This window comes from Streptomyces sp. NPDC002328, assembly GCF_042890065.1.
Taxonomy (GTDB): Bacteria; Actinomycetota; Actinomycetes; order Streptomycetales; family Streptomycetaceae; genus Streptomyces.
The window spans coordinates 1-41634 of the sequence record NZ_JBIARQ010000037.1 but is presented as its reverse complement, the minus strand read 5'-3'; the positions used below and the strand labels follow the sequence as shown (position 1 = coordinate 41634).

Here is a 41634-nt window from a genome sequence, read left to right as displayed (position 1 = left end):
ACATCGCACCGGCCGGTGCATGACCGCAGGGGCTGTCCGGCCTCACGGCCGGACAGCCCCTCACCAAGATCTTCATCGGCCTTCTAGGGCGTGTTTCGAAAGTAGCGCCGTCCGCCCGCAGGGCGGGCCCGGCGGCGTCTGGTGCGTGCGATCGCAAGGCGGAGGGTCGCCCCGATACTGGATGTATCGGGGTGATCCCGACAACGCGGCTGGGGGTCCCCCCTCTGGGGGAGTGCGTGCCAGGCGTCGCCGGGCTGGGGGCACCTCCCACGTCCTTAAGGCAGTGGGGGAGGGACTTTCGAAACACGCCCTTGGGCGTACGCGCTCCCCCGGCCACCTGCCCCGTACGCCTGGGCAGGTGGCCTGCCACGGCGGGCGGGGATACGGGGAGCGGCTGCGCGGCCGCCTCTGGCCGGCTGCATAGGTGTCTCGACCAGGCGGGCCGCGGCTCAACGATTGACGGATCGCATCCCTGCCTCGTCATACCGCTCGCCCGCCGCATCGGGCAGCTCCGCGTCGATGCGGGCCAGGTCGTCCTCGGTCAGCGCGATGTCGGCAGCGGCGGCGTTCTGCTCCAGGTAGGTGCGGCGCTTGGTGCCTGGGATCGGCACCAGGTCCTCGCCCCGGGCCAGCACCCACGCGATGGCCAGCTGGGCCGGGGTCACGTCCTTCTCGGCGGCGATCTCCTTCACCTTCGCCGCCAGCCGCAGGTTCGCCTCCAGGTTGGCGTCCTGAAATCGCGGGTTCTCGCGGCGCCAGTCGTTCGCGTCCAGCTCGCTCGGCGAGGTGAACCGCCCGGCCAGGAAGCCGCGTCCGAGCGGCGAGTACGGTACGAAGCCGATGCCCAGCTCACGGCAGGCGGGCAGCACTTCGGCCTCCACGTCCCGTGACCACAGCGAGTACTCGCTCTGCACCGCGGTGATCGGGTGCACGGCGTGGGCCCGCCGGATGGTCTGCGCACTCGCCTCGCTCAGCCCGATGCCGCGCACCTTGCCCTCGGCGACCAACTCGCCCAGAGCGCCGACCGTCTCCTCGATGGGCACGTCCGGGTCGACCCGGTGCTGGTAATACAGGTCGATACGGTCTGTCCCCAGACGCTTCAGGGACCCGTGGACCGAGCTGCGGACGTGCTCGGCCGAGCCGTCCTGCGCACCGACCGTACTGATGTCGCCGGGTACGGCGTCGTCCATACGGTAGTTGAACTTCGTCGCGATCACGTACTCGTCGCGATGCCCCCGGATCGCCTCGCCGACGAGCGACTCGTTGGTGAGCGGCCCGTACATCTGCGCGGTGTCGAGGAAGTCCACTCCGAGGTCCAGGGCGCGCCGGATGGTCGCGATCCCTTCCTCCCGGTCAGTGGAACCGTAGAAGGCGGACATGCCCATGCACCCGAGGCCGATGGCCGATACCCGGAGGTCCCGCAGACTGCGCTTCTGCATTGTGTGTCCCAGCCTTTCTGCACACTCGTTCGAAGTCCGGGCGGCACGAAGCCCCTACCCCATGAAGCGACGGATCCCGCCGCCCGGCATCCCGGCAGGGCGGATCCGGGCGACACCGGCCGCGCACGCCACGGTGTCCGCGACGCTACGCCCTCGAGCGCACTCCAGCGCAAGCCGGCCCTTCAGACGGACGGATCCGGCGAGCCGGGCCGGGCGGCCTCAGGGCCCTCGGCCCGGCTGGGACGGGAGAAGGAAGGCGTGCCGGCACCATCGTCACCTGATCCAGATCTTCCGGTACGCCTCCCGGTAGCCCGATGGATCCCAGGTCGTGACGCCGTCGCTGTTGGCGGCCGTGGTGATGTGGACGGGGGCGACGTATCCGCTGGCGGGGCGGCCCGCGAAGGCGCGGTTGAACTCGTCGACGATCTGCCAGCCCTGCTGGGACAGCGGCTCGGGCACGGTGGCGGCCTGGTACAGCCTGTTGTCGATGCGCTGGAAGGCGGAGGGGTCGCCGTCGCCGGCGCCGATGTTGAACGGTGGGCCGGAGCCCTTCTCGCCGGCGGCGCGGAACGCGGGGGCCGCGTCGGCGAAGTACAGGTCGTTGATGGCGACGGAGTGGGTCCACCTGTCCTGGAAGCGGGAGAGGAGCGAGGCGATCACCTGCGGGGTGCGGCTGCTCGCGTCCGGGATCGGGATGTTCTCGTACGCCAGCAGCTGCACGCCCGAGCAGGTGGCCAGTTCCTTTCTGATCAGTTCGGACTTGTTCCTGGCGAAGGGGATGGAGGCGTCGGTGATGACCACGACTCCGGCGTGACCGTTGGAGTGCGCGATGACCCACTGCGCGCTGATCCTGGCGACGTCCTCGACCCGAGTGGTGACGTTGGTGAAGAGCTCGGGCCGTCGGCTGGGGCCGGGAGCGGCGACGGCGTGCCAGCCGACGAGCGGGATGCCCGCCTCGTCGGCTCTCGAGACCTGCTGCGAGGTCGAGTTGGGGTCGAAGCCGCCGATGACGATGCCGGAGGGCCGGACGGCCACGGCCTGGCTCATGGCCGCCTGGATGCCGGCGGGGGTTCCCCCGCCGTCGATCACCCGGACGTCCCAGCCGATGACCCGCGCCGCTGCCCGCACCCCGTCCGCGGCGCCGGCGACCCCGGGGTTGGTCATGGTCTGGGCGACGTAGACGATGCTCTTGCCGGGCTGCGCCGCGGGGCCGGTGGTCGGCCCGTTCCAGGAGACGTCCGTCTCCTCCGCCCTGTTCACGGCGGACTGGGCGCGGGCGTGGACCGCGGGGCAGCCGCTGGGGCCCGCGGTGGCCTCGTCCGGCCCGCTCCGCGAGCCGCGTTCGCAGCCGGCGAGGACGGTCGCCGCCGCCAGCAGGGCGCAGGCGGCGAGCCGGGCCCGGCGGACGGCGGTGGCGGCCTTGCGGTTGCGGTTGCCGTTGCGGTGCACGAGGGCTCCTCACGCGGTCATGGGCGAAAGGACGCGACCGGGCGCGGAGGCGCCCTTGGCGGGGGTCATGGGGCGTTGGCCTCGGGGCCGCCGTCCCGCGTCGGGGGGAGCGGTGGCTCCGGCGGCCCGGCGGGCGCATCGCGGGCGGGCACGGCGCCGGTGCGCAGTCGACGGCGGGCGGCGTAGCCGGCCAGTCCGACGGCGAGGAGCAGGGTGGCGCCGTGGAACAGCGGGACCGTCCAGAAGTCGGCTCCCATCTGGCCGATGCCGGTGAGGCCGACGGCCAGGACGGCGACGGCGACGACGGTGCCCAGGGCGTTGGGCCGGCCGGGTTGGATCACGGTGGCGCCCAGCAGCGCGCCGACGAAGGCGGGCAGCAGGTAGTCGAGGCCGACGCTGGGATTGCCGATCTGCTGCTGGGCCGCGAGCAGCACACCCGCGAAGCCGACGATCAGTCCGGACGCGGTGAACGCGTAGACGGTGTACCTGGGGGTCGGGATGCCGATCAGGCCGGCGGCGCGCGGGTTCGACCCGATGACGTACAGGTACCGGCCGAGCGGCAGCCGTTCCAGCACGACCCACAGGACGGCCGCGAGGGTGAGGACGTAGTAGGCGGGGACCGGCAGGCCCAGGAACGTGGAGTCGTAGAGGTCGGTGAAGGCCGCCGGGAGGCCTTGCGCGCCGGGGACGATCCGGCCGCCGTCGGTGACCCAGCCGGTCGCGGCGTACAGCATGCTGCCGGTGCCGAGCGTGGCGATGAAGGAGTCGATCCGGCCGAACACGACGATGACGCCGTTGAGGACGCCCACGGCCGCCCCTCCGGCGATCACGGCGAGGCAGGCGAGCGGCCAGGGCCATCCGAGGTTGACGATGAGCTGCATCACCATGACGTGTGCGAGACCGAGGCCGTAGCCGATCGAGAGGTCGAACGCGCCGGTCACGATGGGGACCATGGCGGCGAGCGCGAGGACAGCCGGGATCGACTGGTTGGACAGGATCGAGTCGACGGTGTCCAGGGTGGGGAACGTCCGCGGCAGGGTGAGGGAGAAGATCAGGAGGAGCAGGGCGGTGAGGGCCAGCAGGCCGTAGGCGCCGATGAGGTGCGCGCCCCGGCCGCGCAGCCGGCCCGGCCGGCCCGGCCTGCCCGGTTGGCGCGACCGGGGCGAGGGGGGCGATGGCGAGGACGAGGGCGTGGGGGTCATGGGTTCGTCGCGGTTCCGGAAGTCGGCATGGCCGAGGCCGACCGGGTGAGCCCGGCGACCGTGAGGGCCGGGCCGCTCAGCTCCGCCGTCACGGACCCGCCGACGAAGACCAGGGCCCGCCGGCACACGTCGGCGACCTCCTCGAAGTCGGTGGAGATGAGCAGGACCGCGAGGCCGGCGGCCAGCGCCTCGTCGAGCAGCCGGTAGACCGCGGCCTTGGCTCCCACGTCCACGCTCGCGGTCGGCTCCTCGAGGATCAGCAGGCGCAGGCCCACCCGGAGCCAGCGGCTGATCATCACCTTCTGCTCGTTCCCGCCGGACAGGGTGGCGATGGGGGCCTCGCTGTCGCGGGGCTGGACGGCGAACCGCTCGATGAGGGCGGCGGCCTCGGCGCGTTCGCGCCGGGGGCTGATCCAGCGCGGTGTCGGCGGACTGCCCGCGCGGGGGTTGGCGAGGAGGTTCTCGCGTACGGTCAGCCCGGCGAGGCAGCCCTCCCGCTGTCGGTCCCCGGGCACCAGGCCGACGCCCAGACCCACGGCGTCCGCGACCGTACGAGGGCGGTACGGCCGGCCGCCGAGGAGCACCGTCCCGTCGAGGACGGGCAGGGCGCCGGCGAGGGCTCGTCCCAGGTCGGTGTGTCCGGCGCCCGAGAGGCCGACCAGGCCCAGGACTTCTCCGGCCCTGAGTTCCGCGCTGACCGGTCCCGCGCCGGCGGTCCGTACGCCGTCGAGGGTCAGGACGGCGGGGCCGTCGGCGGTGGGGCCGTCGTCGGCGGTGACGCGGGCGGGACGGCGGTCCGCCGGTTCCTCGCCGACGATGTCGTGCACCAGGCGGGCGGGGCTGTGACCGGCGAGGGGGCCGTGGCTGACGAGGTGTCCGTCGCGCAGGACCGCGAAGGTGTCGGCCACCTCGTACACCTCGTCCAGGCGGTGGCTGACGTAGAGGATGCCGTGCCCTCGGTCGCGCAGGGCGTGCAGCACGCGGAAGAGCCGGGTGCAGTCCACGGCCGGGAGGCGGGCGGTCGGCTCGTCGAGGACGATGAGCTTCGCCCGTGCCGCCAGGGCCCGGGCGATGGCGACCAGTGAGCGCTCCGTGGGGGCGAGGTGGGCGATCGGTGTGTCGGGGTCGAGATGCGCGGCGACGGTCCGCAGGGCCTCGGTGCAGTGCTCGCGGGTCCGCCGCCAGGAGATCAGTCCGGCGCGGCGCGCGTATCCGGTGCTCAGGGCGATGTTCTCGGCGACCGTCATCCACTCCACGAGACCGAGGTCCTGGTGGATGAAGGACATGCCGGACGACGCGGCATGGCTTCCCAGCGGGTGCCCGTCCACCGTGATGTGCCCCGCGTCGGCCTGGTGGACGCCCGAGAGCACCTTGATGAGCGTGGACTTTCCGGCGCCGTTGGGGCCCAGGAGGGCGAGGACGCTGCCGGCGTGGACGTCGAGGTCGACCCCGGCCAGCGCGACGGTCCCCCCGAACCTCTTGCGGAGTCCGCGGACGCGGACCAGGGGTTCCGGTCCCAGGGGCGGAATCGCCTGGTCAGCGGGGTCGGGAGCGTCGTACACGGACATCTCCCCGGGGTCGGCTGGATCGCTGACGAATAGCTGACGGATCACTGACGGATCGGATCGCTGGATCGAATCACTGGCGGATCAGATGATGACATTTCGGCCATCGCATGTGAGGCATTGCCGTCAAACACCGGCGAGCCCGCACTCGGCCCAGATGACCTTGCCCTGCGGGAGATAGCGCGTGCCCCAGCTCCGCGACAGCTGCGCGACGAGGAACAGGCCACGGCCGCCCTCGTCGGTGCCGGCCGCCCGGCGCAGGTGCGGGGCGGTGTTGCTGGCGTCGGAGACCTCGCAGATCAGGGTGCGGTCGTGGATCAGCCGGACCCGGATGGGACCGGCGCCGTGGCGGATGGCGTTGGTGACCAGCTCACTGAGCATGAGTTCCGCGGCGAACGCGGTTTCGTCGAGGCCCCAGTCGGCCAGCTTCCGGACGGCGTCGGCGCGCACTTCGCTGACCAGGGCCGGGTCGGCGGGCAGGTCCCAGGTGGCGATCCGGTCGGGGTCCAGGGCGTGGGTGCGGGCGACGAGCAGGGCGATGTCGTCGCTGGGATGAGCGGGCGCCACGGTGTCCAGGACGGCCTGACAGGTCTCGTCGGGCGTGCGCTCCGCCTGGGCCAGGACTCCTCGCAGCTGGTCGAGGACCACGTCGACGTCGCGTTGCCGGTCCTCTATGAGTCCGTCCGTGTAGAGCACGAGCCGGCTGTCCTCGGGGAGGTGGATCTCGGCGGCCTCGAACGGCAGGCCGCCGAGACCGAGAGGCGGTCCGGCGGGCAGTTCCGGGAACGACACCGCGCCGCCGGGGTGGACCACCGCGGGCGGAGGGTGGCCCGCGCGGGCCATGGTGCACTGCTGCGACGTCGGGTCGTAGATCGCGTACAGGCAGGTGGCGCCGATGATGCCGCCGCCGTCGGAGACGGGGTCCTCCCGGTCCAGGCGTCCCACGAGATTGTCGAGGTGGGCGAGGACGTCGTCCGGAGGGAAGTCGAGCTCGGCGAAGCTGCGCGCGGCGGTGCGCAGTCGGCCCATGGTGGCGGCGGAGAGCATGCCGTGTCCGACGACGTCGCCGACGAAGAGGCCGACACGCGTCCCCGACAGGGGAACGACGTCGTACCAGTCGCCGCCGACGTCGGATTCGGCGGGCAGGTAGCGGTGCGCGACCTCGACGGCGGCCTGATCGGGCAGACCGTGCGGGAGCAGGCTGCGCTGGAGGGCCAGGACCATGGTGCGTTCGCGCGTGTAGCGCCGGGCGTTGTCGATGGACAGGGCGGCCCGGACGGCCAGTTCCTGGACCAGCCGGCGATCGTCGTCGGTGAAGGGGGCGGCGTTCCGCCCCCGGTAGAAGCCGGCGACGCCCAGCACGACGCCGCGGGCGATCAAGGGCACCGCGATGAGGGAGTGGATGTGGCTGAGCAGTTGCTCGGTGAGCTCGGGGTCCTGCGCGAGCCAGCCCGAGGCGGTCTTCAGGTCCGGTTCCAGCACCGCCTGCCCGTCGGCCAGACACCGTAGCTGGGGCGTCGTCGGGCCGTAGTCGACCCGCTTGCCGACCGGCCGGAAGGGAAGGCCGTCGCGAATGCCGTGGACCACCGTGCGGCGCAGATCGCCGGCGGCATCGGCGGACTCCTCACCGCGCAGCACGGCCTCGGGCAGGTCGACGGTGACGAAGTCGGCCAGTCCCGGGACCGCGGTCTCGGCGAGTTCCTCGGCGGTGCGGCGTACGTCCAGGGTGGTGCCGATGCGGGTGCTGACCTCGGAGAGCAGTTCCAGGCGGCGTCGCGCGGCCAGGGCGACCGTCCCTACGTGCGGCTCCCCCACCAGCACGAGCCCTCGCGCCGGGGGCGGGGAGTCCGGGGGACGAGCTCTCGCTCCGTCGGTGTCCGTGGCCGTGCCGTCCTGTCCGGGTCCGACTCCGGCTTCGGTTCCGACTCCGGCTTCGGCTCCGCCTGCGGCTGCTGCTCCGACTCCGGCTTCGGCTCCGCCTGCGGCTGCTGCTCCGACTCCGGCTTCGGCTCCGCCTGCGGCTGCTGCTCCGGCTGCGGCTCCGGCTCCGGCTCCGGCCGCGGGGAGGTGCATGGAGAGTTCAGCGGGGAGGCTCAGCGGCTCGTCGGCCTGCTGCGGGGCGGTGAGGGGCCGTCCCGGTGAGAGGCCGGGAAGGACGGCTTCGATGGCGATGCCCGCCACCTCGGAGGCGCTCGTCACGGGACGGCTCACGAGCGTGACCAGCCGGCCGTCGGACAGCTGCACGTCGGCGGTGGCTCGATCCCCTCGGGAGATCATCTCGGTGGCCTTCTCCACGAGGGCGGACCGGTCCCGGGGGCGCAGTTCGAGGGCCATTTCGTCCACCCCGACGCCGTGGTGAAGGCCGGACACGGTTCTCGCTCCCGCGTCCAGGTACGCCCGCAGGAGAGCGCGACCCCGCGCGGAGCTCTGCCCGAGCAGCCGCCGCTCGATGGCCGCTGCCGCCTTGCGTATCACGGCGCCCAGCGCCGGGTCCTCGGCGCTGCGCGGGTAGCCGAAGCACAGGACACCCTCGATACGGCCGCTGAGCGGGTCCCGGACGGGGAGCGCGCGGCAGGCGCTTCCCTGGGAACGCTCGGCGAAGTGCTCGGCGCCGTAGACCCGGATGAGCCGGCGCTCCGCCAAGGCGAGACCGATGCCGTTGGTGCCGGCGACCTCCTCGGCGAACACGAATCCCGGGACGCGTTGGATCGCCGGGAGAGCTCTCGCCGGGGACGCTCCTCCGAAACGGCGCAGCAGGACCGTGCCGCTCGCGTCGGCGACGGAGATGTTCATCGCGCTGCCGGCGAACCGGGCCTGCAACCGGTCGAGCACGGGCGCGGCCGCACGCACGATGCGCCCGTCCGGATCGAAGTCGTCCCGGAAGGGAAGGTCGTCCTGGTCCGGCGAGAGGCCCAGGGCTCCGCAGCGCTGCCATGAATTCAAGATCGACGCCCGTACGCCCGGCTCGACCGGGTCTCCCTGGAGAAACCGCTCACGCGAACGAGCGGGCCCTGCGCCGTCCATCGCAGGCCCCGTCGGCATCGACTCCCTGCCGGGCAGAACCACGCTGCGCCTCACTCACGCCCTCAATGGCCCGATCCTAGGAAATTTCCGGCATCGACGAGAACACGAGACACAAGAATACGGGACATAAGAATACGGGACATATAGGGCGAAACCGAACGGGGGGCGTCGTCACAGGACCGCGACCGGGGTGACCGGTGAGCCGGTACCGCCCGGGACGTTCAACGGTGCCACGACCAGCATGAATTCATAACGCCCCGCCTCGGCGGTCGCGACGGAGAGCGCCTCCAGGTCGAGGTTGTCCAGCAGGGGCACACCCATCGCGGACAGGGCCAGGGCGTGGACCGGCGAGTGCACGCCGTCCACCGGCGAGGGCCGCACATCGCTGTCGCCGTCGCCGCCCAGCAGCGCGATGCCACGCTCGGCCAGCAGCGGTACGGCGTTCACGTGGAAGCCCGCGCTCGCCGTGCCGGGGTCCCAGGCCCCGAGTTCCGTGCGGCGGCGGACGTGCCCGGAGCGCAGCAGCAGCGCGTCGCCCTCGCCGATCGTCACGTCGAGCGCCTTCTCCGCGGCGATGACGTCCTTCGCATGGACCGCTCGTCCCGGCTCCAGCCAGCGGACCCCCAGCACGGCGGGGAGGTCGAGGAGCACGCCCCTCGTGACGAGGGGGCCGAGCGTCGACACCGCGCCGAAACGGGCGCCGGCGGCGTCGACGGCCTCCTTCGCGGTCCGGCCGTCGTAGAGCCGGCCCTCGTAGGCGATGTGGCTCAGCGCGTCGAGGTGGGTGACGCCCTTGCCGTGGTAGTCGGCAGCGATGAAGTCCTTGTAGGTGGAGGGTTCGGGGGCTTCCACATCGCCCAGATCGGTCATGTGGTGCAGGGCCGGTCTGCGGTTGTCGGGGCCGGGCCGGGTGTTCCAGGGCAGCGCCATCGGGACGACGGTCCCGGACCGCACCGTGGCCGCGGCCCGCCGCACATGGCCCGTGGTCACCCGGTTCCACGCGCCACGGTCGGCCGGGGCCCACCGCCCCCACGTGCGAACCGCTTCGAAGAGCGCGTCGAACTGCCGACGGGACACGGCAGGACCGTTGTCGGTGGCGGCGGGGACGGGGTCCGGGATCTCCCGGTCGAAACTCGAGCTCATCTGTTCTCACCGTCACTCCGGGAGGGCGGGTGGAGGGTGCGTGCCCTCGCGTGACTTCCGATTCTCGGCGAACATGCGGGGCGTCGCGAACGCCGACACTCGCTCGGCGGGGAAGAGGAACGCCCGGCATGTTTTCGTTCGTACGGAAGCGGATCCGAAGGGGCGAATGCGAAGTAGAGTGCGTTGACGGTGGCTTGAAACCAGTTCACCGAACAAGGTGGGTTTAGAGGGGACTTCGCATTATTTGTCTGATGTGAGCGAAAGGTGCGTATCGTGGGTGCCTACTTGTGTCCTCCGGCCGTGGTGCACGGCGAACACGTCGTGGAGACCGACCAGATCGTGGCGGAGGTGCGCGGCAAGCATCCGCAGGCCCCCTGGCTGCCGCGGATCGACGGCATCGCCGCGAGTACGGGAATCGTCTCCCGCGGATGGATGCTCCCGCTGGACGCGGCCGCCGCGCCCGGCAGCGGGAGCGGTCTGCGAACTCCGGGCGCCGGTGCGGCCCGTGAGGCGCTGGCCCGCGACGGGTTCACCGAGCCGGAGGCGGAGCGTGTGATCGCCGTGCTCGATGCGGTGCCGGCGCCGCAGACCGTCCAGGAGCGCACCGCGCCGGCCTGGGCCGCCGTGCAGACCTACGGGGAGCGCGCCGCCCGTCGAGCCCTGCGCGCCGCCGGGCTCGACGCCGCCGACGTCGACTGTCTGATCACCAGTCACTCCACCACCCCGGCACTCCCTGGGCTGGACCTGTCCCTCCTCAACCGCCTTTCGCTGCGCGGCGATGTGCTGCTGCTGCCGGCCACCCAGTGGGCCTGCATCGCCGGCACACGGTCGCTGGCGCTGGCGGCCGAACTGGTCGCCGCGGACCCCGACCGGGTCGTGCTGGTCGTGATATCGGAGGCGCTCAGCACCACCTACCAGCCCGCCGACGACACCCTTGAATCCCTCATCGTCCGGCTGCTGTTCGCGGACACCGCCGTCGCCGTGGCGGTCACGGGCCGCGCCCGGACGGAGTCGATCCTGCGCCTGGACGCGTTCTGGCACCACACCCTCCCCGGCACCACCGACCTGCACCGGCTGGACACCCGGGACGACGGCACGCACTTCGTCATGGACCGGCGCGGTCCGCGTGCCGTGCAGGAGACGGTCGCCGCGATGTGGAAGTGGTTGCGCGCCCGCCACCGCGGCGACGCCCACGGCTGGCATCCCGATCTGCTGCTCGCGCATCCCGGCGGGACAAGGGTCCTCGAATACATGGAACAGACGATGCCCGACGGCTGGCCGACCGGGCTTCTGGCCCACAGCCGCGACAGCTACACCACGGGCAACCGCGGCGGCGCGGCCGTGCTCGACATTCTGCGGCGCGCGCACGACGCCGGCCAGAAGTCGGGCAGCCGTACGGTGCTGTACGCGGCGGCACCCGGGCTGACGGCCACGGCCGCGGAAGGCGAGTGGCTGTAGCAGGCCAACTCAAGCCATCACCCCGGCAGTTCCGCCCACACAGCCTTTCCGGCGTCCGTCCACCGCACCCCCCACCGGCTGGCCAGCTGGTGGACGACGTGCAGCCCCCGCCCCCCGTCGTCGAGCAGTTCACCGCGGCGCAGGCGTGGTCTGCCCTCGCCGGTGTCGCCGACCTCGCACGACAGATGGCCGCCGGCCCTCACCAGCCGCACCGTGACGGGCCCGGCGCCGAACCGGACGGCGTTGGCGACCAGTTCGCCGATCACCAGCAGCGCGGTGTCCCGGGCCTGCTCGCCGGTGCGCCAGCGCCGCAGGAGCGGGGCGGCGAGCGCGCGGGCGCGGGCGGCGGAGTCGCCGCGGGCAGGCAGTCGCCAGAGCGCGCTGTCCCGGCTGCGGCGGCCGGTCATCCGGGCGAGCAGCAGCGTCACGTCGTCGCGCGGGTGTCCTCGCGGGGCCCGGGCGGCGACCATGCGGCGGGCGGCCTGCTGGAGGTCGTCCCAGGGGCGCACCTCGCGTGCCGCGCCCGCGAGCCGGGCGATGCCGTCGTCGATCGAGGCCTGCGGATCCTCCACCAGGCCGTCGGTGTACAGGACGAGGAGCGAGCCGGGCGGCACGGCGAACTCGTGCACCTCGAACGGCTCCCGCACGGCGAACCCGGCTCCCAGGCCCGGGTGCGGCCGTCCGGCGATCGTGCGGGCGGACCGGTCGGGACGCACGAGGACGGGGGGCAGGTGGCCGGCGTTGGAGACGGAGAGCCGGTGGCCGACGGGATCGTAGACCGCGATGCAGCATGTCGAGCCCAGGGCGCTGTAGCCGGCTGCCAGGCCCGCGTCGGTGTCGTCCAGGAGCGTGACCGTCTCGTCCAGACGTGCGAGCACCTCCCCCGGGCCGAGCCCCGCCGACAGCAGCGCGCGGGCCTCCATGCTCAGCTGGCCCATGGCCGCCGCGGCTCCCAGGCCGTGTCCGACGACGTCGCCGACCACCAGCGCGGTGCGGTCCCCCGGCAGCGGGAAGCTGTTCACCCAGTCTCCGCCCACGCCCGCGCTGTCGGGGGTGGTGGGCTCGTAGACGCTGGCGACCTCGATGGCGTCGCTGCCCGCCCGCGGCAGCAGCCGGCGCTGGAGCGCCAGGACCTGCGCGTGCTCCCGCTGGTGTCGGCGGGCCAGATCGACATGGCGGGCGGTCTTGGTCACCAGTTCCTGGAGGTCGAGCAACTCGCCGTCGCCGAAAGGGCATTCAGGCGGCCGCCAGACCTCCGTCACGCCCAGCACCACGGGTCCCGGTGCACCGTGCGGTCCGTCCACGACGAGCGGGATGCAGGCGACGCTCACCGGCCGGCTGCCCGGCACCAGGGCGCGCACCAGCCGTGGATCGCCGAGCGCGCGCTCGATCGCCTCCCGTCCGGGAATGACGACCGCCTGCGGGACGTCGTCGCGCAGGACCGCACCGGCCAGGAGGCGGCTCGCCGCGCAGGGCAGGTCGTCGCCGGCGGTCAGGTATCCCCCGGGCCAGGCCCGGTCCGGCACCAGGGCCGCCCGCCGCAGCCGGATGCGTTCGTGCGCCTGCCCGGTGACCGCCTCGCCCGTCCACACCGCGTAGTCGAGGTCGACCGCGGCCACCTCACCCCACGCGAGCAGCGACCGGGCGAGGGACCGCGCGGTCTCCCCGATGTCCAACGACGTCCCGATGGCCGCCGCGGAGGCGTACAGGTGCAGCCGCCTCGCCATGGCGATCAGGGACACCGTCAGCCCCTCCTGCGGCGGCGCGGCCGGCAGGATGCTCATCGACACCACCAGCTCCGTGCCGTCGTCCCGCCGCAGCCGCTGGACCCGGGCCACATGCGCCTCGCGCGTCTCCAGCACCCTCCGCAGCCGCTGCGTCACCGTCGGCACGTCCCCGGGCGGCAGCAGATCCGCGAACGCGGCGCCCGGCGCGACGCTCACGCCGGCGAACGGAGCGGCGTCCAGGCTGCATCCGGTGATCTTCAGATCGGGGTCGAGGGTGACCACCCCGAGGATCTGCTCCCCGCTTCCCGATCCCCCGCCGGTGTGCGAGCGCCGGGGCGCGTGGGAGTCGCCCGACGGCACGGCGGCGGCGTCCGCCGAATCCGCTCCGGCCCCCGACTCCGCTTCGGCCCCCGGCCCCCCTCCGGTCCCCTCTTCGGCACCCGACCCCGCTCCAGCCCCCGGGCCCGGGCCCTGGCCCGTGACGCAACCCGCCAGCGCACTGCTCACCTGGTCGAACGGCGAAGCAGAGGAAGCGGCGGAGGAAGCGGAGGAATCCGAGGGGGTGGAGTTCATACGGCCCACACAGTCGCAGACCCGGCGCATACACATGCACACGCCGGAAGACAGCCCCGAGTCCATGCGGCCGAGCCCCTGAGAACCCTCACCGCACATCCCATGAGTAACACAAAAACCCGGCCCACCGTAGACGGGGCGGTAGCGCACGGAGGAAACACACGGACAAGGGCCTCACCGGCGAGGTCGCGCGCGTGTCATGACGCCGGTGAGTCCTGGGGCCTGAGGTGCAGGGCGGCCGTCGTTCCCCTAGCGTGGAGAACAGAGTGTTCTCCGGGGTGTGTTCTCCCCCGGCGGGGGGTCGGCGGTCGTTCCCGTCACCGCAAGAATCACCGCTCTCGTCAGGAGCCATGATGGCCACCCACAAAGGCGGCCCGCGCGCTGCCTCTGTCTACGCGCTCGCCGGCATCCGGCTTTTCAACGGGGCCGCCGGTCTGCTCACGCCCGACCTGCTCATCCGGCGTCTCGACCCCGATCGTGAACCGCCCAGTCCGGCGGCCGTGTACGCCTTCCGGCTCTTCGGGATCCGGACGATCCTGCTCGGCCTCGATCTGCTCACCGACCGCGACGAGCGGTTGCGGGAGGATCTGCGCGACGGCGTCCTCATCCACGGCAGCGACACCGCGACGGCGGCCACACTGGGCCTGGGCGGCGGGCTTCCGCCGCGTACGGCGGCGCTGACCACGCTCATCTCGGCCGTCAACACCGCACTGGCCGCCACCGCGCTCGCGGACTCGGTGAAGGTGAAGGCGAAGGGGCAACGGAGGTGACGTCCGGCGCGGCGGGCACGGCGGCGCCGGGAGGGCCCGGCGCCGTTCCCCCGACCGAGGAGACGGGTTTCGACTACGTCGTCGTCGGAGCCGGGGCCGGGGGCGGGCCGTTGGCTGCCAACCTCGCCGCCGCGGGCATGCGCACCCTGCTGCTCGACGCGGGCGGCGCCACGGAGAACGACAACTACCTGGTGCCCGCCTTCCACACGGACGCCTCCGAGGACCCCGTCCAGTGCTGGAACTACTACGTACGGCACTACGCGGACGAGCGGCAGCAGCAGCGCGACAGCAAGTTCGTCGCCGAGCGGGGCATCCTCTACCCGCGTGCCGGGACGGTCGGCGGCTGCACCGCGCACCACGCGCTGATCACCGTCTATCCGTACAACCGCGACTGGGACGCGATCGCGGAGGTGACCGGTGACAGGACTTGGCGCAGCTCGGCCATGCGCCGGTACTTCGAGCGGCTGGAACGCTGCACCTACCGGCCCAGGCCGAAGGAGCCGCCCGCCAACCCGCTGCTGGCGGCGCTGCTGAAGATCCTGCCCTTCGTCGGCGCCCGGTACCGCAACGACGCACGCCACGGGTTCGACGGCTGGCTGCCGACTGCTCTCGCCGATCCCGAACTGGCCGTGCAGGACAAGCAGTTGCTGAAGGTGATCCTCTCGGCCGCGGAGGACGCGCTGGCCGACTTCCTCGACCGGCCGCTGTCCCCGCTGGAGGGGCTCGGCTCGTTCGTCGACCCCAACGACTGGCGGGCGCAGACGCGTGCCTTGCAGGGGCTGTGGCAGATCCCCCTCTCCACGGCGGACGGGCGGCGCAGCGCCGTGCGCGAGCGGGTCCAGGCCGTGCAACGAAGCCATCCGGGCAGTCTGGTGGTCCGTACGCACGCTCTGGCGGCCCGGATCGTGCTGGACGGGACCGGAGCCGCGGCCGGTGTCGACTATCTGGACGGGGCGCACGCCTACCGGGCCGACCCGGCGAGCCGGCCGGACGCCGCGCCGCCGGTCCTGCGCAGGGTCCTGGCCTCCCGTGAGGTGATCCTGGCCGCGGGCGCCTTCAACTCGCCCCAGCTGCTGATGCTTTCGGGGATCGGACCGCGTGAGGAACTCCAGCGGCACGGCATTCCCGTACGGGTCGATCTCCAGGGCGTGGGCGCGAATCTCCAGGACCGGTACGAGGTCGGCGTGGTCAGCGAGATGGACCGCGAGTTCCCGGTGCTCCGGGACTGCGACTTCCACGCGCCGCGGCCGGGGAGCGAACCGGACCCCTGCTACCGGGAGTGGCGGCGCGGCGAAGGGCTGTACACGACCAACGGCGCCGTCGTCGGTCTGACCCGCAAGTCCCGTCCGGAGCTGGACGCGCCCGACCTGTTCATCTTCGGCGGGCCCTTCGACTTCCGTGGCTACTACCCCGGTTACTCCCTCGACCTGACCCGCAGTCGGGACCGTTTCACGTGGGCGATCCTCAAGAGCCGCACCCACAACACCGGGGGCCGGGTGCGGCTGCGTTCCGCCGACCCCCGTGACACCCCGCTGGTGAACTTCCACTACTTCGAGGAGGGCACGGACGACGACGCCGAGGATCTCGAAGCGATGGCCGGGGCCGTCGAGTTCGTGCGCGGGATGAACCGCAGGGCCGGCTCCGTGATCCTGGAGGAGCTGTGGCCCGGCGAGGAGATCGTCGGCCGCGACGGCGTCCGCCGTTTCGTGCGGGACGAGGCGTGGGGCCATCACGCGTCCTGCACCTGCCGGATGGGACGCGCGGACGACCCCTCGGCCGTCGTCGACAGCGCGTTCCGGGTGCGCGGGGTGGACCGCCTGCGCATCGTCGACGCCTCGGTCTTCCCCCGCATCCCCGGCTTCTTCGTCGCCGCCCCCATCTACATGATCAGCGAGAAGGCGAGCGACGTGATCCTCGCGACCGCCCGAGGAGCGGCCTCCCGAGGAACGACAGCCCGAGCAACCGCTGCCCGAGCACCAACCGCCCGAGGAGCACACGCCCAAGGAGCACCGCGATGAGCAAGCAACGCCGCGCCGGCCGACGTTCCGCAGCCGGATACCGTACGTCACTGCCCTGGCGGATCGTCACCGCCGTCGCCGAAGGCGTGGACCGGCGCGTCGGCTGGGACCGACTGCCCGTCGTTCCGGGCCTGTTGACGCTCCTCGGACTGCGCGTCAAACTCCGGCAGCGGAACCTGCACGACACCGGCCGGCTGCCCTCGGCAGGTCTGCCCGATCCCGCGCCTCCCGCCGAGTCGCACAAGGTCAACCGGACCGCCGACGGCAGCCACAACGACCTCGCCGAACCGCGGATGGGCATGGCGGGCACCCGCTTCGGCCGGAACATCCCGCTGGACCGGATCGCGTCGGCCGCGCCCGAGGACGTCCTGTCCGCGCCCAGCCCGCGCGAGGTCAGCCGCGCCGTGCTCACCCGCGGCGAGCTGACCCCCGCCGAATCGGTCAACTCCCTGGTGGCCGCCTGGCTTCAGTTCATGGTGCGGGACTGGTTCAGCCACGGGACCAGCCCTACCGAACGCCCCTGGGAAGTGCCGCTCATGGACGACGACCCATGGCCGGAACACCCCATGCGGATCATGCGGACGCCGGACGACCCGACCCGCGACCCGCAGGCGCCCGCCGGGACGCCCGACACCCGGGTCAACGTGTCCTCGCACTGGTGGGACGCGTCACAGATCTACGGGACCAACGAGACCGAGCAGCGTCTGATGCGCGCCGGAGAGCTGGGCAAGCTGCATCTGTGGGACGACGAGCAGTCCCCCATCCCCTCGGACCCTTCCCGGGACCCGTCTCACATCCCCGGCTTCTGGCTGGGCCTGGCCATGATGCACGACCTGTTCGCCCGTGAGCACAACGCGATCTGCGACCACCTGCACGGCGCGTACCCGTCGTGGAACGACGAGGAACTCTTCCAGCGCGCCCGGCTCGTCAACGCCGCGCTCCTCGCCAAGATCCACACCGTGGAGTGGACGCCGGCCGTGATCAGCCACCCCACCACCGTCAAGGCGCTGCGCGCCAACTGGTGGGGCATCGCGGGCGAGCGCGTCCACAACCTCTTCGGCCGGATCAGCGACAGCGAGGTCGTCAGCGGCATCCCCGGCGGCGAGACGGACCACTACGGCGTCCCGTACTCCCTCACCGAGGAGTTCGTGGCCGTCTACCGCATGCACCCGCTCATCCGCGACGAGTGGCATCTGCGCGCCGCCGCCGACGACTCGAGCCTGCGCCACTGCAACCTGCGCGACATCTCGGGCCCCGGGGCGCTGAAGGTCCTGGAGACCTCCGAGATGGCCGATCTGCTGTACAGCTTCGGCACGCTCCACCCCGGACTGGTCACCCTGCACAACTTCCCCAAGTTCCTTCAGGAGTTCGAGCGCCCCGACGGGCAGTTGCAGGATCTCGCCGCCACCGACATCCTGCGCTCGCGGGAGCTGGGCGTCCCCCGCTACAACGAGTTCCGGCGGCTGCTGCGGCTGAAGCCCGCGGCCGACTTCCTCGAACTGACCGAGAACCGGGCCTGGGCCGAGCAGATCCGGGGGCTCTACGACGGCGACATCGAGAAGGTCGACCTCATGGTCGGGCTGTACGCGGAGAAGCTGCCGGCCGGATTCGCCTTCAGCGACACGGCGTTCCGCATCTTCATCCTGATGGCGTCCCGCCGACTCAACAGCGACCGCTTCTTCACCGAGTACTACACCCCCGAGGTGTACTCCAAGGCCGGTATGGCCTGGATCGACGACAACTCCATGATCACGGTGCTGCTGCGCCACCACCCGCAGCTGCGTACGGCTCTCACGGGGCTGACCAACGCCTTCGTACCGTGGCACACCTCAGCGGCGGCGGTGACCTGACATGGCAGCCGAGGACAGGGCCCGCGAGGAACGCACACGTCAGGCCGCGGCGGCGGCCACGCGGTACGCGCAGACCGGCGACGAGCGGCGGGCGGTCGAGGAGCGGCAGGACGCGGGCGTCGCCTTCCCGGATTCGCAGGAGGCCCTCGCCGCGCGCGCGGCCCGCCTTCTCGACCGGCAGGCGGTGCCCGCCGCCATGGCGGTGGAGGCGGTCCGGGCGGAGCCGCTGGCCGCGACCGCCGCGTACGAGCGCATCCTCGGCGTGTCCAGGGATCTCCAGGCCTGGAGCTTCCTGCCGCGCGGCGCTCGGGCGGCACGCACCGTCGCCCGGATCTCGGTCCGCGACAACGGCCGTGAGCTGCCGGTCGGCACCGGCTTCCTGGTCTCGCCGGGACTGCTGCTGACCAACCATCACGTCCTCAGCGACGCCGAGGACGCCCGGCGGTGCTTCGTGGAGTTCGACGCCCAGGTCACCGTGGACAACACACCCCAGCCGCCGACCCGGCTGGAACTCGACCCGGACGCCTTCTTCGCGGCGGACGAACGCCTCGACTTCGCCCTGGTGCTGGTCGCCCCCGGCCCTGACCTCCGGCCCGTCGGGGAGACGTTCGGCTGGAACCGGCTCAGCGTCCAGATGGGGAAGCTGGTGATCGGCGAGCCGGTCAACGTCATCGGGCATCCGATGGGGCGGCTCAAGGAGATCGCCGTACGCGACAACACGCTCCAGGTGCGCCTGGACGACTTCCTCCACTACACGACGGACACCGAGCCGGGGAACTCGGGCTCACCCGTGTTCAACGACCAGTGGGAGGTCGTCGCGCTCCACCACAGCGGAGTGCCCAGGACGGACGCACAGGGCCGCGTCCTGCGCCGCGACGGACAGCTCTGGCGGCCCGGAGACGGCGACGACGCGATCGACTGGGTGTCCAACGAGGGCGTCCGCATCAGCTCCATACTGAAGCACCTCGCCGCGCTTCCCCTCACCCCGCGGCAGCGGGAACTGCTAGCGGAGATGGGCCCGGAGACGGGGCTGAGCGTCGCGGAGGGAGCCGTCGGCGCGAGGGCTGCCGGGGCGGGGGTGATGGCGGGTGCGGCCGTGTCGCCGGCCGCGGGTACGGAGGCGGCTTCGGCTCCGAAGACTCCGACTGCGGGTGCCGGTGCGGGTGTTGGCGTTGGACTTGGGCGGAGCGCCGCGCGTGTGGGTCTGCGTGCCCGGGACGGTGCGTTCGGCGGCGACCGGCATCTGGTCTTCCTGCACGGCCGCTCCCAGGAAGGCAAGGACCCCGGGAACCTGCGCCGCGAATGGGCGGGCGGGCTCAACCAGGGGCTCGTCCGCGCCGGGCTCCCCCCGGTCGACCCGGCCGACGTCTGGTTCCCCTACTACGGCGACACCCTCGTGCAGGCCCTCACCGCGCACGAGGCCGTCCCCCGTATCGTCGAGGCGCCGACCGCCACCGCGGCGGAGGTGGTCGCGCCCGCCACCCCCACCGCCCGTGCCGTGTACGAGGAGATCCTCGGCGAGGCGGCCGTGAAGTGGGACATGCCGCGAGAGGGCCGGCCGGCCACCGAGCGAATCGGCCTGGACGACGTCACCGGGGCCCTTCAGAAGCGGCTGAGCTGGCTGGCCGCCAGGAGCGACCTCGACACCTGGGCCATCGCCCTGGTCTTCCGTGACGTGGCCGCGTACCTCGACGACCGCCGCATCCGCGACGAGGTCCTGGACCGCGTGCTCGAGACGATGCCGGACACCGGTGAGGTGGTGCTCGTCAGTCACAGCCTCGGCACGGTCGTCGGCCTGGATCTCGTCACCCGGCTGTCCCCCGCGGTGAACGTCGTCCATCTGACCACGGCGGGCAGTCCGCTCGGCCTGGACGGCGTGTACAGCAGGCTGCTCGTCGGCGGGCCGAAGCGGCCGGACGTCGTCGCGGACTGGCTCAACGTCTGGTCCCCGAAGGACGCGGTGGCCATCGGCTGTCCGCTGGGCGACGACTGGGCGGACGGGCTGACCGACCTCGCCGTGGTCAACGCGCGCGACCGGGCGCACAACATCGCCGAGTACCTCGCCCACACCGAGGCCGCCAGGTCGATCGGCAGTCGCCTCGGCACCCACCTCGACACCCGCATCGGCGTCTGAGGGAAGGATCTCGCCATGCCTGAACCATGGCTGCCCCAAGCTCTCCGGGCGGACCTCGGGGATCACGCTCCCTGTGACGCCGACTTCCCCGCCAGGGCGATCGCCCACATCACGGCGGACCTGGAGGCCACCCCACAGGCGCCTCTGAACCTGGTGCCCTTCACCAACCTGAAAGGCTTCTTCACCGGCGACGGCAAGGGGCAGGCGCCGCACCTCCTGTGGGACCCCTTCACCGGGGCGTTCGCCCAGTTCTTCCCTGCCACCTCCCGCAGCAAAGCCGTGTTCGACGCGGCCGGCGGGGTGCGCACCAACCGGGCCGGCGAAGTCGTCATCCAGATAGAGGCCCTGTTCTTCCCGCACTGCCGTGTCGACGGCCGGGTGTTCGCCAAGCTGGTCGACACTCCCTGCAAGGGCTGGGACACCCTCCACACATGGATCCGCTCGTGGGGCGTTCCGGACGTCTGGCCCATGGGCCGTCCGACGTCCCTGACCCGCAACACCTGTCCCACCGACACATGGAGGTCGCGGGGCGGCTGGTACGCGCATGCCCATGTGCCGGAGAACGACCATGTCGACCCGGGTTCCTGGCCGGCGTTCGTGTTCCGGCCGTCCGAACCGCCGCCCGTGGGGCCTCGGTTCGAGCCGTTCCCCGGATCCTCGTTCTTCCGGCCGGGGCGCACGTCCCCCGTCATCGCGGCCATGCACGGCCGGCTCGTCGCCGAGGACTGCGACCGTTACACGTCCAGCACCCATATCGACGTGTGGGGTCCGGGCGATGTGCGGTCCTACCTCGCCTGGCAGCAGAAGCTGGGACTCGCCGGCAGCGCCGCCGACGGCATCCCCGGCCGGTTCAGCTGGGACAGGCTGGGTGTGCCCCAAGTCTGAGTCGCGCGCCTGCGTATTGCCGAATTTGCGCGCGCCTGCCATCGGGCGCATCGTGGAAACAGGGGTGACTGTGACCGGGGCATCCCGTCGGCGCCACCGGATTCTTCGGTTGACCCGCACCGGGATCCGGCCCCTTTCCGAACTGAGAAGGAAGAGGGAGCATCATGCCTGCGCTGGCGCCGTTCCCGGGAACGGCATTCTTCCGCAACGGACAACGCAGTCCCGTGATCGCCGCGATGGGCAAGCGCCTCGTGGCGGAGGGCTGCGGGAAATACACGACGGGCCCCGGTCCCGAGTGGACCGTCGCCGACCAACAGTCGTACGCCGCCTGGCAGCGCAAGCTCCGGTTCACCGGAGCCGACGCCAACGGCATTCCCGGCAAGGCCTCCTGGGACCGGCTCCGCGTCCCGGCCGCGACGCCCAGGGCGCCGGGCGCCCGCGTCGCCTCTCCCGTGCCGGGGCACGGAGTCACCACCTCGTACCGGAAGAAGGGGCCGCACTGGTCCCTGGGCTATCACACGGGCGCGGACTACGCCGCGCCGCAGGGCAAGCCGTGCGTCGCGGTGCTCAACGGTTCCATCGCCCGCAGCGGACGCGATCCCAGCTTCGGCGACTTCCTCGTCCTGCGCGCCGCCGGATTCGACTACTGGTACTGCCATCTCTCCGACCGGAGCGTGAACGGAGGTTCGGTCAGGGCGGGCCAGAAGATCGGGGAGGTCGGCGACACCGGCAACGCCACCGGCCCGCACCTCCACTTCGAGAAGCGCCCGGCCGGCGGCGGCTTCGGCACCGACGTGACGCCCAACTGGTGATCACAGGCCGCCGGTCGGAGGAGCCGCGGGCGGCAGCCGGCCGGGGTCCCGAGGTCTCGGCGGCGCGGTGGAGGAACGTACGACGAGTTCGACGGGCTGCTTCCGCGCCGTCGACGACTCCGCGTCCGGGTTCTCGATGGCGCGCACGAGCAGCCGGAGCCCGTCGCGGGCCACGGCGTCGAACGGCTGGCGCACCGTCGTCAGCGGCGGAAGGACGTAGGCGGCCAGCGGAACGTCGTCGAACCCGACGACGCTGACGTCCTCGGGCACCCGTAGCCCGGCTTCGGTGAGGGCGCGGGTGAGGCCGATGGCCATGTCGTCGTTGGCGGCGAACACCGCCGTGAGGTCGTCCCTGGCGGCCAGTTCACGGCCCGCCGCGTATCCGGACGCGGCCGACCAGTCGCCCTCGACGGGCGCCGGCGGCTCGCAGCCGCGTGCTTCGAGGGCCTGCCGCCATCCCGCCATCCGGTCCCTGGCGGCGAACCACCGCTGCGGTCCGGCGAGATGATGGACCGTCAAATGGCCTAGGTCCAGCAGGTGTTCCGTGGCGGCGCGGGCCAGCGCTTCGGCGTCCACTCCGGCGCACAGGGTCCGCTCCCCCGCGCCGGTGCCGGCCGGCGCGCCCAGCACGAGCACCGGTACGTCGCAGGAGAACGGATCGGCGCCCTCGTCGATGGGCTCCGACACGACGATGCCGTCCACACCCCGCTCCAGCAGCGACCGCACGGCGCCGCCGACTCCCCCGGGGTCGCCTTCGAGCGTGTTGACGATCGTCAAGGCGTACCCGGCGTCCCTCGCGGCCCGCTCCACGCCGAGGAGCAGGGACGCGGGACCGAACAGGGCGGTCCCGAGGGCCACCACGCCGATGGTCCGGGTGCGGCCCGAGGCGAGGGCTCGGGCCGCGCTGTTCAACCGGTAGCCGAGCTGCTCGGCCGCTTCGAGGACGCGGCGGCGCACGTCCTCGGAGACATATCGTTCACCGTTGAGCACCCGGGACACCGTCTTCTGGGAGACGCCCGCCCGTTCGGCGACGTCGACGCTTCGCGGCGCGGTGGGACCTCCGTCCCGTCCTCGTGCCCGCATCTCGACGTCTCCCGGTGTTCGGTGGTCCGGCTCCTCGGCTGCCGCAGCCACCCTACGATGCCGCATGCGACGCCGCCGCCGAGTGCTCGGCGTGTGTTCGGCGTGCTCGGCGCGTGCTCGACGGAGGCGCTACCGCACGAGCTTCCAGTCCTGCGACCCATCGGAGACCGCGTTCTGAAGGGTCAGTTGAGCCCCGGCGGACGCGCCGGTCAGATAGAGGCCGGTGTTCTCGGCGGACTGAAGCCTGTAGTGGCCGTCGGAGGTTGCGACGAGGTTCCAGCTGCCCGAGGAGCGGTCGTCGACCCACTGGCCGATCTTCTGGCCGACCGTGGCGTTTCCCGTCCAGACGGCCGCCGCTCGGCCGCCCGACTTGTTGAGCAGGGTCGTGCCGCCGTTCGGCGCGGTCACCACGTGCCAGTACTGGGTGTCCGGGTCCGCCGCCGCTCCGGCGTCCTCCAGGACCACGTCGGGCACGTCCCCGATGCCGAGGTTGGCGTCGTTGGTCCTGTTGCCGGTGCCGATCACCTGGCCGGTCCTCCGGTTCACGAGCCGGTAGTAGGCGCCGTCCGAGTCGCCGAGGTCGACCTCCGCGTAGGCGATCGTGGAGACGCCCTGGTTGTTGAGGATCGCTACGCGGCCGGTGCCGTCGACGTACTGGAGGTTGCGGCTGTAGCCGGCCGGTGAGGTCGTCTGGTACTCGGTCCACACCCCGTCGCCGCGTCCGCTGTCGTTGACCCAGACGTCGCCGCTGTTCGCGGCGTTGTACACCAGGCGTCCGTCGGGGAGCCGGACGAGGACCGGGCTGCCGCCGCCCGCGAGGGGGCGCGAGCCGGCGACGACCGGCAGCGCGCCGACGGACATGCCCGCCTGGGAGCCGCGGAAGAACTTCAGCGGGTCGTCGGCGATCACGTACCGGGTGTTGGCGCCGCCGCCCCAGTACTCGAAGGTGAGGATCCACCTGCCGTCCGTCGTGGGGACGACGTTGGTCATGCCCGGCCGCCCGCCGCCGATCTCCGTCTTGCCGCCGCCCATGTCCTGGCGGGAGCCGGCGACGTCGACGACCGGGTCGCTCCACCTGGCGCTGCCGCCGTCCCATGTCCGGTGGACGAGGATCTGGCCGTGCGAGTCGGGGGCCGTGCCGTTGGCGGGGTCGGGGGTCGGGACGCCGGTGACCGGGTCGAAGCCGACGTAGTCGTTCTCGTCGGAGTAGTAGCAGACCAGCTTGCCCTTGTGGACCATCAGGTACGGCTCCCAGAGGGGATCCACCTGCCGGTGGTCGTTCGCCGCCGCGACGTTGCGGCCGACCGCGCCCGCGCTGCCGCCCTGCCAGCCGCCGGTGGCGATGACGTTGACGACCTTCCAGGTCCTGCCCTCGTCGACGCTCGAGTAGAGGGCGATGGCGAGATCGGCACGGTCGCCGTCGTTGTCCGGCGTCCAGGCCGGGTCGGCCGCCTTGTGCTCCGTGTAGTAGTGGTCGTCCCCCGACACGACACTGGCGAGCAGCAACGTGCCCTTCTTCAGCGCGCCGACCTTCTGCGGGAGGACGTAGAGGTACGGGTTGGTCCAATTGCTCGTGTACTTGGCGTACTTGGGGTCCTTGGAGAGGTACGCCGGGGCCTTGGCCTCCGACAGCGGCTGCCAGGTCGTGCCGTGGTCGTCGCTCTTGTGGACCGGGAGGGTCTGGCCGTCGGCGCTTCCCGACGCGGGGACGACCGTGGACTTCTCGAACGCCGCGACCAGTCGCCCGCTGGGCAGTTGGGCCGACTTCGGGTAGACCGCGCAGTTGCCGCGCCCCTTCAGGCACGGGTCGCCGCCGAGCCGGTAGAGGATCCCGCCCGTCGGGTTGTACGCCTGCGCGCCGGACGCGGGGACGGCCAGCAGCGCGGACGCGGCGGCGAGGGCGCCCAGTGTCTTGCCCAGGCTTCTTCTCTGCATGGTTCCTCCTGCGCCGAGGGTGTGACTGCGCTGACATGTCTACGCAGTCACAGTGTGACCGTCAAGCGCTCGGGCGGGATTCGCAGTTGGCTTCCGGTTCGCGTGTGTGGCGGGCGTCACGTCCACGGCAAAACCTGCGGCCCGGCCCGCGCGTCTAGCCGGTGTGAGATCAGTCGAGGCAGCGCTGCACGAGGTGGACGAGGAGCGGCTCGTCCGGCTGGTGGCCGACGGGGACCGGGCCGCGTTCGAGGAGCTGTACCGGCGTACCTCGCCGTGGATGGCGGTGCGGCTGCGGCGACGGTGCGGGGACGAGCAGATCGTCGCGGAGGTCATGCAGGAGACGTATCTGGCGGTGTGGCGGGCGGCAGGGGCGTTCGCCGGGGCCGCCGTCGGGGGCACGGCCACCGGGTGGCTGTGGACGATCGCGGCGCGCCGCCTCGTCGACGCGTTCCGGCGGCGGGCCCACCACGCCGAGCCCCCGCCGGCCGCCGCCGTGCCCGAGGCGGTGCCCGCCGCGGAGGAGGAGGCGCTCGCGGCGAGCGTCGGCGGTGACGTAGGGGACGCGCTGCGGCGTCTCGCGCCGGAGTTGAGACAGGTGTTGCAGGCCATGGTGCTCGACGGGCTTTCCGTCCGGGAGACCGCGGTCCTGCTCGGGCTGCCCGAGGGCACGGTCAAGACCCGTGCCCGCCGGGCCCGGATCGCGATGCGGAGGGCGCTGGCATGAGCGTGGAACATGCGTCGACGCGAATCATCGAGGGATACGCGCGCGGCGGCGACGACCTCGCCGCCGACGAGGTGTGGGCCGTCGAGGCCCATCTGGAGGCGTGCCGGGTGTGCCGGGACCGGCTGGCCGACGCCGTCCGGGCGGGGGTGCCCGCCGTGGCGTCGATCGTCGACACCGTGTGGAGCGGGCTCGAACCGCAGGTGGCGGTCATCCCCGCGATGCCGCGCGGGCGGCGTCTGCGGACGGCGCGGCTGTCGCGGTGGCTGACGCCGGCGATGGCGCCGTGGCTGGCCATGGTGGTGGGCGTGACGCTGCTGGCGTTGCTGCTCGATCTGACCCATACCGGCACGGGCTCCGGGGCCGGTTCAGGGGCCGGGTCCGGGGCGGGTTTCGGATCCGGGTCGGGTTTCGGTTCCGGGACCGGTTTCGGCTCCGGTTCGGGTTCCGGTCTCAGTTCCGGATCCGGTTCCGGCGGGGTGTCGTGGGTGCTGCTGTTCGCGCCGGTCCTGCCCGTCCTCGGCGTCGCCGCGTCCTGGTCGCGGGGGCTGGACCCCGCCTACGAGCTGACCGCCGCCGCGCCCAGGGCCGGGCTCCAGCTGGTGCTGCGGCGCACCGCGTCCGTGCTCGGCGTGGTCGTGCCCGCGCTGCTGGCCGCCGGATGGGCGACCGGGGTGACGGCGGCCCAGTGGCTGCTGCCCTGTCTCGCCTTCACCACGACGACGCTGGCCCTCGGCACCGTCGTCGGCGTGACCCGCGCCGCCGTCGCGCTGGCCGCCGTGTGGGCCGCCGTGGTCGTGGGGCCGACCCTGGCCGCCGGCCGTACCGCCCTCGCCCTCCAGCCGGACGGGCTGCCCGCCTGGGGGCTCGTCCTCGCCCTCGGCACCGCCGTCGTGATCGCCCGCAGGGGCGCGTTCCGGGTGCTGGGAGCCCAGCGATGACCATCGGAAAGGACCACCACATGATGTCCGCGGTGAGCGCGGCCGACCTCGCGCCGACGCCCTACGCCTGGGAGATCCGGGCCACCGGGCTCAAGGTCAGGGTCGGCAAGAAACGCATGGCCGTCGACGGCCTCGACCTGTCGCTGGGAGGCGGCGTCCACGGGCTACTCGGTCCCAACGGCGCCGGCAAGACCACCCTCATCCGGACGCTGGCCACCGTCCTGCGCCCCACCGAGGGCACCCTCGAACTGCTCGGCGAACCGGTGGGCGGCAGGGGCGGGCAGCGTGCGCTGCGCCGCCGGATCGGCTATCTCCCGCAGGAGTTCGGCTACTACAAGCGCTTCACCGTGCGCGAGTTCGTCGAGTACATGGCGTGGCTGAAGGAGGTGCCGAAGGCGGACATCCCCGCGGCGGTACAGCGCGCCGTGGAACGGGTCGGGCTGGCGGACCGCGCCGACGAGAGGATGAAGGCCCTTTCCGGCGGCATGGTGCGCAGGGCGGGCATCGCCCAGGCCATCGTCAACGATCCGACGATCCTGCTGCTGGACGAGCCGACGGTCGGCCTCGACCCGGCGCAGCGGCTGCGCTTCCGCGAACTGCTCCAGGAACTGGGCGCGGACACCTGTGTGCTCGTGTCGACCCATCTGGTGGAGGACGTCGCCGCCGCCTGCACCGACGTGGTGCTCTTCGCCGAGGGGCGGCTCCTCTTCCAGGGCACCCCGGACGAACTGGCCGCCGCGGGCGGGCCCGAGCACGTCGGCGACAGTCCCCTGGAGCGCGGCTACTCCGCCCTGCTGCACAACCCCGGCCAGGAAAGGGGCACTTGGTGAACATCCGTGTCCTGCTGATCGAGTTGAGGCGCTCCGTGGCCCCGTGGGCCGGCGTCGTGGTCCTCACGACCGCGCTGGCGTTCCTGTATCTGCTCGACGCCGAGTGGTGGAGGGGCACCACCGCGTGGACGGCGCAGTGGACGACCATGGCCCTGTGGACCCGCTCGCTGCTGTTCTACCTGTGGCCCCTCGCCGTGGGGCTCGGGGCGCTGCAAGGGCTGCGCGACCACCGCTCGAAGATGTCCGAGCTGCTGGCGAGCACGCCGCGGCCCGCCCGGCACCGCGCGGCCGCGCTCGCCGGCACCACGGCGATCACGCTCGCCTCCGCCTACGCGCTCCTCGTCCTCGTCGGCGCGGTCCAGGTGTCCACCAACACCGCGTACACGCACGCCGGTTGGCTGCCCATCTCGCTGGTCGGAGCGCTGTCCCTCGTCGCGGGCGCCCTGCTGGGCATGGGTGCCGCGCGCGCCGTGCCGTCGGCGCTCACTCCGCCCGCGCTGGCCATGACCGCCTTCGTGTTCACCGCCCTCATGCACATGTCGCTGGGCCGGACGGAGACGGACACGGACACGGCGACCGGGATCCCCGACACGGAGCCCAACCTGGTCTCGCTGCTCTCACCGGCGGTGCAGGAGGTGCGCGACGTACTCCTCACGCTCTCCGCGCCCGTGCACGCCGGGCAGACGATCTGGCTGCTGGGCATGGCCGCCACCGGCTTCGCGCTGCTCGTCGCCGCCACCCCGCGCGCCCGGTTGACGGCCCTCGCCCCCGTCCTGGCGGGCGCGGCAATCGCCGTGCTCGTCCTCCCCGCCGATCCTCGCCGGATGTACGTCGTCGACGAGGCCGCCGCGGAGCCGGTGTGCGACGGGCCGGTGTGCGTGACCAGGACGCACGAGGCGCGGCTGGCCGGCCTCACGGATCCGGCCGGGAAGGCGCTGCGCCTGCTGCACGCCGCCCTCGGCGACCGGGCGCCGGTCTCGATCCGCGAGGACACCGCCGTACTGCCGGACGGCTCCACGCCTCAGCGGTCACGCACGAGCGTCCTCATCGACTTCGACGACTCCCTCGTCAGCGCCGCGCGGGGCGAGGAGCTGACACGGGCGCTGATCGCCGAGGGGATGGTGCCCGGGTGCTCCCCCGTCGGCTGGGGCGACACCCTCAACGTCAACGACGCCGCCGCGCGGAGCATCGCGGCCGGCTGGGTCCTCGGTGACCGCGAGCCGCTCGGCGGTGACTCCCCCGCCGCCGACTACCGGAACGCCGTCGCCCGCCCGGTATGGAAGGAGTTCACCGCGCTGCCACGGGCCGAACAGCGTTCGCGGATCCAGGCCATGCACGCCGCCGCGCTCTCCTGCGAGGGCGACCCGCTCGGCGTGCTGTCCGGCGGTGCCTCCCGATGAGATGGCTGACGCTGTACGCGCGTTCACGGCAGGTGCCCGCCTCGCTCGCCGCGGTGGTGATCAGCTCGGTGGGGGTGTGCGCGCTCGCGAGGGACGGGGCCGCCGGGCCGGGTGATCCGCGGCTGCCCGTGCTCGTCCTCGCCATGGGGGCGATGGCGGCCTCGACCGGGTTCAGCGGGCAGGACCTCGCGCTGGACCGGACGGCCGCGTTCCGCTGGAGTCCCCGCCGCGCGGCCCACGTGCTGCTCGCCGGGGCGGTCGTCGGCATGGTGCTGCTGGGGGTGCAGGTGGTGGGCGAATCCACGGCCGCCGTCGCCTTCGTCGTCCGGGACAGCGCGGGTCTGATGGGGCTGGCCGCGCTGGGCGCGGCGATCTCCGGCGGCCGGTACGCGTGGACGCTGCCGTTCGCCTGGCTCTGCTGCTCGTTCCTCGCCCCTGCCCCGACGAGCACGCCTGCGCAGGTGGCGACCTGGATGCTGCTGCCACCCGGCACGGCGGCGGGCACCTGGACGGCCCTGGTCCTCACGGTCGCCGGGACCGCCGTCTACGCCCTCGCGGGGCCGAGACGGTAGCCGACGGCGCGCCCGTGCCGCGTTCGTCATGGGTGCGCCCGTGCCGCGTTCGTCATGGGTGCGGGTGTGCTGCGTTTGTCATGGGTGACCGATGACAGGCGTGACTGTCCCGGAACGCCTGCGCGCCGGAAGCTGGAGTCGACCCAGCGGAAGGCGACACATGGAGAAGAGGTACGAGGTCTTCTGCCTCGCCGACGACCACTTCTACGAGACCCCGGACCGTCTCTCGGGCGCACCGGACCGTCTCTCCGACGCACCGGACCGTCCCTCCGGTGCGGACGACAGCACCCCGCAGCACTACGAGCCCGCGCGTCGGCCCGCACCGAAGCACTGGCGTCGGCACGCGGCCGGCGACTGGCTGCATGTCACGCCGGACGACCGGCCCATGCCCAGGCAGGGTTGGAAGATCCATGTGTCGGCCTGCCTGGACAACGCGGAGAAGACGGCCGGCGTCGTCTGGGACTACTGCGTCTCCCGCACGATCCCGTTCAAGTTCGTGCCCGGCCCCCACCACCTGTTCCTGAGGAACTCGAAGTACGCGGGCCGCGGCACCAGCGGGAAGTTCGCCACCCTCTATCCGCAGGACGAGAACCAACTCCGGCGGGCACTGGAGGAGTTGGGCGACCTCCTGGACGGCGAGCCGGGTCCGTACATCCTCACCGACCTGCGCTGGCGGCGCGGGCCCCTGTACGTGCGGTACGGGGGCTTCGCCCAGCGGTTCTGTCCCGGCCCCGACGGAACGCTCGTACCGGCCATCGAGGACGGCGAGGGCCGATTGGTGCCCGACCGTAGGGACCCCGCGTTCCACGTGCCGGAGTGGGTGACCCTGCCCCCCTTCCTGGAACCGGAGTTGGCCGCCCGCAACGCCACGACCACCCATGACCTGCCCTACCGGATCGAGCAGGCCCTGCACTTCTCCAACGGCGGCGGGGTGTACGTCGGCCGCGATCTGCGCACCGGGGAGAAGGTGGTCCTCAAGGAGGCCCGGCCGCACGCCGGTCTGGCGGCGGACGGCGCCGACGCCGTCACCCGCCTGGAACGCGAGCGGGCGGCGCTGGAACGGCTCTCCGGGTCGGGCGTGGCACCCGAGGTGCGGGACTGGTTCTCGCTCGGTGACCATCGCTTCCTGGTGATGGAGCACTTGGAGGGGAACACCCTCAACACCTATTTCGGCCGCCGCCATCCGCTGCTCGTCGCCGATCCCGATCCCGGTGTGCTCGCCGACTACACCGACTGGGCGCTGCGCATGCACCGGTCGGTCGAGGAGGCCGTCGCCGTCGTGCACGATCGCGGGGTCGTCTTCAACGACCTGCATCTGTTCAACATCCTCGTCGGCCCCGACGAGAACTCGGTGCGGTTGATCGACTTCGAGGCCGCCGCTCACGTCGACGAGGGGCGACGCCAGGTCGTCGCCCACCCCGGCTTCCTCGCGCCGGCCGACCGGCAGGGCTTCGCCATCGACCGCTACGCCCTGGCGTGCCTGCGCCTCGCGCTCTTCCTTCCCCTGACGACGCTGCTCACCGTCGACCGGGCCAAGGCGGCTCATCTCGCCGAGGCGGCGGCCGGGGAGTTTCCTGTGCCGCGCGCGTTCCTGACCGATGCGGTGCGGGAGATCGGCGGCGGGGAGGGGGACAGGGAGAGGGTTGGTGGACGGTACCTCCCGGTCGAGCCGGGCGACTGGCCCCGCAGCCGGACGTCGATGTACCGGGCCATCCTCGCGAGCGCCACGCCCGAGCGCGACGACCGCCTCTATCCCGGCGACGTCGACCAGTTCAGGGAGGGCGGCGGAACCAGCCTGGCCAACGGCGCGGCCGGTGTCCTGTATGCCTTCGCCGAGACCGGCTGCCCGCGCCACCAGGCCGGTGAGGAATGGCTGTTGCGCCGTACCGCCGAGCCCGGAGCCGGCACTCCGCTCGGTCTGTTCGACGGGCTGCTCGGCACCGCCTGGGTCCTGGCGCGCCTCGGCCACACCGGGCCCGCGCTGAAGCTGGCCGAGAGGGTGCTCGACGAGAACTGGCAGCGGCTCGGGCCCGAGTTGTACGGCGGGCTGGCCGGGGTCGCACTCGCTCTGGACGACCTGTCACGGATCACGGGCGAGGCTGCTCTGCACGAACACGCCCTCGACGCGGCGCGGTTGCTCGCGGACAGAGACAGCGGCAACGACACCGCCAGCGGCAACCGCACCGGCACCGGCACCGACGTCAGCCGCAGTGGGCGGCAGCAGCGCCCGGCGGGCAAAGCCGGCCTGCTGCACGGCTCCAGCGGCCCCGCGCTGTGCTTCCTCCGGCTGCACGAGCGCACCGGGGACACCGCCCTGCTCGACCTGGCCGCCCGCCATCTCCGCGCCGACCTCGCGCACTGCGCGACCGACCGCTCGGGCGCGCTCGCCGTGGACGAGGGCCGCCGCTCCATGCCGTATCTCGGCCGGGGCAGCGTGGGCATCGCCATGGTGCTCGACGACTACCTCGCCCGCCGCGACGACCCGGACTTCGCACGGGCCCGCACGGCCATCCTGCCCGCCGCCACCTCACGCTTCTACGCCCAGTCCGGTCTCTTCGGCGGACGCGCGGGCATGGTGCTGCACCTGGCCCGCACCACCGTCCCCGAGGACGTTTCCGGTCGGCTGGCCGACCAGATCGCCCGGCTGGCGTGGCACGCGGTGCCCTACCGAGGGCAGTTGGCCTTCGCCGGGGACCAGGTGATGCGCCTGTCGACGGACCTCGCCACGGGAACGGCCGGCTGCCTGCTGGCGATCGGCGCCGCGCTCGACGAGCGGCCTGCCGCGTTCCCCTTCCTCCCGCCGCTACGGCGGCCCCAGAGCCGGTCCCCGCAGTCGGGGGCCGAAACGGAAAATCCAGTCGCACACGCCGCGTCCGTACCGACGCCACCCGAGGAGGTCACCGGCGGGGATCCCGCTGGGCGACGCCCTGGTGGTCACGGAGGCGGCACTCAGCCGAAAGGATGAACCATGGTACTGCTCGACCTTCAGCAGCTCGAACTCCCCGAGCCGACCGAGACCCAGGAGGACGCCGCTTCGACGGTCAGCAGCGCGAGTCTGCTGCTGTGTTCCGCCAGCACGTCGTCCACCACCCTCTGCCTGTGACATGACCACCCTGCCTCGGCGCGCCTTCGTCCTCGTGACGGCCGAGCGTCGGTGACAGTCCGACGGGCGGGCCCCCGACGTGCAGCATCGTCGGGGGCCCGCCCGGGAAGGCCGAAGCGATGCGCCTGGGCGCAAGTCGACGCGACGAGCCAGATCCCTCAACCTCAACTGACCTCCTTCTGCGTGACGTTGTACGTCACAGCGCCGGACGCTGCACCGCTCTCTGTCTGATCGGGGTCTTCATCGCGGCCGTGGAACTGGCCATGCCCGCTGTCCTCGCCCACGCCCTCGACGCCCTGCTGACGCGGCGGCCGGCGGCCGGATCCGCCTGGCCCTGGATCTCTCTGGCGGCGGCCCTGACCAGCGCCCTGGTCGTTGCCCAGGCGGGCGAGGCCCTGCTCACCGGCACGACGGGGGCGCGTGCGGCTGCCTGGGCTCGCGGGCGGCTGCTGCGTCACGTGCTCGCTGTCGGTCCGTCCGCCCGCGACCGCTTCTCCCCCGGCGACCTGACCTCCCGGCTGGTCGGAAACACGGCCCACGCGGGTGCCGCGCCGGCCGCCGTGGCCGGACTGCCGACCGCCGTGGTCACCCCGCTGGGCGCACTCGTCGCCCTCACCCTGCTCGATCCCTGGCTGGGCGCGGTCTTCGTCCTCGGCATCCCGTTGCTCGTGCTGCTGCTGCGGGCTTTCGTGCGCGACACCTCCGACAGCGTCGCGCACTACCAGCAGGTCCAGGGCCGCATGGCCGGTCACCTGCTGGAGGCGCTGGGCGGGGCGCGGACGGTGGCCGCCGCGGGCACCGTGCGCCGTGAGACGTCCCGCGTCCTGAGCGCGCTGCCCGAACTGGGGCGGCACGGAACGAGGACCTGGCACGTCCTGGGCCGTTCCACGGCGCGCGCCGCGGTGGTCCTTCCGCTGCTCCAGATCCTCGTCCTGGCCGTCGGCGGCCTGCTCATGGCCGCTCACCGCCTGACGGTCGGCGAACTGCTCGCGGCATCCCGTTACGCCGCGCTCGCCGCCGGCATCGGTCTGCTGGTCTCCCGCGTCAACGACGTCGTACGCAGCCGGGCCGCCGCCGGCCGGGTCGCTGAGATCCTCGCCGCGCCCGCCCCCGCGCACGGCACGCGCGCGTTGCCGACCGGCACCGGACGGCTCGAGTTCCGCGGCGTCTCCGTGGTGCGCGGCGGCCACACCGTGCTCCGGTCCATTGACGTGCTGGTTCCGGGAGGTTCGTCATTGGCCGTCGTCGGGGTCTCCGGAGCGGGCAAGTCGGTCTTCGCCGCGCTGGCGGGGCGGCTCACCGATCCCGACGAGGGCACCGTGCTCCTGGACGGGGTGCCGCTGCCGGAGCTGCGCCGAGACGCGCTGCGCCGCGCGGTCGGTCACGCCTTCGAACGTCCGGCGCCGCTCGGCGGCACCATCGGCGGCACCATCGGCTTCGGCCCGACTCCCCTTCCGCGACGTGCCGTCGTCTCGGCGGCCCGCCAGGCGTGCGCCGACGATTTCGTCCGCCTGCTGCCGCACGGCTACGACACCCCCTGCCGGACCGTCGCCCTGTCCGGCGGCGAGGCACAACGCCTCGGCCTGGCACGGGCGTTCGCACACGCCGGCCGGCTTCTCGTGCTGGACGACGCCACCTCCAGCCTCGACACCGTCACCGAGCGCCGCGTCGACGCCGCCCTGTGGCACGGCCTCGGCGACCGCACCCGTGTCGTCGTCGCGCACCGCGCGTCCACCGCGGCCCGCGCCGACCTGGTGGCCTGGCTCGACTGCGGGCGCTTACGGGCGGTCGCACCGCACACCACGCTGTGGGGTCTGTCTGAGTACCGCGCGGTCTTCGAGCCGACGCCGGATGCCGAGGCCCACTCGCCGGGTGCGGCCCATCAACCGGGGCCTGCCGGAGGGGGGTTGGATGTCCGCCGCGCCCCGTGACGACGGCCCTGCGCCGGCCGGGCGCGGTCTGCGCGACGCGGGCTTCGCCTTCCTGCGCGGCCGCAGGCGGGCGATCACCGCGCTGGCCGGATGGTCCGTGCTGGAGGCCGGGCAGACCTTCCTGCTGGGCGTGGCACTGGCACGCGCGCTGGACGACGGTTTCCTCGGCGGACGGCCGGATCTCGGCCTGGCGTGGCTGGGGGTGGCCGGTCTGTCGGTGGTCGCCGCGGCCTTCGGTACGGGGCGTGCGTACCGGGCGCTGGCGGGGCTGGTCGAGCCGCTGCGGGACGCGCTCGTACGCCGGGTCGTCTCCACCGCCCTGGACACGGCCGTCGCGGGGCCCCACCGGACCGACGCGACCGCGGTCTCGCGACTCACCCAGCAGGTGGAACTCGCCCGGGACACCTTCGCCGGGGTGGCGATGGCGGCCCGTTCCTTCGTCTTCACCGCGGTCGGGGCTCTGGCCGGGTTGTTCGCGCTGAGTCCGCTGCTACTGGCGGTGGTGGCACCGCCGTTGATCGCCGGACTGTGCGTCTTCGTCGCCGCCCTCGGACCGTTGGCCCGGCGTCAGGACGCATACCTGTCCGCCGACGAGGAGTTGGCACGGCAGTGCGGACACCTCGCCGCCGGCCTGCGGGACATCACCGCGGCGGGCGCGGAGGAGGCGATGGCGACGGAGACCGACGCCCTGATCGCCGCCGAGTTCCGTGCGGCCCGCGCCCTGGCCCGGTGGGAGGTGTCACGCGTCCTCGCCCTCGCCCTCGCGGTACGGCTGCCGGTCGTGCTGCTGCTGATCACCGCGCCATGGTTGCTACGCCACGGAGTGACAGCGGGCGCCCTGGCGGGCGCACTCGTGTACGTCACACAGTCACTGCTACCGGCGCTGCACAGCCTGACCCAGGGCTTGGGCACGGCGGGCACACGACTGGGAACGATCCTGCGCCGGCTGTGGGATGAGCCGGTTCGCACGGAGCGGGGTGGCAGCAACAGCCGGACCAAGGCTGTCGGTTCGGTGTCGGTCGGGGGGCCTGCCGTCGAGCTCGACGGCGTCACCTTCGCCCACGGCGACCACACCACCCCCGTCGTCCGCGACCTGCGGCTCAGCCTTCCCGAGGGCGGGCACCTGGCCGTCGTCGGGCCGAGCGGTATCGGCAAGTCGACCCTCGCCGGTCTCGTCGCCGGCCTGCTGATCCCCCGTGGCGGCCAGGTACGGGTCGCCGGCGTGCCGGTGAGCGGTCGGCCCGCGGAGGAGCTGGCCGCGCTGCGGGTGCTCGTGCCGCAGGAGGCGTACGTGTTCTCAGGGACTCTCCGCGACAATCTGCTGTACCTGTGCCCCGCTCCCCCGCCGGAGGCGACGGTGCTCGCCGCCGTCACACGTCTGGGGCTCGGTGCTCTGGCCGACAGGCTCGGCGGGCTCGACGCGTCGGTCGATCCCCCGGCGCTCTCCGCGGGCGAGGCCCAACTGATCGCGCTGGCGAGGGCCTACCTCTCACCCGCGCCCCTGGCCCTGCTGGACGAGGCCACCTGCCACCTCGACCCGGCAGCCGAGGCCCGCGCGGAGCTGGCCTTCGCCCGCAGACCCGGAAGCCTGGTCGTCGTCGCGCACCGCATCAGCTCCGCCCGACGCGCCGGACGGATCCTGCTGATGGACGGCGCAGACGACCAATTCGGCACCCACGAGGAGTTGTTGGCGCGATCGGCGCTCTACCGCGACCTGGTCGGCCACTGGGAGGACGCGGCCGTCGCGGGCCGCGAGTGAGCGGTCTCGGCGGGCTCAGACCCAGCCCGCCTCCTGGGAGATGCGGATGGCGTGGACGCGGTTGCGGGCGCCCGTCTTGCGGGTGATGGTCGACAGGTAGTTCCGTACGGTGCCGTGCGTCAGATGCAGGTCCCCCGCTATCTCGGCGACGGAGGCTCCCTGCGAGGCGAGCGACAGCACGCTCAACTCCCGCTCCGTCAAGGGAACTCGGGCCGCCTGAAGAAAATCCCACCCCAGCGAGGTGTCGACGAACTGCTTGCCCTGCGCGACCCGTCTGATGGCCCCCAAAAGAGCCTCGCAGGGTTCGTCGTTGCTGACGTATCCCAACGCCTGCGCCCGTGAGGCGCGATGAAGGAGCCCCGGTCTGCTGGGCGGCGCCAGCAGAAGCAGCCCGCATTTCTCCGCCGTAGCGCGCTCGGCGAAGTGCTCCCACTGGGACGGGGGCGCCGCCGGGCCCGGGGCGTCCACGTCCACCACGCACACCCGGGGCTGCCAGGAGACGAGCCCGGTCACCGCCTCCGGCCATGACGCCGCGCTCACTTCCAGGTCGTGCTCCCGGCATAACAGCGTGGCCAACGCCTGCCGCAGCAGGCAAGTGTCGTGCACAACAAGAACCTTGATCACAGTGGCCCCCAAAGTCGTATGGGCCACTTCCGGTTACCCGCCCTCCCATTCGGCTATCACGGCCGATGAACATCGTTCACCGGCCCGGCGGTGCGCTGGCCGAAAAGGAAACGCGCGGCATTCGGATGCCTGGCACAATGCCGGCATGACTCTCCTCCGAAAGGGCGATGCCACGTAGGCGCCCGAAGGCCGTCCGCGCCGAGCGGTGGCGGCCACGCAAGCACATGCCGGTCTGTCGGATTCCCTCCGTATCGGCTCGAACCCGTGCGGCGATACGGCGCGTCGAGGCCGAACACCTGTGGCCGGACGCGGTCGCCCATGCTCTCAGCCGGTTCGAGTGGGCTTTCCGTGAGCCGGGACGGTATCTGAGCGGACCGTACGAGAGCCCCGGCATCGAGATCGAAGACGGACGCGATGATCTGGAAGTGGCTCTGCGGCATCTGCCCGCAGGAGCCCGAGCGGATCTGGGCCGCCTGGTGGAACGGATCGACGCGGAGTTCGAACGCCGCACTCTCCCGGACCCGGGTCCGGCGTGCGAGTGGACGGCGGGGCGCTGGTGGTGGTGGCGCCTTCGGGAACGATGATCGGGAACGGTGAGACGTGCGGTCCGCGCGAGATCCTCAGGTCGCCATGGTCCGCCGCCGCGCCCGGCTCGTCGAGAGTCCGTCAGCGGCCCGGCGGGCGGCGGAGGCCAGGTAGGGCGAGTTCCAGGCCTGTGCCACGCGTTCGGCCTGGGCGTAGTGCTCGGCGGCGGCGCGCTCCTCGCCGACGAGGCGGTACAGGTCGGCGAGGGCGTGGGCGAGCGGGCGGGTCGCGTAGGCCGCGCCCGCCGCGCCGGCGAGTTGGTCCCGTACGGGCACCAGTTGGGCGATCAACGCGGCAGCGGTGTCGGTGTCCCGGTGCAGGACGGCCAGTTCGCTGCGGTAGTCCAGCTCCAGCCCGTAGAGGTGGTCCGTCACCGGCCGCGCCGGGAAGCGGACCGCCCGCGCCTCGTCCAGCCGTCCCAGGCGGGCCAGGACGAGGGCGTGCGCCACGGCGACGGGGGCGCCGACGGCCTCGTACAACCCCCGCACGACCGGCTCCAGTTCGGCGGTGCGCTGCTGGGTGAGCAGGAGGGTGATCTGTCCGAGGAGGCGCGGTCCCGTGGCGTAGTGCGCTCCGACCCGCCTCAGCAGATCGTCGGCTTCGGCGTATCCGGCCTCCGCCTCGGCGAAGCGGCCCTCGATCTTCGCCAGCATGGCGGAGGTGGTCGCCGCTATGCCCCGCGCCCACACCATCCGGTAGCGGCGGGCGAGTCGCAGTCCGTCGGCGGTGTGCCGGCGCAGGCCGTCCGGGTCGTTGCGGGCTGCCGCCGTCATGCCGTCGAGGTGCTCGCACGTCCAGCGGTAGGCGGGCAGGTCGTGTTCCCGGGCCAGAGTGCGCAGTTCGGCGACGAGCGGGCCCCGGGCGTCGGTCTGCTCCTCGTGCGGCAGCAGCTTGGCGGAGGTCATCAACGCGGACGCGAGCAGGCGCGGTTCGGCGCTGGTTCGCGCCAACTCCAGTTGCGCGTCGGCTGCTCCGCGGGCCCGCCGCGCGTCCTCCGGGGCCACGGCGTCGACGAGTACCTGGAGGACGCGGGCGCGCGTCACGTCGTTCAGGCTGTGGTCGTGGGCGAGCCGTTCCAGTCGGGCGAGGGCCGTCCGGTCGAAGAAGCCGTCCAGTCGGCTGCGCCAGGGTGTGGGCTCGGTCCAGGCCCCGTAGACCGCCGCGACCAGGTCGTCCCGGTCGGCGCGCACCGCCAGTTCGACCGCGCGCTGCCGGGTGTGCCGGGCGGCGTCCGTCGCCCCGGCCCGCAACTGCGCGCTCAGCAGCCGCACGAGGAGCTCCACCGTCCGTTCCGGCCCGGCCCCGGGACAGGACACGGCCGCGGTGTGCGCCTGTAGGGCCTGCTGGATCAGCTCCACGGCGACGTCGTGGGCGTAGCGCCGTTCGGCCAGTTCGGCCGCCCGCAGCGCGTAGTCGACGGCGAGCGGCGCGTTGGCGGTGCGTCCCGACCGGGCGAAGTGGTGGGCCAGGGCGGCGAGATCGTCCGGGCGGTGGCGGCGCAGCTCCCGCGCGATGCGGTCGTGCAGACGGGCCCGTCGTACGCCGGACAGGTCGGTGTAGACGGTGTCGCGAACCAGCGCGTGCACGAAGCGGACACGGCCGGGTCTTGGCTCGGTGAGCAGGTCGGCGGCCACGGCCGCTTCGAGTCCTTCGAGCGTCGTGTCCTCGTCGGCGTCGGCGGCGTCGACGAGGAGGGCGACCTCGGCCTCCAGTCCGGTGACGGCCGCCAGTCGCAGGGCGGAGCGGGCCGCGTCGGGCAGGAGGGCCAGCCGCCTGCGCAGCACGTCCCGGACGCCCTGGGGCACCTCGGAGACGGCGACCAGGGCGCCCTCGTCGGCCAGCAGGCGCGCGCTCTCCAGGACGTAGAACGGGTTGCCGCCGGTGCGTTCGGCGAGCGCGGCCACGGTGGTCTGGTCGACGGACGCGCCGCAGACGGCATGGACGACCGTGGCGACGTCCCGTGGCGGCAGGCCGCCGAGCGCGACCCGGTGCGGGACGCCGGGGGCGAGGTGGGCGAGGGCCTTGACGAGGTGCTCCCCCACCTCGGCCGGGCGGTAGCTGACGACGGTGAGCAGCGGGACGCCGGTGACCTGGGCGGCGGCCTCGACGAGGGCGAGCGTCTCGGCGTCGGCGCGGTGCACGTCCTCCAGGAGGACGGCGAGGGGTCGTCCGGCGGCGGCGGTGCGCAGCCACGAGGTGACGGCGCGGTGCATGTGGAAACGTCCGGCGGTCGCCTCGTCGCGTGACATGACGGTCACGTTCTCGGGCTCGTGCAGCAGCGCGGCCAGTTCCTCGGGGCGTGGCGGCGGCACGGCGCGGGCGAGGGCGCCGAGCGCCTCCACCCAGGCCCAGGCGGGCGGGGCCCCCTCGTCCTGCGGGCAGCGCCCCAGCACGGTCCTCCAGCCCGCCTCCGTCAGCCGGCCGGCGAACCGTTCCAGGAGCGCGGACTTGCCCGCGCCCGCCTCGCCGGTCACGAGCAGCACGCCACCCGCTCGCCGGGCCGCCCGCGCGGCCAGGTCCGCGGCGTCCAACTCGGCGCTGCGGCCGACGAAGAGGCCGTGCGGGGTGCGCGGGACGTCGACGGGCAGCGGCTTCGGGGCGACAGGTGTCGGCGGGGCGGCAGGAATCGGCGGGGCGGCGGGGATCGGGGGCTGCGGGAGGGAGGTCGGGACATCGGGGGCCGTCGACCGCAGGACGAGTGCCTCGGCGGTGCCGGCAGCCGCCGGCCCGGACGCGGCCTCCTCCGCCGCCGCGTCCTGAGCGCGCCCCGGGGCGGTGATCGTGAGCGTGCTCGCCGGAGCGTGTTCCGGCACGGCCGCCCGCAGTACGTCGAGCCGCTGCGCAAGGATCGCCTGTTCGAGTCCGGCCAGGGCGGGTCCCGGGTCGCAGCCGAGTTCCTCACGCAGCACCGCCGAGGCGCGGCGCAGGCAGGACAGCGCGTCGGCCTGTCTGCCGCAGCCCCAGTGGGCGAGGGCGAGCAGACGCCATCCCTCTTCCCTCAACGGGCTCTGCCGGACCAGTGCTTCGGCCGTGAGGACGGCCTCGGCCGCGTGCCCGGTGCCGAGGTCGGCCGCCACGGCCAGTTCACGGGCCTGCGCGCAGAGCTCGGTGAGGCGGGCCGCCTCCGGCGCGGTCCACGGCTCGTCCGCGTGTTCCAGGAAGGGAGGACCCTGCCACCAGCCGAGCGCCTCGGCGAGCAGTCGGCGTGCCCGGTCGGCGGGCGCGTGACGGGCTCGTCCGACCCATGTCTCGAACCGCCAGGCGTCCACCGCCTCGTCCGGCAGCCGCAGGGCGTACCCCGGAGGGGAGGTGACCAGGACGGCGGCAGGCGTGCGCGGGGGCCGCTCCGGTTCCAGCAGACGCCGCAGGTTCGACACATAGGCTTGCAGGGAGGCGGAGACCTTGGCCGGGGGCGCCCCACGCCACACGTCCTCCGCGATCCGGTCCACGGGGACGACGCCCTGGCGGGCAGCGATCAGCAGGGCGAGGACGGCCCGCTGCCGCGGAGCCCCCAGTTCGACCGGCTTCCCCCCGACATCGGCGCCCAGCGGTCCCAGGACTCGAATACGCAGCACGCCGCGGGAATCTACCCGAGCGGCGCGCCGAGTCCCTCAACAGAAGCTAAACGGCCTGGCCGCGAGGGACGCGGGACATGCGCCGAGGGCCGCGGTGAGCGCATCACCACGTCGCACGCCGACGTCGTGTGCCGACATCGTGGCGGACGACGCCGAGGCACCCCAGGACGTCGTGGCGGACGACGCCAAGTCATCGCCAAGCACGCGCCAAGCGGTGGGAGGCACGGTGCTCTCCTGTTGTCCTGAACCGAGTTGCTGGAGCAAGTGAGCGTGTCCCTCCGCCGTACGGCTGTCATGCCTTCCGCCGAACAACGCCCCCATACCGACGAGATGGTGGTGGTCCACCGGGTCTTCCGGCGCGAGTCCGCGCTGCTGCCCCGCCTGGTCCGCGCCGTCGAGGACGGTGACACCGGCCGTGCGGCGCTGATCGCCGACTTTACCGACCGCCCCACGAGTCCCCGCGTCACTCGTTCGGACCCTCTCCTCCACTGTCCCGTTCGTATTAACCAACCTCCCCAGTTGTCTT

Annotated in this window: 27 protein-coding genes and 2 pseudogenes; 18 read left to right on the top strand and 11 right to left on the bottom strand. The window is 72.8% G+C overall.

Annotated elements, in window-relative coordinates; translation table 11 throughout:
- Positions 1-449: 449 nt before the first annotated feature.
- The 6 genes from ACFYX4_RS40340 to ACFYX4_RS40315 all read right to left on the bottom strand — a co-directional run bounded on the left by ACFYX4_RS40340 (position 450) and on the right by ACFYX4_RS40315 (position 9822).
- Positions 450-1439 carry an aldo/keto reductase gene (locus ACFYX4_RS40340; protein ID WP_389344848.1) on the bottom strand — a complete coding sequence of 330 codons (990 nt, stop codon included), beginning with the start codon at positions 1437-1439 and terminating at the stop codon, positions 450-452.
- 273 nt (positions 1440-1712) lie between these two features.
- Complete coding sequence (locus ACFYX4_RS40335) at positions 1713-2888, bottom strand: substrate-binding domain-containing protein (RefSeq protein WP_389344846.1); 1176 nt, start codon at positions 2886-2888, stop codon at positions 1713-1715.
- Positions 2889-2953: 65 nt separating this feature from the next.
- The gene (locus ACFYX4_RS40330) at positions 2954-4090 is read right to left on the bottom strand and encodes an ABC transporter permease (RefSeq protein WP_389344843.1); all 1137 of its coding nucleotides are present in this window, start codon (positions 4088-4090) and stop codon (positions 2954-2956) included.
- Positions 4087-5658 carry a sugar ABC transporter ATP-binding protein gene (locus tag ACFYX4_RS40325; protein ID WP_389344841.1) on the bottom strand — a complete coding sequence of 524 codons (1572 nt, stop codon included), beginning with the start codon at positions 5656-5658 and terminating at the stop codon, positions 4087-4089. Before ACFYX4_RS40325 ends, ACFYX4_RS40330 begins: the two co-directional genes overlap by 4 nt.
- A 123-nt stretch (positions 5659-5781) precedes the next feature.
- Complete coding sequence (locus ACFYX4_RS40320) at positions 5782-8679, bottom strand: SpoIIE family protein phosphatase (RefSeq protein WP_389344839.1); 2898 nt, start codon at positions 8677-8679, stop codon at positions 5782-5784.
- Between the two features lie 171 nt (positions 8680-8850).
- The gene (locus tag ACFYX4_RS40315; RefSeq protein WP_389344837.1) at positions 8851-9822 is read right to left on the bottom strand and encodes a cyclase family protein; all 972 of its coding nucleotides are present in this window, start codon (positions 9820-9822) and stop codon (positions 8851-8853) included.
- Between the two features lie 273 nt (positions 9823-10095).
- Here ACFYX4_RS40315 and ACFYX4_RS40310 point away from each other — a divergent pair, with 273 nt between their 5' ends.
- On the top strand, positions 10096-11280 hold the full coding sequence (locus ACFYX4_RS40310; RefSeq protein ID WP_389344835.1) for a type III polyketide synthase: 1185 nt from the start codon (positions 10096-10098) through the stop codon (positions 11278-11280).
- A gap of 17 nt (positions 11281-11297) precedes the next feature.
- Here the strand turns inward: ACFYX4_RS40310 and ACFYX4_RS40305 are convergent, their stop codons facing one another.
- Complete coding sequence (locus ACFYX4_RS40305) at positions 11298-13580, bottom strand: SpoIIE family protein phosphatase (RefSeq protein WP_389344833.1); 2283 nt, start codon at positions 13578-13580, stop codon at positions 11298-11300.
- Between the two features lie 353 nt (positions 13581-13933).
- On the opposite strand from ACFYX4_RS40305, the gene ACFYX4_RS40300 reads away from it, so the two are divergent.
- The 7 genes and pseudogenes from ACFYX4_RS40300 to ACFYX4_RS40270 all read left to right on the top strand — a co-directional run bounded on the left by ACFYX4_RS40300 (position 13934) and on the right by ACFYX4_RS40270 (position 22049).
- Positions 13934-14350, top strand: coding sequence for a hypothetical protein (locus ACFYX4_RS40300; protein WP_389344831.1), 417 nt, complete (start codon positions 13934-13936; stop codon positions 14348-14350).
- Positions 14347-16368, top strand: a complete 2022-nt coding sequence (locus tag ACFYX4_RS40295; RefSeq protein ID WP_389344829.1) for a GMC family oxidoreductase — start codon at positions 14347-14349, stop codon at positions 16366-16368. Before ACFYX4_RS40300 ends, ACFYX4_RS40295 begins: the two co-directional genes overlap by 4 nt.
- The gene (locus ACFYX4_RS40290) at positions 16365-18218 is read left to right on the top strand and encodes a peroxidase family protein (RefSeq protein WP_389344827.1); all 1854 of its coding nucleotides are present in this window, start codon (positions 16365-16367) and stop codon (positions 18216-18218) included. The genes ACFYX4_RS40295 and ACFYX4_RS40290 overlap by 4 nt, the downstream gene beginning before the upstream one ends.
- A gap of 1 nt (position 18219) precedes the next feature.
- Complete coding sequence (locus tag ACFYX4_RS40285; protein ID WP_389344825.1) at positions 18220-20352, top strand: trypsin-like peptidase domain-containing protein; 2133 nt, start codon at positions 18220-18222, stop codon at positions 20350-20352.
- Positions 20353-20367: 15 nt separating this feature from the next.
- Positions 20368-21237: a peptidoglycan-binding protein gene (locus tag ACFYX4_RS40280; RefSeq protein ID WP_389344823.1), complete on the top strand. Its 870-nt coding sequence runs from the start codon at positions 20368-20370 to the stop codon at positions 21235-21237.
- A 167-nt stretch (positions 21238-21404) separates the two neighbouring features.
- A pseudogene (locus tag ACFYX4_RS40275) lies at positions 21405-21647 on the top strand (peptidoglycan-binding protein); the annotation flags it as partial.
- Between the two features lie 42 nt (positions 21648-21689).
- Complete coding sequence (locus ACFYX4_RS40270) at positions 21690-22049, top strand: M23 family metallopeptidase (RefSeq protein WP_389344850.1); 360 nt, start codon at positions 21690-21692, stop codon at positions 22047-22049.
- On the opposite strand, the gene ACFYX4_RS40265 is transcribed toward ACFYX4_RS40270, so the two are convergent.
- Both ACFYX4_RS40265 and ACFYX4_RS40260 read right to left on the bottom strand, forming a co-directional pair.
- Entirely contained in the window at positions 22050-23132 is a 1083-nt protein-coding gene (locus tag ACFYX4_RS40265) for a LacI family DNA-binding transcriptional regulator (RefSeq protein ID WP_389344821.1), read from the bottom strand.
- A 129-nt stretch (positions 23133-23261) separates the two neighbouring features.
- Positions 23262-25067: an RICIN domain-containing protein gene (locus tag ACFYX4_RS40260; RefSeq protein WP_389344819.1), complete on the bottom strand. Its 1806-nt coding sequence runs from the start codon at positions 25065-25067 to the stop codon at positions 23262-23264.
- A 163-nt stretch (positions 25068-25230) separates the two neighbouring features.
- On the opposite strand from ACFYX4_RS40260, the gene ACFYX4_RS40255 reads away from it, so the two are divergent.
- The 9 genes from ACFYX4_RS40255 (at position 25231) to ACFYX4_RS40215 (ending at position 36324) form a co-directional block, all read left to right on the top strand.
- Positions 25231-25791 (top strand): RNA polymerase sigma factor, encoded by a 561-nt coding sequence (locus ACFYX4_RS40255; protein ID WP_389344817.1) that lies wholly within the window; start codon positions 25231-25233, stop codon positions 25789-25791.
- The gene (locus tag ACFYX4_RS40250; protein WP_389344815.1) at positions 25788-26729 is read left to right on the top strand and encodes a zf-HC2 domain-containing protein; all 942 of its coding nucleotides are present in this window, start codon (positions 25788-25790) and stop codon (positions 26727-26729) included. The genes ACFYX4_RS40255 and ACFYX4_RS40250 overlap by 4 nt, the downstream gene beginning before the upstream one ends.
- Positions 26726-27559 (top strand): ABC transporter ATP-binding protein, encoded by an 834-nt coding sequence (locus ACFYX4_RS40245; RefSeq protein WP_389344813.1) that lies wholly within the window; start codon positions 26726-26728, stop codon positions 27557-27559. Before ACFYX4_RS40250 ends, ACFYX4_RS40245 begins: the two co-directional genes overlap by 4 nt.
- The gene (locus tag ACFYX4_RS40240) at positions 27556-28959 is read left to right on the top strand and encodes a hypothetical protein (RefSeq protein WP_389344811.1); all 1404 of its coding nucleotides are present in this window, start codon (positions 27556-27558) and stop codon (positions 28957-28959) included. Before ACFYX4_RS40245 ends, ACFYX4_RS40240 begins: the two co-directional genes overlap by 4 nt.
- Positions 28956-29531 (top strand): hypothetical protein, encoded by a 576-nt coding sequence (locus ACFYX4_RS40235; RefSeq protein WP_389344809.1) that lies wholly within the window; start codon positions 28956-28958, stop codon positions 29529-29531. Before ACFYX4_RS40240 ends, ACFYX4_RS40235 begins: the two co-directional genes overlap by 4 nt.
- Before the next feature lie 160 nt (positions 29532-29691).
- On the top strand, positions 29692-32496 hold the full coding sequence (lanKC, locus tag ACFYX4_RS40230; protein WP_389344807.1) for a class III lanthionine synthetase LanKC: 2805 nt from the start codon (positions 29692-29694) through the stop codon (positions 32494-32496).
- A gap of 3 nt (positions 32497-32499) precedes the next feature.
- Positions 32500-32634 (top strand): SapB/AmfS family lanthipeptide, encoded by a 135-nt coding sequence (locus tag ACFYX4_RS40225; RefSeq protein WP_389344805.1) that lies wholly within the window; start codon positions 32500-32502, stop codon positions 32632-32634.
- A 119-nt stretch (positions 32635-32753) separates the two neighbouring features.
- The gene (locus ACFYX4_RS40220; protein ID WP_389344803.1) at positions 32754-34565 is read left to right on the top strand and encodes an ABC transporter ATP-binding protein; all 1812 of its coding nucleotides are present in this window, start codon (positions 32754-32756) and stop codon (positions 34563-34565) included.
- Positions 34546-36324: an ATP-binding cassette domain-containing protein gene (locus ACFYX4_RS40215; protein WP_389344800.1), complete on the top strand. Its 1779-nt coding sequence runs from the start codon at positions 34546-34548 to the stop codon at positions 36322-36324. Before ACFYX4_RS40220 ends, ACFYX4_RS40215 begins: the two co-directional genes overlap by 20 nt.
- A 15-nt stretch (positions 36325-36339) precedes the next feature.
- Here the strand turns inward: ACFYX4_RS40215 and ACFYX4_RS40210 are convergent, their stop codons facing one another.
- Complete coding sequence (locus tag ACFYX4_RS40210) at positions 36340-36948, bottom strand: LuxR C-terminal-related transcriptional regulator (protein ID WP_389344798.1); 609 nt, start codon at positions 36946-36948, stop codon at positions 36340-36342.
- Between the two features lie 620 nt (positions 36949-37568).
- Positions 37569-41108: a BTAD domain-containing putative transcriptional regulator gene (locus ACFYX4_RS40205; protein WP_389344796.1), complete on the bottom strand. Its 3540-nt coding sequence runs from the start codon at positions 41106-41108 to the stop codon at positions 37569-37571.
- A gap of 294 nt (positions 41109-41402) precedes the next feature.
- Here ACFYX4_RS40205 and ACFYX4_RS40200 point away from each other — a divergent pair.
- Positions 41403-41634 (top strand): annotated as a pseudogene (locus ACFYX4_RS40200) (hypothetical protein); the annotation flags it as partial.

Excerpts from the sequence above, each read along its gene's own strand:
- ACFYX4_RS40340 (WP_389344848.1), bottom strand. The coding sequence starts at position 1,439 with ATGCAGAAGCGCAGTCTGCGGGACCTCCGGGTATCGGCCATCGGCCTC.
- ACFYX4_RS40330 (WP_389344843.1), bottom strand. The coding sequence starts at position 4,090 with ATGACCCCCACGCCCTCGTCCTCGCCATCGCCCCCCTCGCCCCGGTCG.
- ACFYX4_RS40325 (WP_389344841.1), bottom strand. The coding sequence starts at position 5,658 with ATGTCCGTGTACGACGCTCCCGACCCCGCTGACCAGGCGATTCCGCCC.
- ACFYX4_RS40320 (WP_389344839.1), bottom strand. The coding sequence starts at position 8,679 with ATGGACGGCGCAGGGCCCGCTCGTTCGCGTGAGCGGTTTCTCCAGGGA.
- ACFYX4_RS40315 (WP_389344837.1), bottom strand. The coding sequence starts at position 9,822 with ATGAGCTCGAGTTTCGACCGGGAGATCCCGGACCCCGTCCCCGCCGCC.
- ACFYX4_RS40305 (WP_389344833.1), bottom strand. The coding sequence starts at position 13,580 with ATGAACTCCACCCCCTCGGATTCCTCCGCTTCCTCCGCCGCTTCCTCT.
- ACFYX4_RS40300 (WP_389344831.1), top strand. The coding sequence starts at position 13,934 with ATGGCCACCCACAAAGGCGGCCCGCGCGCTGCCTCTGTCTACGCGCTC.
- ACFYX4_RS40290 (WP_389344827.1), top strand. The coding sequence starts at position 16,365 with ATGAGCAAGCAACGCCGCGCCGGCCGACGTTCCGCAGCCGGATACCGT.
- ACFYX4_RS40285 (WP_389344825.1), top strand. The coding sequence starts at position 18,220 with ATGGCAGCCGAGGACAGGGCCCGCGAGGAACGCACACGTCAGGCCGCG.
- ACFYX4_RS40280 (WP_389344823.1), top strand. The coding sequence starts at position 20,368 with ATGCCTGAACCATGGCTGCCCCAAGCTCTCCGGGCGGACCTCGGGGAT.
- ACFYX4_RS40265 (WP_389344821.1), bottom strand. The coding sequence starts at position 23,132 with ATGCGGGCACGAGGACGGGACGGAGGTCCCACCGCGCCGCGAAGCGTC.
- ACFYX4_RS40260 (WP_389344819.1), bottom strand. The coding sequence starts at position 25,067 with ATGCAGAGAAGAAGCCTGGGCAAGACACTGGGCGCCCTCGCCGCCGCG.
- ACFYX4_RS40250 (WP_389344815.1), top strand. The coding sequence starts at position 25,788 with ATGAGCGTGGAACATGCGTCGACGCGAATCATCGAGGGATACGCGCGC.
- ACFYX4_RS40245 (WP_389344813.1), top strand. The coding sequence starts at position 26,726 with ATGACCATCGGAAAGGACCACCACATGATGTCCGCGGTGAGCGCGGCC.
- ACFYX4_RS40235 (WP_389344809.1), top strand. The coding sequence starts at position 28,956 with ATGAGATGGCTGACGCTGTACGCGCGTTCACGGCAGGTGCCCGCCTCG.
- lanKC (WP_389344807.1), top strand. The coding sequence starts at position 29,692 with ATGGAGAAGAGGTACGAGGTCTTCTGCCTCGCCGACGACCACTTCTAC.
- ACFYX4_RS40225 (WP_389344805.1), top strand. The coding sequence starts at position 32,500 with ATGGTACTGCTCGACCTTCAGCAGCTCGAACTCCCCGAGCCGACCGAG.
- ACFYX4_RS40220 (WP_389344803.1), top strand. The coding sequence starts at position 32,754 with ATGCGCCTGGGCGCAAGTCGACGCGACGAGCCAGATCCCTCAACCTCA.
- ACFYX4_RS40215 (WP_389344800.1), top strand. The coding sequence starts at position 34,546 with ATGTCCGCCGCGCCCCGTGACGACGGCCCTGCGCCGGCCGGGCGCGGT.